Annotated in this window: 56 protein-coding genes and 1 pseudogene (1 of these 57 only partly in view); 25 read left to right on the top strand and 32 right to left on the bottom strand. The window is 59.9% G+C overall.

What is annotated here, in order from left to right; genetic code table 11:
• From GQF03_RS04440 to ruvX, 11 genes are all read right to left on the bottom strand, one after another.
• Positions 1-483 carry the 5' portion of an NUDIX hydrolase gene (locus GQF03_RS04440; RefSeq protein ID WP_161337953.1) on the bottom strand. The gene continues 237 nt to the left of window position 1, outside the view, so 483 of the gene's 720 nt are visible here — the first part of the coding sequence; the start codon lies at positions 481-483; its stop codon lies off the left edge, out of view.
• Between the two features lie 62 nt (positions 484-545).
• On the bottom strand, positions 546-929 hold the full coding sequence (locus GQF03_RS04435; protein WP_161337952.1) for a DUF983 domain-containing protein: 384 nt from the start codon (positions 927-929) through the stop codon (positions 546-548).
• Between the two features lie 108 nt (positions 930-1,037).
• On the bottom strand, positions 1,038-1,793 hold the full coding sequence (locus tag GQF03_RS04430; protein WP_161337951.1) for an FkbM family methyltransferase: 756 nt from the start codon (positions 1,791-1,793) through the stop codon (positions 1,038-1,040).
• Positions 1,794-1,913: 120 nt separating this feature from the next.
• Positions 1,914-4,217 (bottom strand): ribonuclease R, encoded by a 2,304-nt coding sequence (gene rnr, locus GQF03_RS04425; RefSeq protein ID WP_206376213.1) that lies wholly within the window; start codon positions 4,215-4,217, stop codon positions 1,914-1,916.
• A gap of 31 nt (positions 4,218-4,248) precedes the next feature.
• The gene (topA, locus tag GQF03_RS04420; protein ID WP_161337950.1) at positions 4,249-6,858 is read right to left on the bottom strand and encodes a type I DNA topoisomerase; all 2,610 of its coding nucleotides are present in this window, start codon (positions 6,856-6,858) and stop codon (positions 4,249-4,251) included.
• Positions 6,859-6,926: 68 nt separating this feature from the next.
• A complete protein-coding gene (gene dprA, locus GQF03_RS04415) occupies positions 6,927-8,084 on the bottom strand; it encodes a DNA-processing protein DprA (RefSeq protein ID WP_206376218.1) in 1,158 nt (385 codons plus the stop codon).
• A 37-nt stretch (positions 8,085-8,121) separates the two neighbouring features.
• Positions 8,122-8,865, bottom strand: a complete 744-nt coding sequence (locus GQF03_RS04410; protein WP_161337949.1) for a hypothetical protein — start codon at positions 8,863-8,865, stop codon at positions 8,122-8,124.
• A 64-nt stretch (positions 8,866-8,929) separates the two neighbouring features.
• Positions 8,930-9,583 (bottom strand): glycerol-3-phosphate 1-O-acyltransferase PlsY, encoded by a 654-nt coding sequence (plsY, locus tag GQF03_RS04405; protein ID WP_161337948.1) that lies wholly within the window; start codon positions 9,581-9,583, stop codon positions 8,930-8,932.
• Positions 9,584-9,594: 11 nt separating this feature from the next.
• Positions 9,595-10,881, bottom strand: a complete 1,287-nt coding sequence (pyrC, locus tag GQF03_RS04400; protein WP_161337947.1) for a dihydroorotase — start codon at positions 10,879-10,881, stop codon at positions 9,595-9,597.
• On the bottom strand, positions 10,878-11,825 hold the full coding sequence (locus tag GQF03_RS04395; RefSeq protein WP_161337946.1) for an aspartate carbamoyltransferase catalytic subunit: 948 nt from the start codon (positions 11,823-11,825) through the stop codon (positions 10,878-10,880). Before GQF03_RS04395 ends, pyrC begins: the two co-directional genes overlap by 4 nt.
• Positions 11,826-11,880: 55 nt before the next feature.
• On the bottom strand, positions 11,881-12,339 hold the full coding sequence (gene ruvX / locus GQF03_RS04390; RefSeq protein ID WP_161337945.1) for a Holliday junction resolvase RuvX: 459 nt from the start codon (positions 12,337-12,339) through the stop codon (positions 11,881-11,883).
• A gap of 105 nt (positions 12,340-12,444) precedes the next feature.
• On the opposite strand from ruvX, the gene gatC reads away from it, so the two are divergent.
• The 3 genes from gatC to gatB (GQF03_RS04375) are packed head-to-tail and all read left to right on the top strand — an operon-like array spanning position 12,445 to position 15,667.
• Positions 12,445-12,732, top strand: coding sequence for an Asp-tRNA(Asn)/Glu-tRNA(Gln) amidotransferase subunit GatC (gatC, locus tag GQF03_RS04385; protein WP_161337944.1), 288 nt, complete (start codon positions 12,445-12,447; stop codon positions 12,730-12,732).
• Complete coding sequence (gatA, locus tag GQF03_RS04380; RefSeq protein WP_161337943.1) at positions 12,732-14,210, top strand: Asp-tRNA(Asn)/Glu-tRNA(Gln) amidotransferase subunit GatA; 1,479 nt, start codon at positions 12,732-12,734, stop codon at positions 14,208-14,210. Before gatC ends, gatA begins: the two co-directional genes overlap by 1 nt.
• A 2-nt stretch (positions 14,211-14,212) precedes the next feature.
• On the top strand, positions 14,213-15,667 hold the full coding sequence (gene gatB, locus GQF03_RS04375) for an Asp-tRNA(Asn)/Glu-tRNA(Gln) amidotransferase subunit GatB (RefSeq protein ID WP_161337942.1): 1,455 nt from the start codon (positions 14,213-14,215) through the stop codon (positions 15,665-15,667).
• 48 nt (positions 15,668-15,715) lie between these two features.
• Here the strand turns inward: gatB (GQF03_RS04375) and GQF03_RS04370 are convergent, their stop codons facing one another.
• Positions 15,716-16,360, bottom strand: coding sequence for a hypothetical protein (locus tag GQF03_RS04370; protein WP_161337941.1), 645 nt, complete (start codon positions 16,358-16,360; stop codon positions 15,716-15,718).
• A gap of 153 nt (positions 16,361-16,513) precedes the next feature.
• Here GQF03_RS04370 and gatB (GQF03_RS04365) point away from each other — a divergent pair.
• Positions 16,514-16,678: pseudogene (gene gatB, locus GQF03_RS04365) on the top strand (Asp-tRNA(Asn)/Glu-tRNA(Gln) amidotransferase subunit GatB); the annotation flags it as partial.
• 89 nt (positions 16,679-16,767) lie between these two features.
• Positions 16,768-17,241, top strand: a complete 474-nt coding sequence (locus tag GQF03_RS04360) for a GyrI-like domain-containing protein (protein ID WP_161337939.1) — start codon at positions 16,768-16,770, stop codon at positions 17,239-17,241.
• A gap of 18 nt (positions 17,242-17,259) precedes the next feature.
• Here GQF03_RS04360 and GQF03_RS18990 read toward each other — a convergent pair whose 3' ends face one another.
• Both GQF03_RS18990 and GQF03_RS04355 read right to left on the bottom strand, forming a co-directional pair.
• The gene (locus GQF03_RS18990; RefSeq protein WP_277346467.1) at positions 17,260-17,391 is read right to left on the bottom strand and encodes a hypothetical protein; all 132 of its coding nucleotides are present in this window, start codon (positions 17,389-17,391) and stop codon (positions 17,260-17,262) included.
• 153 nt (positions 17,392-17,544) lie between these two features.
• Positions 17,545-17,862: a hypothetical protein gene (locus GQF03_RS04355; protein ID WP_161337938.1), complete on the bottom strand. Its 318-nt coding sequence runs from the start codon at positions 17,860-17,862 to the stop codon at positions 17,545-17,547.
• A gap of 110 nt (positions 17,863-17,972) precedes the next feature.
• Between GQF03_RS04355 and recO the strand changes: the two genes are divergently transcribed.
• From recO to GQF03_RS04335, 4 genes are all read left to right on the top strand, one after another.
• Entirely contained in the window at positions 17,973-18,761 is a 789-nt protein-coding gene (gene recO / locus GQF03_RS04350; protein ID WP_161337937.1) for a DNA repair protein RecO, read from the top strand.
• A gap of 42 nt (positions 18,762-18,803) precedes the next feature.
• On the top strand, positions 18,804-21,032 hold the full coding sequence (gene parC / locus GQF03_RS04345) for a DNA topoisomerase IV subunit A (protein ID WP_161337936.1): 2,229 nt from the start codon (positions 18,804-18,806) through the stop codon (positions 21,030-21,032).
• Positions 21,033-21,040: 8 nt separating this feature from the next.
• Entirely contained in the window at positions 21,041-22,654 is a 1,614-nt protein-coding gene (locus tag GQF03_RS04340; protein ID WP_161337935.1) for an AMP-binding protein, read from the top strand.
• 103 nt (positions 22,655-22,757) lie between these two features.
• Positions 22,758-23,354: a biotin transporter BioY gene (locus GQF03_RS04335; RefSeq protein WP_161337934.1), complete on the top strand. Its 597-nt coding sequence runs from the start codon at positions 22,758-22,760 to the stop codon at positions 23,352-23,354.
• 57 nt (positions 23,355-23,411) lie between these two features.
• Here GQF03_RS04335 and GQF03_RS04330 read toward each other — a convergent pair whose 3' ends face one another.
• Together GQF03_RS04330 and GQF03_RS04325 are read right to left on the bottom strand one after the other, a co-directional pair.
• A complete protein-coding gene (locus tag GQF03_RS04330) occupies positions 23,412-24,980 on the bottom strand; it encodes a TRAP transporter large permease (RefSeq protein WP_161337933.1) in 1,569 nt (522 codons plus the stop codon).
• Complete coding sequence (locus GQF03_RS04325) at positions 24,977-25,492, bottom strand: TRAP transporter small permease subunit (protein WP_206376221.1); 516 nt, start codon at positions 25,490-25,492, stop codon at positions 24,977-24,979. Before GQF03_RS04325 ends, GQF03_RS04330 begins: the two co-directional genes overlap by 4 nt.
• A gap of 565 nt (positions 25,493-26,057) precedes the next feature.
• Between GQF03_RS04325 and GQF03_RS04320 the strand changes: the two genes are divergently transcribed.
• The 3 genes from GQF03_RS04320 to GQF03_RS04310 all read left to right on the top strand — a co-directional run bounded on the left by GQF03_RS04320 (position 26,058) and on the right by GQF03_RS04310 (position 30,873).
• The gene (locus tag GQF03_RS04320; protein ID WP_161337932.1) at positions 26,058-27,149 is read left to right on the top strand and encodes a TRAP transporter substrate-binding protein; all 1,092 of its coding nucleotides are present in this window, start codon (positions 26,058-26,060) and stop codon (positions 27,147-27,149) included.
• A 63-nt stretch (positions 27,150-27,212) separates the two neighbouring features.
• Positions 27,213-28,208 (top strand): TRAP transporter small permease subunit, encoded by a 996-nt coding sequence (locus GQF03_RS04315; RefSeq protein ID WP_161337931.1) that lies wholly within the window; start codon positions 27,213-27,215, stop codon positions 28,206-28,208.
• A 10-nt stretch (positions 28,209-28,218) separates the two neighbouring features.
• The gene (locus tag GQF03_RS04310; RefSeq protein ID WP_161337930.1) at positions 28,219-30,873 is read left to right on the top strand and encodes a TRAP transporter large permease subunit; all 2,655 of its coding nucleotides are present in this window, start codon (positions 28,219-28,221) and stop codon (positions 30,871-30,873) included.
• A 97-nt stretch (positions 30,874-30,970) separates the two neighbouring features.
• Here GQF03_RS04310 and GQF03_RS04305 read toward each other — a convergent pair whose 3' ends face one another.
• Together GQF03_RS04305 and GQF03_RS04300 are read right to left on the bottom strand one after the other, a co-directional pair.
• Positions 30,971-31,690: an arginyltransferase gene (locus GQF03_RS04305; protein WP_161337929.1), complete on the bottom strand. Its 720-nt coding sequence runs from the start codon at positions 31,688-31,690 to the stop codon at positions 30,971-30,973.
• A gap of 91 nt (positions 31,691-31,781) precedes the next feature.
• The gene (locus GQF03_RS04300; RefSeq protein ID WP_161338113.1) at positions 31,782-33,638 is read right to left on the bottom strand and encodes an SLC13 family permease; all 1,857 of its coding nucleotides are present in this window, start codon (positions 33,636-33,638) and stop codon (positions 31,782-31,784) included.
• A 149-nt stretch (positions 33,639-33,787) separates the two neighbouring features.
• Here GQF03_RS04300 and GQF03_RS04295 point away from each other — a divergent pair, with 149 nt between their 5' ends.
• The gene (locus GQF03_RS04295) at positions 33,788-35,047 is read left to right on the top strand and encodes an NAD(P)/FAD-dependent oxidoreductase (protein ID WP_161337928.1); all 1,260 of its coding nucleotides are present in this window, start codon (positions 33,788-33,790) and stop codon (positions 35,045-35,047) included.
• Here the strand turns inward: GQF03_RS04295 and GQF03_RS04290 are convergent.
• Complete coding sequence (locus GQF03_RS04290; protein WP_161337927.1) at positions 35,042-35,557, bottom strand: RDD family protein; 516 nt, start codon at positions 35,555-35,557, stop codon at positions 35,042-35,044. The genes GQF03_RS04295 and GQF03_RS04290 overlap by 6 nt on opposite strands.
• Positions 35,558-35,688: 131 nt before the next feature.
• Here GQF03_RS04290 and GQF03_RS04285 point away from each other — a divergent pair, with 131 nt between their 5' ends.
• Together GQF03_RS04285 and GQF03_RS04280 are read left to right on the top strand one after the other, a co-directional pair.
• Positions 35,689-36,891 (top strand): MFS transporter, encoded by a 1,203-nt coding sequence (locus GQF03_RS04285; protein WP_161337926.1) that lies wholly within the window; start codon positions 35,689-35,691, stop codon positions 36,889-36,891.
• Between the two features lie 19 nt (positions 36,892-36,910).
• Entirely contained in the window at positions 36,911-37,675 is a 765-nt protein-coding gene (locus tag GQF03_RS04280) for a class I SAM-dependent methyltransferase (RefSeq protein WP_161337925.1), read from the top strand.
• Between the two features lies 1 nt (position 37,676).
• Here GQF03_RS04280 and motB read toward each other — a convergent pair whose 3' ends face one another.
• Positions 37,677-38,570, bottom strand: coding sequence for a flagellar motor protein MotB (gene motB, locus GQF03_RS04275; RefSeq protein WP_161337924.1), 894 nt, complete (start codon positions 38,568-38,570; stop codon positions 37,677-37,679).
• 33 nt (positions 38,571-38,603) lie between these two features.
• On the bottom strand, positions 38,604-39,461 hold the full coding sequence (motA, locus tag GQF03_RS04270; RefSeq protein WP_161337923.1) for a flagellar motor stator protein MotA: 858 nt from the start codon (positions 39,459-39,461) through the stop codon (positions 38,604-38,606).
• Between the two features lie 269 nt (positions 39,462-39,730).
• Here motA and GQF03_RS04265 point away from each other — a divergent pair, with 269 nt between their 5' ends.
• Both GQF03_RS04265 and GQF03_RS04260 read left to right on the top strand, forming a co-directional pair.
• The gene (locus tag GQF03_RS04265; protein ID WP_161337922.1) at positions 39,731-40,204 is read left to right on the top strand and encodes a flavin reductase family protein; all 474 of its coding nucleotides are present in this window, start codon (positions 39,731-39,733) and stop codon (positions 40,202-40,204) included.
• Between the two features lie 101 nt (positions 40,205-40,305).
• Positions 40,306-41,184, top strand: a complete 879-nt coding sequence (locus tag GQF03_RS04260; protein WP_161337921.1) for an NAD(P)-dependent oxidoreductase — start codon at positions 40,306-40,308, stop codon at positions 41,182-41,184.
• Here the strand turns inward: GQF03_RS04260 and GQF03_RS04255 are convergent.
• Complete coding sequence (locus GQF03_RS04255; RefSeq protein ID WP_161337920.1) at positions 41,177-41,581, bottom strand: CAP domain-containing protein; 405 nt, start codon at positions 41,579-41,581, stop codon at positions 41,177-41,179. The two genes, GQF03_RS04260 and GQF03_RS04255, sit on opposite strands and share 8 nt — an antisense overlap.
• 90 nt (positions 41,582-41,671) lie before the next feature.
• Between GQF03_RS04255 and GQF03_RS04250 the strand changes: the two genes are divergently transcribed.
• Both GQF03_RS04250 and GQF03_RS04245 read left to right on the top strand, forming a co-directional pair.
• On the top strand, positions 41,672-42,829 hold the full coding sequence (locus GQF03_RS04250; RefSeq protein ID WP_161337919.1) for a trans-sulfuration enzyme family protein: 1,158 nt from the start codon (positions 41,672-41,674) through the stop codon (positions 42,827-42,829).
• Complete coding sequence (locus tag GQF03_RS04245; RefSeq protein WP_161337918.1) at positions 42,829-43,575, top strand: SDR family oxidoreductase; 747 nt, start codon at positions 42,829-42,831, stop codon at positions 43,573-43,575. Before GQF03_RS04250 ends, GQF03_RS04245 begins: the two co-directional genes overlap by 1 nt.
• Before the next feature lie 14 nt (positions 43,576-43,589).
• On the opposite strand, the gene hemB is transcribed toward GQF03_RS04245, so the two are convergent.
• Entirely contained in the window at positions 43,590-44,591 is a 1,002-nt protein-coding gene (gene hemB / locus GQF03_RS04240) for a porphobilinogen synthase (protein WP_161337917.1), read from the bottom strand.
• A 180-nt stretch (positions 44,592-44,771) separates the two neighbouring features.
• On the opposite strand from hemB, the gene GQF03_RS04235 reads away from it, so the two are divergent.
• A complete protein-coding gene (locus GQF03_RS04235; RefSeq protein WP_161337916.1) occupies positions 44,772-45,923 on the top strand; it encodes an acyl-CoA dehydrogenase family protein in 1,152 nt (383 codons plus the stop codon).
• A gap of 3 nt (positions 45,924-45,926) precedes the next feature.
• Complete coding sequence (locus GQF03_RS04230; protein WP_161337915.1) at positions 45,927-46,982, top strand: enoyl-CoA hydratase/isomerase family protein; 1,056 nt, start codon at positions 45,927-45,929, stop codon at positions 46,980-46,982.
• 6 nt (positions 46,983-46,988) lie between these two features.
• Here the strand turns inward: GQF03_RS04230 and GQF03_RS04225 are convergent, their stop codons facing one another.
• Complete coding sequence (locus tag GQF03_RS04225) at positions 46,989-47,291, bottom strand: DUF1330 domain-containing protein (protein WP_161337914.1); 303 nt, start codon at positions 47,289-47,291, stop codon at positions 46,989-46,991.
• A gap of 52 nt (positions 47,292-47,343) precedes the next feature.
• Between GQF03_RS04225 and GQF03_RS04220 the strand changes: the two genes are divergently transcribed.
• Positions 47,344-48,138 (top strand): enoyl-CoA hydratase/isomerase family protein, encoded by a 795-nt coding sequence (locus GQF03_RS04220; RefSeq protein ID WP_161337913.1) that lies wholly within the window; start codon positions 47,344-47,346, stop codon positions 48,136-48,138.
• On the opposite strand, the gene GQF03_RS04215 is transcribed toward GQF03_RS04220, so the two are convergent.
• The 3 genes from GQF03_RS04215 to GQF03_RS04205 form a co-directional block, all read right to left on the bottom strand.
• Complete coding sequence (locus tag GQF03_RS04215; RefSeq protein WP_161337912.1) at positions 48,125-48,964, bottom strand: DUF4393 domain-containing protein; 840 nt, start codon at positions 48,962-48,964, stop codon at positions 48,125-48,127. The genes GQF03_RS04220 and GQF03_RS04215 overlap by 14 nt on opposite strands.
• 395 nt (positions 48,965-49,359) lie before the next feature.
• A complete protein-coding gene (locus GQF03_RS04210) occupies positions 49,360-49,890 on the bottom strand; it encodes a DUF6428 family protein (protein WP_206376223.1) in 531 nt (176 codons plus the stop codon).
• A gap of 15 nt (positions 49,891-49,905) precedes the next feature.
• Positions 49,906-50,235 (bottom strand): ArsR/SmtB family transcription factor, encoded by a 330-nt coding sequence (locus GQF03_RS04205; protein ID WP_161337911.1) that lies wholly within the window; start codon positions 50,233-50,235, stop codon positions 49,906-49,908.
• A gap of 128 nt (positions 50,236-50,363) precedes the next feature.
• Between GQF03_RS04205 and GQF03_RS04200 the strand changes: the two genes are divergently transcribed.
• Positions 50,364-51,182 (top strand): alpha/beta hydrolase, encoded by an 819-nt coding sequence (locus tag GQF03_RS04200; protein WP_161337910.1) that lies wholly within the window; start codon positions 50,364-50,366, stop codon positions 51,180-51,182.
• 9 nt (positions 51,183-51,191) lie between these two features.
• On the opposite strand, the gene GQF03_RS04195 is transcribed toward GQF03_RS04200, so the two are convergent.
• Positions 51,192-51,503 (bottom strand): metalloregulator ArsR/SmtB family transcription factor, encoded by a 312-nt coding sequence (locus GQF03_RS04195; protein ID WP_161337909.1) that lies wholly within the window; start codon positions 51,501-51,503, stop codon positions 51,192-51,194.
• A 112-nt stretch (positions 51,504-51,615) separates the two neighbouring features.
• Between GQF03_RS04195 and GQF03_RS04190 the strand changes: the two genes are divergently transcribed.
• Positions 51,616-52,536, top strand: coding sequence for an acyl-CoA desaturase (locus tag GQF03_RS04190; protein WP_206376224.1), 921 nt, complete (start codon positions 51,616-51,618; stop codon positions 52,534-52,536).
• Between the two features lie 48 nt (positions 52,537-52,584).
• Here the strand turns inward: GQF03_RS04190 and GQF03_RS04185 are convergent, their stop codons facing one another.
• A complete protein-coding gene (locus GQF03_RS04185; RefSeq protein WP_161337908.1) occupies positions 52,585-53,349 on the bottom strand; it encodes an SDR family oxidoreductase in 765 nt (254 codons plus the stop codon).
• 60 nt (positions 53,350-53,409) lie between these two features.
• Complete coding sequence (locus GQF03_RS04180) at positions 53,410-54,603, bottom strand: acyl-CoA dehydrogenase (RefSeq protein WP_161337907.1); 1,194 nt, start codon at positions 54,601-54,603, stop codon at positions 53,410-53,412.
• Positions 54,604-54,761: 158 nt separating this feature from the next.
• On the opposite strand from GQF03_RS04180, the gene GQF03_RS04175 reads away from it, so the two are divergent.
• Entirely contained in the window at positions 54,762-55,028 is a 267-nt protein-coding gene (locus GQF03_RS04175) for a DUF6898 family protein (RefSeq protein WP_194237076.1), read from the top strand.
• Positions 55,029-55,083: 55 nt separating this feature from the next.
• Here the strand turns inward: GQF03_RS04175 and GQF03_RS04170 are convergent, their stop codons facing one another.
• On the bottom strand, positions 55,084-55,524 hold the full coding sequence (locus GQF03_RS04170; RefSeq protein WP_161337906.1) for a Ros/MucR family transcriptional regulator: 441 nt from the start codon (positions 55,522-55,524) through the stop codon (positions 55,084-55,086).
• Between the two features lie 73 nt (positions 55,525-55,597).
• Positions 55,598-55,849 (bottom strand): hypothetical protein, encoded by a 252-nt coding sequence (locus tag GQF03_RS04165; protein ID WP_161337905.1) that lies wholly within the window; start codon positions 55,847-55,849, stop codon positions 55,598-55,600.
• Between the last annotated feature and the right edge of the window lie 151 nt (positions 55,850-56,000).

Below are 56,000 nucleotides of genomic sequence, written 5' to 3'. Positions count from 1 at the left end.
CGTATTGAAGCGTTTCTTGCGCGAGGGCGGGGTCACGGCGCGGGCGATATAATCGAGCTTCGAGAGGTCCGGGCCGCAGGTTTCCGTTCCGAACTCATTCCAGACGGAGACACGGGATTTTCGTGGCCGTGAATAGTTGCCCGCAAGGCGCAGCCCGGTTTCCTCGAAGGTTTCACGAATGGCGGCGATGGCGAGCGCGCGGGCGCGGGCCGGCGTGCAGCCGCCGCGCAGCAGGCGCATCATCACATCCTCGCGCAGGTCCTCGGCCGGGGGGATGCGGCTGTCGCTGGCATCGACGCGACCGCCCGGAAACACATAGGTGTTGGGCATGAAGCTGTGCCGTCCGCTCCGCTCTCCCATCAGAATTTCGATGTTCTTGCTGCTTTGCCGATAAAGGATGAGGGTTGCGGCGTCTTTCGGGCGGGGGGCTTTGCTGCCGTCGGTTCGACTTTCCGCGACGGCTCTTTTTCTTTCAGTACTCATGATCGTTGGACTTCCATTTTTCGTCCAACTATGCACTTGCAGGGCGGGCAAGTCCAGTCAGTTTACGTGAAATCGCCCCCGAAGCCATGCATCTGGCGGGCCCACTGGATACCGATGAGCGCCCCCTTGACCCGGGGCAGCAGCCAGAGCGCCGAGATCAGCGAGACCGGCAGCCAGATCGTCAGTTGCACCCAGGTGGCGGGGCTGTAGGCCTGCTCGACCGTGAGCATGCCGGAGAGCACGAAATGAAGGACGATCAGCATGGTGAAATAGGGCGGCGCGTCATCCGCGCGCTGGTGATGCAGCTCCAGTCCGCAATGATCGCAGGTGTGGTTCACCTTGATATATTTTCCGAAAACCTGACCCTTGCCGCAATCCGGGCAACGCTGGCGAAGACCATTCATCATGGCCTGCCATACTGATCTGGGGGCTGCTGCAATTTCCATTTAAACCCTGCTTCTTCCAAACTGATGCGATGAATATTAGCATCACATAAGCCTGATTTATATGATGAAAAGGGCTTTGCGACACTCTGCCGCAGATGTCAGTCGGACTTATCGAGTAACTTTCGACGGCAGGAAAACGAAGTTGAAGATATAATCGTCCCTTTTTTTCGCGTGACGGTGATGTTTCTCCATATCAATGTTCCAAAATCGTGTCAGTATGCCGTTCTTCATCGCGAAAGCGTCGTATCCGTAAGCTTCCACCGCTGAAGTCAGTTCCTCGATCGGCCTTTTGGCATGAGCTTCTTCCATCTCGACGATCATCACGGGTTTGTCCCGTGCGAGAGTTTCCCGCGCGCCTTCCAGAACGGCGAGTTCATGTCCCTCGACATCAACCTTCATGAAACCGATATTCTGAATTCCAAGATTATCAAGCTTTTCCGCGCCCACCTCGACGCTTTTATAGTTTGCCGACACCTTCACTTCACTCAACGAACCACCCTGGTTGGAGAAGCCTTTCCGGCCTCGTGGAATTCGCAATTCCGCCGTGCCAGTGAAATTCGACAGCGCAATATTTCGCGGATTTGCCCGGCCCTTAATATTCTGTTCCAGAACGGGATAAAGTTTCGGATTTGGCTCAAAGGCGTACACCTCGGCGCAGACTTTCGACAGCTGATAGGACCAGACACCTTTATGGGCGCCGACATCGACGGCGGCCTTGTTTCTGTCGACCAGAAACGGAAGCAGCTTGATTTCCTTTTCGCCGATCCGCATCTCTTTGCCGACCCTGTATATCATATAGAGCTGCGGCGGGATAAACTTGCGTTTTAGTTTTTCCTCGAAGGTTTCGGGCGGCTGCCAGGTCATGTTCCAGTTCCGTCACAAAATTTCGCGATTGGCTCTTCATAGGACGCGAGGGCGAACTCTATCCCAAGTGGTAGAGGAATGACAAGAAAACAATTTCGCTGTTTCCTGCGTGTGCCAGTATCAGCGCTTTTCCTGCCGCCGAGTTGCGCGTTTCTTGCCCTTGGGGGTTGTCCGCTTCTTCTTTTTGGCGGCCTTGAGGGGCACCTTGCCGGGGGACGTCTGTTTGCGCCCCGGTTGCGGGCGGCGGGTCCTCGCGGCTGTTCCGGGGCGGCCGTCCTCCACCTCGACGATCATGCTGCCTGTCACGATATCGACCTCGCGCAGGCGCACGGCGAGGCGGTCGGCAAGGCGGAAAACCTCCCCCGTCCGCTTGCCGATCAGCATATGCTTTTCAGGGTCAAAGTTGAAAAAGTCATTGCCGAGGGTGGAAATCGGGGCGAGGGCGTCGGCGCCACTGTCGTCAAGGGTCAGGAACAGCCCCGCCCGGGTGACGCCGGAGACCTTCGCCTGGAAAATCTCCCCGACCTTGTTGGCGAGGAAGACGGCGGTGAAGCGATCCGTCGTCTCGCGCTCCGCCACCATGGCGCGGCGCTCGCTGGCGGAGATATCGGTGCCGATCTCCTCGAATTCAACGGCCTCCTCGTCCTTGAGGCCGCCATCGCCGAGCTTGAGGGCGGCGATCAGGCTGCGGTGCACCAGCAGGTCCGCATAGCGCCGGATGGGGGAGGTGAAATGCGCATAATTCTGCAGATGCAGGCCGAAGTGATGCAGATTGTCCGGGCTGTAGACGGCCTGTGACTGGCTGCGCAGGATCAGGGAACTGACCAGCTCGCGGTCGATTTCGCTGTCCGCCTGCTCAAGAACGCGATTGAGGCTCGCCGTGGTGACGACCTGCCCCTTGGCGAAGCGGATATTCATCTCGCCGAGCGTCTCATGCAGGCCCAGCATCTTGTCGGCGGTGGGCGGTTCATGGACGCGGAACATGCAGGGCCGCTTCAGCTTCACCAGCGTTTCCGCCGCCGAGACATTGGCCTGGATCATGAATTCCTCGATCAGCATATGCGCCTCGAACCGCTCGCGCTTGTGCACCGCCTTGATGAAGCCGTCCTCGCCAAACTCGATCTGCCGCTCGGGCAGGTCAAGATCGAGCGGCTGGCGCTTCTTGCGCGCCTTTTTAAGCGCGGCATAGGCGGAGAACAGCGGTTCGATGACGTCGTCGCGGAGCATGTCCGTCTTGTCGTCGGTTTCACCGTCATGGGCGTTCTGGGCCTGCCGGTAGGTGAGGGAGGCGACGGAGCGCATCAGGGCGCGCATGAATGTATGGCGGAGCTTGTTGCCCTCCGCATCGAACCACATCCGCACCGCCATCACCGGCCGGTCGACATTCTCATGCAGGGAACAAAGATCGCTGGAGAGTTCATGCGGCAGCATCGGCACCACGCGGTCCGGGAAATAGACGCTGTTGCCGCGCAACCGGGCCGCCTTGTCGAGGGCGGAGCCATGGGTCACATAATGGGCGACGTCGGCGATGGCGACGATGGCCTGCCAGCCGCCCTCGTTGTTTGGATCGTCATCCGGCGCGGCCCAGACCGCATCGTCGCGGTCGCGGGCGTCGGCGGGGTCGATGGTGATCAGCGGCAGGCCGCGCAAGTCCGTGCGTTTACCGAGGGAGACCGGCTTTGCCGCCAGCGCCTCCTTGATGGCGGCGTCATCGAAGACATCCGGGATGCCATGGGCATGGATTGCAATCAGGCTGAGCGACGCGGCGTCCCCCATCGGGCCGATACGCTGGGTCACCCGTCCCTCGGGCAGCGCGAAGGCCTTGCCGGGGAGGATGTCGCAGAGCACCACTTCGCCGGTTTGCGCGCCCATCGAATTTTCCGCGCGGACAATGACTTCCTTCTTGAGCTTGCGGTTGGTCGGCTGCACGCGGCCATCCTTGCCGACCTTCGAATAGACGCCGAGGACCGGTCCGGCGGCGGCTTCGAGATGGCGGATGACGCGCGCCTCGTAGGTACCGTCCTTCTGCCGTGCGAGACGGGCGAGCAGGCGGTCGCCGACCCCCGGCGCCGAGCTGCGCGCGCGGCCCTGCGGGACAATGTAGATGAGGGGCGGCTTGCCGTCTTCCTGCCAGCTGACGGGACGGGCGACGGGTTCACCGCCCTTGTCCAGCCGCTCAACCTCGATCACCGCGACGGCGGGCAGCGCCCCGGCCGGGGCCAGCTCACGCTTGCGGCCTTTTTCGAGATGACCTTCGTCGACAAGCTCCTTCAGCAGCTTTTTGAGATAGATCCGGTCCGCGCCCTTGATATTGAAGGCGCGGGCGATCTCCCGCTTGCCGACGGGGGTTTCGCTTTCATCGATAAAGCTGCGGACCTGCTCCTTGGTTGGCAGATGATCCTGTTTCGAAGATTTGGGGCTCAAAATATCCCGTTTTCTGTCAAGAGGGGGCGACTCATTCCGCCGCCGCCGCCGGTTTTTTCGATGCGGGCTTCTTCTTCGCCGCCGGTTTTGCCTTTGCCGCCTTTTTCGCGAGCTTCGGTTTCTTGCCGCTCTTCTCGGCGCGCTCGGCCAGCAGCTTGACCGCATCCTCCAGTGTGATGGTCATCGGATCGGAACCCTTCGGGATCGTCGCATTGATGCCGCCATGGGTGACATAGGCGCCGTAGCGACCGTCCTTCACATTGATATCGGCACCGTCCGCCGGATGCGGACCGACGACGCGAAGGGGTGCCGCGCCGCGCCCGCCACTGCCGCCGCCGCGGCCTTTCGCCTCGGCCAGAAGCTCGACCGCGCGGTTCATGCCGACCGTCAGCACTTCCATGCTGTTCGTAAGCTTGCCGTATTTCCGGTCGCTCTCCACATAGGGGCCATAGCGGCCAAGCCCGGCGGTGATCATCGAGCCGGTCTCGGGATGCGGGCCGATCTCGCGCGGCAGGCCGATCAGCTGGACCGCCAGATCGAAATCGAGGCTTTCGAGCGGGATGTCTTTCGGAATGGAGACACGCTTTGGCTTCTTCTTCGGCTCGGGCTCGCCAAGTTGCAGATAGGGGCCGTAGGGACCCCGCCGCAGCGTGATCATCAGGCCGCTCTCCGGATCCTGGCCGAGTTCCTTCGGGCCTTCATCCGTTGTATCGCCGGCCTCATCCTCGCTCTCGCCGAGTTTGCGCGTGAAGCGGCAGTTGGGATAGTTGGAGCAGCCGATAAAGGCGCCGAAACGCCCGGTCTTGAGGCTAAGTCGCCCGTCGTCGCATTTCGGGCAGGCGCGCGGGTCTTTTCCATCCTCGGTCGGCGGAAAGATATGCGGCGCGAGAACCCGGTTGAGCTCCTCCAGAACGTCGGAAACACGAAGTTCCGCCGTGCCTTCGACCAATGTGTTAAAGTCAAACCAGAAGTCGCGCAGCACCTGTTTCCAATCAATTTTCGCCGCCGTGATATCGTCGAGCTTTTCTTCCAGCTGCGCCGTGAAATCATATTCCACATAGCGCGTGAAGAAGGAGGACAGAAAGGCGGTGACGAGCTGTCCCTTATCCTCGGGGATAAAGCGTTTCTGCTCGATCTTCACATAGTCGCGGTCCTGCAGAACCGAGATAATGGAGGCATAGGTGGAGGGGCGGCCGATGCCGAGCTCTTCCAGCTTTTTCACCAGGCTCGCTTCCGAATAGCGGGGCGGCGGCTCGGTGAAATGCTGGTCCTCGCGGACCTTGTCCGTCGCGACATTTTCCCCGGCCTTGACGGCGGGCAGGCGATTGCCGTTCTCGTCATCCGATACATCGTCGCGGCCTTCCTCGTAGAGCTTGAGGAAGCCCGGAAAGCGGACGACACTGCCGGTCGCGCGTAAAATCTGGCCCTCGCCATCGCTGAAATCGATGGTCGTGCGTTCGAGCTGCGCGCTTTCCATCTGGCTGGCGATCGTCCGCTTCCAGATCAGCTCATAAAGGCGCAGATGCTCTGAATCGAGATATTTCGCGACCATCGCCGGGGTGCGCGACAGATCCGTCGGGCGGATGGCCTCATGGGCCTCCTGCGCGTTCTTGGATTTCGATTTGTAAAAGCGCGGCTTCTCCGGCACATATTCCTTGCCATACTCGCTCGCGATCACGTCGCGGGCGCTGTGCATCGCCTCCATCGCCAGGCTGACACCGTCGGTCCGCATATAGGTGATCAGGCCCTGTGTCTCGCCGCCGAGGTTGAAGCCTTCATACAGCTTTTGCGCGACCATCATCGTCCGCTTCGCCCCGAATCCCAGCTTGCGGGAGGCTTCCTGCTGCAGGGTTGAGGTCGTGAAGGGCGGGGAGGGGTTGCGCTTTGCCGGTTTCTGCGTGACATCGGCGATGGAAAAGGATCCGGCGCGGACTTTCTCCGCGGCCGCTTTTGCCGTTTCCGCGTTGGGAAGGTCGAATTTATCGAGCTTCTTGTTCGCAAGATGCGTCAGGCGCGCGGTGATCTTGTCCTTCTTGTCGGTCAGGAAATCCGCATCGATCGTCCAGTATTCCTCCGCCGTAAAGGCGTCGATCTCGAGTTCGCGCTCGCAGATGAGGCGGAGCGCCACCGATTGCACGCGGCCGGCCGATTTCGCGCCCGGCAATTTGCGCCAGAGAACCGGCGACAGGGTAAAGCCGACGAGATAATCGAGGGCGCGGCGGGCCTGCTGCGCATTGACGAGGTTCATGTCCAGCTCGCGCGGATGGGCGATTCCCTCCAGCACCGCGCGCTTGGTAATCTCGTTGAAGACGACGCGGCTCACCTTCGCGCCTTTGAGCTTTTTCTTCTCCTCCATCACCTTCAGCACATGCCAGGCGATGGCTTCCCCTTCGCGATCCGGGTCAGTGGCGAGATAGAGGTTTTCGGCACCTTGCAGGGCGTCGGCGATGGCCTTTATATGCTTCGCCGACTTCGCATCATTCTGATAATGCATGGCGAAATCCTGGTCCGGTTCGACCGATCCGTCCTTCGATGGCAGGTCGCGGATATGCCCGTAGGACGCCAGAACCGTATAGTCCTTGCCCAGATACTTGTTAATGGTCTTGGCTTTTGCAGGAGATTCGACGACGACAACATTCATATCAATACCGCAGGCTTCCTATGTTTTGAGGGCCGTTTTTTCGCATTATCCCGTGTTATATAGAGACGCTAGGGGGCGATGGAAACCCTGTTTCCGAAATGGCGTTCTATTCTGCCTGCCAGTTCCAGTTCAAGTAAAATCGTTAAAATGACGGAAGGCGGCTGCCCGGTGAGACGGATAATCTCGTCGATTTCGATGGGCGTGGGACTGAGATAGGAGATAACGTCGGGCCGTGTCCGGTCCAGCTCCTGTTCCGCCGGTTGCGCGGGATCGAAGAGGGGGTGGAGCGGTTGCTCCGGCTCGCGCAAGGGGCGGCGGCGGATGCTTTCGAGGGCCGAGATGATATCCTCCGCGCTTTCGATCAGTGCCGCGCCGTTGCGGATCAGGTTGTTGGTGCCCTTGGCGCGCGGATCCATCGGCGATCCGGGCACCGCGAAGACATCGCGCCCCTGCTCGAGCGCCATGCGCGCGGTGATCAGCGAGCCTGAGCGCGGCGAGGCCTCGACCACCAGCACGCCAAGCGCGAGGCCCGAAATGATCCGGTTGCGGCGCGGAAAATGGCGGGCCTGCGGCACCGTGCCGAGGGGCTGTTCGGCGATCACGCAGCCGCGCCCGTAGATTTCTTCCTGCAGCGGCTGGTTTTCTTTCGGATAGGGATAGTCGAGCCCGCCGCCGACAACACCGATGGTCCCGCCCGCCAGCGAGGCCACATGCGCCGCCGTGTCGATCCCGCGGGCGAGGCCGGAGGCAATGACGATGTTTTCGCGTGAGACCCCCTCGGCGATCTGGCGGGTCAGGCGGATCGCAACGGCGGAGGCATTGCGTGCGCCGACGATGGCGAGGATGTCCCGGTTCAACAGCTGGGCATGGCCACGGAGGGACAGGACCGGCGGCGGATCGGCAATCATGCGGAGTGCCGCCGGATAGTCGGGCTCGCAGGCCGCGACCATGCGTCCGCCGAACAGCTCCAGCGTCTCCAGCTCGCGGGCGGCCTGACCGGCGGGATGGAGGCGGATCGGCTTCTTGCGGCCGCCGCGTCGCGCAAGCTCGGGCAGCGCGTCGAGCGCCTTCGCCGCCGTCCCGAAGCGGGCGATCAGCTGGAAAAACGTCACCGGTCCGACATTTTCCGAGCGGATCAGCCGCAGCCAGTCCAGCCGTTCGCCCTTTGACAGTTCGCGAATATTTTCCATCGCGCGAAGATGACAGGAGATGGCGAAACGCGTCAATTGAATTCTGCTGGATGTTATGCGCGTTATGGCCGGGTCAGCCCTCCCTGTCGCCGCCATCCTTTGCCTGGGCATCGCGAAAGCGCGGCGCGAGATCGAAGAGGCTCCCGAATGAGAAACGGCGAGGCGGCGGCGTCGCGGCCGCCCCATCCGTCACAGGCTCCGGCGCGGATTGCGGTGGCTCCTGTGCCTCGGCGGGTGGCTTTCTGGCCGCGAGCATGGCTTCGAATTTTGCGATTTCATCGAGCACCCGATTCTCTTCCTCCGTGTCGGGCCCGGTGGGGGGCGGAGCAACGGGGCGCGCCGCAGGGGGCTCCGGCGGTGCGGCGGGGCTGCTCTTGGCTGCGACTGTTTGACGGCGGGGCGTGCCATGCCGCCGCCGGAGACCGCGCCTTGGCAGTTCCCGCCGCAGCTGACGCCAGTTGATTGCGGGAGTTTCCCCGGTGGCCGGTGCCGGCGCGGAAGGATCGCCTTCCGGCATCGGGTCCTCGTTTTCCTGATCCGCCGTCATTGCTGTCGCTTCTTCCGTTATCTCATCGCTCGTCGTCGGTACGGGATCCTGTTCCTGTTCCTGTTCCTGTTCCTCGACCGCCGCATCGCCGTCCCCGGCGCGAAGATCGAGGCCGAGCAGGGGAAAATTCTCCCGGAAATACGCGTGATGCCGCTCAATCTCCGCCTTGTGGCGGCTGACGTGGGTGGAAAAAGCGCTATCGACCGCGTCCTGCAATTGCTGCAGCCGGCGAACATTGGCGTCCGTGATTTGCGGCGTTGCGGATTTCATCGATAATTCCCGATCCCAACCTCTCTTATAGGTAAGTGGAATGGGAATTCAATTCAACCGGAAATCAGGATTTCTTTTTGCCGATGCGGGGTTCCTCACCCTTGAGAAGGCGGGCGATATTCTGCCGGTGACGGAGATAAATGAGGATCGCCATCAGGGTTGCGAACTCGATGCGCTGGGTATCGCCGTAATAGGTGTCGCCAAAGGGGGAGTATATCTGCAGGAGATAGAGATAGACGGGCGCGAGCGCGGCGCTGACCAGCGCGGCGAGAGAGGAAATCCGGAAGATCAGCGCGGTCAGCAGCCAGGTGAGCGCGACGCCAAGCCCCGCGGGCCAGCTGATCGCCAGCATCACGCCGATAAAGGTCGCGACGCCCTTGCCGCCCTTGAATTTCAGCCAGACGGGAAAGAGATGGCCGAGAAAGGCGCCACCGCCCGCCATCACCGCGTAATCCTGCGTGAAAAACATATTGGCGAGGATGACGACAATCGCCCCCTTGCCGCCATCGAGCAGGAGCGTTGCCAGCGCAAGGCCCTTGTTGCCGGTCCGGAGCACATTGGTCGCGCCGATATTGCCCGAGCCGATTTTCCGCACATCGCCGAGCCCGGCCAACTTCGTGAGCACTAATCCAAACGGGATCGATCCGACGAGATAGCCGATGACGGCGGCGGCGTAGAAGGGCCAGGTATAGCTGATATCACCAAGGGGGTCGGGCATGTCGCTGCCTCCTATCGTTCGAAAACGGCTTTGCCGCGGACAAAGGTCTTGACCACGAGCCCCTGCAACAGATGACCGTCGAAGGCCGTGTTCTTTGACTTCGACAGGAGCCGGTCACCGTCCACCTGCCAGGGTTTCTCGGTATCGAAAAGGGTGAGATCCGCCGCCGCGCCTTTTTTGAGCGCGCCCGCCTCAAGGCCGAGCAGTTTCGCCGGTGCGACCGTCATCGTATAGAGCAGGCGCAGCAGATCGACATCGCCGTTGTGATAGAGCCGCAGGCTGACCGGCAGCATGGTCTCGAGCCCGATCACGCCGGGCTTGGCCTGGGCAAAGGGCACGCGCTTGCTGTCGGCGCTTTGCGGCAGATGCTGGGACGAGATGATATCGATGGTGCCATCCTTGATCCCCTCGATCACGGCGAGGCGCTCGTCTTCTTCGCGAAGCGGCGGGGAGACGCGGGCGAAGGTGCGGTATTCGCCAAGCTCCAGATCGTTCAAGGCATGATAATGCGGCGCGGTGCCGGCGGTGACGTTGAGTCCGTCGTTTTTCGCCCGGCGCATGGTATCGAGGGCGTCTTTCGTGCTGAGATGCGCAGCGTGCCAGCGCGCGCCGGTCATTTTCACCAGCCGGATGTCCCGCTCCACCAGGATCGCCTCGGCGCAGGTCGGAACGGATTTGAGCCCCATGAAAGTCGCGGTGCGCCCGCCGGTCATCACCCCGCCCGCCGCCAGGCCCGGATCCTCCGCATGGACGATCACCGGCCGTTCGAACATGCAGGAATAGGCAAGCGCCCGGCGCATCAGGTTGATGTTTTCAATCGCGAACTGCCCGTCACTGAAGGCGACGGCGCCCGCCTCGGCGAGAAGGCCGAATTCTGCCATTTCCGCGCCCTGCAATCCCTTGGTCAGCGCGCCGGTGATACAGACATTAACGGCGCAGGTGTTTTTCGCGCGCCGCATCACCATCTCGACAATGGCCGGATCGTCGATCACCGGCTCGGTCGCGGGAAAGGCGTTGATGGTTGTCACCCCGCCCGCCGCCGCGGCCATTCCGGCGGTTGCCATGGTTTCGCGATGTTCCTTGCCCGGCTCACAGAGATAGGCATGGGCATCGACAAGGCCGGGCGAGAGGCAGTAGCCCTTGCAATCCTCGACCTTTGCGCCGTCGGGCAGGGCGTCCTTCTTGATATGCGCGCCCCAGTCGAGGATTTTTCCCTTTTCAATCAGCACGCCGCCCAGGGTGTCGGTATGGGTCGCCGGGTCCAGCAGCCGGGCATTGATCAAGGCCTGTATCGTCATGTCGCGGCCTCCCGTGTCAGGAGATCAAGGCAGGCCATGCGCACCGCGACGCCCATCTCCACTTGTTCGGAGATCGCGCTGATATTGAGGTCGTCGGCAATCTCGGAATCGATTTCGACGCCCCGGTTCATCGGTCCCGGATGCATGATCAGCGCGTCCTTCTTGGCGACGGAGAGTTTTTCCTTGTTGAGGCCGAAGAAATGGAAATATTCGCGGATCGACGGCACGAAGGAGCCTTGCATCCGCTCGGTCTGCAATCGCAGCATCATGACGATATCCGCGTCCTTCAGCCCCTCCGACATCTTGTTATAGACCTCGACGCCCATTTTCGCGGCGTTAGAGGGGATCAGCGTCGTCGGCCCGACGATGCGCACCCGCGCCCCCATGATATTCAGCAGCGCAATGTTGGAGCGGGCGACGCGGCTATGCTGGATATCACCGCAAATGGCGACGATCAGCCCTTCCAGCCGGCCCTTGCGGCGCTTGATGGTGAGCGCATCGAGGAGCGCCTGCGTCGGATGCTCATGGCTGCCGTCACCGCCGTTGATGACAGCGCAGTCGACCTTCTGGGCGAGGAGATGCGGCGCGCCCGAATCGCCATGGCGGATCACCAGCACATCGGGATGCATGGCGTTGAGCGTCATCGCCGTATCGATCAGGGTTTCGCCTTTTTTGACCGAGGAGGAGCCGACCGACATATTGATCACATCCGCGCCGAGGCGCTTGCCCGCCAGCTCGAACGAGGTGCGGGTGCGGGTGGAGTTTTCAAAAAAGAGATTGATCTGCGTCTTGCCGCGCAACAGGTCCCGCTTTTTATCGGGCGTGCGGGCGATTACCGCGTAATGTTCGGCCAGGGAAAGAATCTGGTTGATATCGGTGGCACCCAGCCGCGCGATATCGAGGAGATGCCGATGGGCAAATCGTATGGGATCTGTGTTTGTCATTAAAAGCCAACTGTATAGCGGCCTTCCCCAAAAGCGGCAAGCGCAAGTTGATTTTTTATCGCAAGGAGTCGAGCGCGCCCTGCAGGATATAGGCGGCGGCCATTTTATCGACGGATTTCGCCCGTTTCGCGCGCGACGTATCTGTTTCCAGCATGCTGCGGGTCACGGCAACGGTCGAGAGCCGTTCATCCCAGAAGCACATCGGCAGGTCGAAATATTCCTCGAGATTTTTCTGAAACTGGCGAATCGACTGGCAGCGCGGCCCCTCGCTCCCGTCCATATTGACGGGCAGGCCGATGACGAAACCGCCGATCTTCCATTTGTCGATGATTTTGGCAATTTCTTCCGCATCCGCCTTGAACTTTGTCCGCTTGATTGTCATAAGGGGCGTGCCCACTTTCAAGGCGGCGTCGGAAATCGCGAGTCCGATGGTTTTCGTGCCCGGATCCATGCCGAGCAGCCGCTTGTCCCTGGGCACGAGATGTTTCAAGTGGGTGGGGTTGTCGAGAAGCATTGCTTACGCTAATTTGCAGCCAACGTCGGCTTGGCGCCAATTTTCGAGTTGGAGACCGTCCGGGCCGACCCTCCGGACAGCTTCTTTTATAGCAAAGGGTGACAGATGTCGCTTGATAAAGCCACTGTGGCAAAGGTAGCCAATCTGGCCCGCATCAAGGTCGAGGAAAAAGACCTCGAACCGATGGCGGCCGAACTGAACAATATTCTGGGCTGGGTGGAACAGCTCGGCGAGGTGGATACAGCGGACGTGGAGCCGATGACCTCGGTCGCCGAGATGCGCCTGCGCTGGCGCGCCGATGAGGTGACCGACGGCGGCTATGTCGAGGATATCGTCGCCAATGCGCCAAGCGGCGAGGATGGATATTTCGCCGTGCCGAAGGTGATCGAATAATGAGTGACCTGACAAAACTGACAATCGCGGAGGCGCGCGCCGGTCTTGAAAAAGGCGATTTTTCCTCGCGCGAGCTGACCGCCGCCCATATCACGGCGATGACGGCCTCGAAACCGCTCAACGCCTATATCACGGAAACGCCGGAGCAGGCGGTGGAGGCGGCGACAGACTCGGACACGCGCCGGGCGAAAGGCGAGGCGGGCAAGCTTGACGGTATCCCGCTCGCCATCAAGGACCTCTTCTGCACGAAGGGTGTGCTCACAACCGCGGCCTCGCATATTCTCGATGGCTTCACCCCGCATTACGAGAGCACTGTCACCGCCAATCTCTGGAACGCGGGCGCGGTGATGCTCGGCAAGGTCAATCTTGACGAATTTGCCATGGGCTCCTCCAACGAGACGAGCTATTACGGCAATGTGGTCAACCCCTGGCGCCGTGAGGGCGATGAGAGCGCCCTCGTGCCGGGTGGATCGTCGGGAGGTTCGGCCAGTGCCGTTGCCTCCTTCAGCGCCATGGGTGCGACGGGAACGGACACCGGCGGATCGATCCGCCAGCCCGCATCCTTTACCGGGATTGTCGGCATGAAGCCGACCTACGGGCGCTGCTCGCGCTGGGGCGTGGTAGCCTTTGCCTCCAGCCTCGATCAGCCGGGGCCGATGGCCCGCACGGTGCGCGATACCGCCATCATGCTGGAGGCCATGGCCGGGTTTGATCCCAAAGACAGCACCAGCGTCAATATGCCCGTCCCGAATTTCGAGGCGGCGATGACCGGCGATATCAAGGGCCTCAAAATCGGTATCCCGAAGGAATATCGCCTTGACGGCATGAGCGAGGAAATCGACACGCTCTGGCAGCAGGGAATCGACTGGCTGAAAGCCGCCGGGGCGGAAATCGTCGACATCAGCCTGCCGCATACGAAATATGCGCTGCCGGCCTATTACATCATCGCGCCGGCGGAGGCCTCCTCCAACCTCGCGCGCTATGACGGCGTGCGCTACGGCCTCCGGGTTGAGGGCAAGGACCTTAACGAGATGTATGCCAACACCCGCGCCGAAGGCTTCGGGGCGGAAGTGAAGCGCCGCCTGTTGATCGGCACCTATGCGCTTTCTGCCGGATATTACGACGCCTATTACCTGAAGGCGCAGAAAGTCCGCGCCCGCATCGCCGAGGATTTCAAGCAGGCCTATCTCAATGTCGATGTGATCCTGACCCCGACCGCGCCGTCGGCGGCCTTCGGCTTTGGCGAGAAGGGCGACGATCCGCTGGAGATGTATCTCAACGACGTCTTCACGGTGCCCGCGAGCCTGGCCGGTCTTCCCGGCATTTCGGTGCCGGCGGGGCTGTCGACGGAGGGCCTGCCGCTCGGCCTGCAACTGCTCGGCAAGCCGTTTGATGAGGAAACCGTGTTCCGCGCGGCCGGCGTTCTGGAAGAGGCCGCCGCCTTTACCGCCACACCGACCGACTGGTGGAGGGGATAACGATGGGTATGATTATTCAGGGCGCCACCGGGGACTGGGAGGTCGTAATCGGCCTCGAAATCCATGCGCAGGTGACCAGCAAATCGAAGCTTTTTTCCGGCGCCTCCGCCGCATACGGTGCCGCGCCCAACAGCCAGGTCTCCTTCGTCGATGCGGCGATGCCGGGCATGCTGCCGGTGATCAACGAGATGGCGGTGGAGCAGGCGGTGCGCACCGGGCTCGGGCTCAACGCGAAGATCAACAAATTCTCGGTTTTTGATCGCAAGAACTATTTCTATGCCGACCTGCCGCAGGGCTATCAGATCAGCCAGTATCTGCAGCCGATCGTCGGCGAGGGCAAGATCCTCATCGACCTGAAAGACGGCGAGACGCGGGAGATTGGCATCACCCGCCTGCATCTGGAACAGGACGCGGGCAAGAGCCTGCATGACCAGCATCCGAGCATGAGCTTCATCGATCTCAATCGCTCCGGTGTGCCGCTGATGGAAATCGTCTCGGAGCCGGATATGCGCTCGCCGGAGGAGGCGGCCGCCTATGTGAAGAAGATCCGCAGCATCGTCCGCTATCTCGGCACCTGTGATGGCAATATGGAGGAAGGCTCCATGCGAGCCGACGTTAATGTCTCGGTTCGCCGGGTCGGCGAGGAATTCGGCACGCGCTGCGAGATGAAGAACATCAACTCCGTCCGCTTCATGCAGCAGGCGATCATCTATGAGGCCAACCGCCAGGTCGATATCCTCGAATCCGGCGGCACGGTCGAGCAAGAAACCCGGCTTTATGATCCCGACCGGGGCGAGACGCGGTCCATGCGCTCCAAGGAAGAGGCGCATGACTATCGTTATTTCCCCGATCCGGATCTGCTGCCGCTCGAATTCGACGGCGCCTTTATCGAGCGTATCCGCGAGACCCTGCCCGAGCTTCCTGATCCGAAAAAGGCGCGCTTTATCAAGGACCTCGGCCTGTCGCCCTATGACGCCGGGGTGCTGGTCGCCGAGAAGGAGGTCGCCGATTATTTCGAGGCCGTGGCCGAGGGACGCGATGCCAAGCTCGCCGCCAACTGGGTGATCGGGGAGCTGTTCGGCCATCTCAACCGGACGGGCAAGGACCTGGCGGACAGCCCGGTCGAGGCGCCGGCGCTCGGTGATTTGATCGACCTGATCAAGGACGGCACCATCTCCAACCGGATCGCGAAAGAGGTCTTTGAGGAGATGTTCGACACCGGCAAGAAAGCCGCCGATATCGTCGAGGAAAAGGGCCTCAAGCAGGTCTCCGATACCGGCGCGATCGAGGCGGCCATCGATGCGGTGATTGCCGCCAACCCGGACAAGGTGGCGGAATATCGCGGCGGCAAGGACAAGCTGTTTGGCTTCTTTATGGGGCAGGTGATGAAGGCGACGCAGGGCAAGGCAAACCCGGGCGTCGTCACCGAAATCCTGAAACCCAAGCTCGACGGCTAACAACAGTGATGCGGCGGCGGTGGTTGCCGCCGCATCGGTTTCTCCCCACTAGGCCGCGGGCTGCGAGATGTCGCCGTGCTGGCGCACATCCTCGATGCATTTATCGACCGTCTTGTGAATGACCGCCGAGGTCTTGATGATCTGGCCGGTTTGGTCGATGATCCGCCAGACCCAGCTCTTCTTCGTATAGTCTTCATGCTCGGCGAGGATCTTCACCTCCTCATGGCCGGCGACATCGGTAATGCATTCGGTGAAGGTATGGTGGATTTTCCGTGTGCTCTTGACGAGGGTGCGGCCCGAATCCGTCACATGCCAGATCCACAGCACCTTCGTCGAATCCTCGCTGACCGTGATCATCCGGATATGCAGCGTAAAGCCGTCATGATGGGGATGATGGTGATGGTAGTGGTGATGATGATGGTGATGATGCACCTGATGCACATGGGGCGACGGACCCGGATGGGCGGGTGTCAGGGCATGGTGGATATACTGGTCATACGGTGGATTGGGGTAATGGGTCGTATAATGTTCCGGCGCCGGCGCCGGCGCGACGGCGGGATGCCGGGTGCCGGGATGATACCCCGGATGGCCGAGCGCCGGAAAATATCGATCCGGCAGGTTCAGCGGATTATGCGGGTTGGCGTCCGGCGCGGTTGGCGGGTAACCATGCCAGTAAGGATATGTTGTCGTCATGTCGTCTCCGTCTTGCTCAGAATGAATTGAAACGCCATCGCGGCGCTATTCATCAGACGATTGTGGACGGAGGCTGTGAGACTGAAACCGCCTTAACTGCAGGACTGAACCGCCCAGACCAGCATGACAACCGGAAAGGCGAAGATATAGGCGGCGGTTGACGCGGTGATTGCCGCCAACCCGGACAAGGTGGCGGAATATCGCGGCTGCATGGACAAGCTCTTCGGCTTCTTCATGGGCCAGGTGATGAAGGCGCCGCAGGGCAAGGCAAACCCGGGCGTGGTCACCGAAATCCTGAAACCCAAGTTGGATCAGTGAGCAGCGGGCGTCAAGGCGCAAAAAATTATAGGCGTTCGAACCACATTTCGCCATAATGCCGGTCTGTGATCGTCGTTAGGAGGAATGCCATGCCCATTATCCAACCTATCCGATTTGATGACCGGGAGGCATTTGTGCTGGCGGGCTTGCGGCGGATCCATTCTACTGCGTCCGCTTCCGATTCTATCCCGGCGCAATGGCAGGACTTTGTATCGCATTTGCCGCTCGAAAATGAAGCAGCCCATGCCACTTATGGCGTTACAATAAAGATTGATGATGCGGCGAACACCTTGGACTATATGGCTGGGATTGAAGTAACCGGTAAAGTGCCACTGCCGAAGGGTTTGGTCCTGCTCGAGCCGGCGTCCGCCCGTTACGCTGTTTTCTTGCATAAAGGGTCGGTTGCAGATGTACCAACCACCATGCAGGCAATTTTTACGGACTGGTTGCCGCAATCAGGCATTATTCGCGCGGAGAGCCCGTTTTTTGAACGGTACGATGAACGGTTCAACCCCGAAACCGGTGAGGGAGAAATTGAACTCTGGATTCCAGTGCGGAACTAGCGCACGGCGATGCTCTTTTTAAAAGTAGGATGTAACCGCCCAAAGCAGAAAACCGGCCGGGAACGTGAGGATCATGGCGGCTTCTTTCAACTGCGTGACCGGAATATCTATTTTGCGGCGCTTGGATTTGGGGCCGGATAAAAATGCCATCGTCTATTCCACTTAACTCAAATGCACGGGGCCTCCATTAGGGACGGCCCATCCTTCGCCGCGCAGGTTAGGATATCTCGCACATGCAGCATTGATTGAAATCAAGCTCTTAAAAAAATTCTTTCGCAATTGCAATATATTTTTTAGGACCCGTCAGATGAACACGATCTCGAGCCGGTAGGGGGAGGAATTGGTGATCTGGATAATCTCCATGTCCTGGTAGGTCGGCGTCGATTTGCGGTAGGAAATCCCCCAGGCCGTGACGTCGATGCGGCAGATCAGCCCGTCATATTTGAGCGCGATCTGGTAGCCCGAGGTCGGTCCCGTGCAGCGGCAACGATGGTATTTGAAGGGGGCCAGCACGTCCGGCGGCGGCGTGGGCCATTCGATGCCCTCGGTCGCCAGCTCCTGGTAATGAAGAGTCTTATCTGTAAGGGTGCTGATCAGGGCGATATGGGCGTCTAGCGGCATCAGTCCATCCTCATTTAATGCTCGATTGACGCCTTTGCCGCGGTGCTTGTGAGAAAAAAGCGGCGACGAATTTTGTTCGGAAGGGCGGGGCGATCTGCTAGGCTCTGCAAATGCAGTGGAACGACAGCGGCCTCATCCTCAGCGTCCGCAAACATGGGGAAAACAGCGTGATCATTCATGCCTTTACCCGTGGTTACGGGCGCTACGCCGGGCTCGTGCGCGGCGGCGTCGGGCGGCGCCTGCGCGGCATCCTGCAACCGGGAAACGAGGTCGAGCTGACCTGGCGGAGCCGCATCGCCGACCAGCTTGGCGCCTTTACCGTCGAACCCCGGAAATCCCGCGCGAGCGACCTGTTTGACACCCCGGATGCGCTGGCCGGGGCGAGTTCCGCGCTGGCGTTGCTCGATATCGTCCTGCCGGAACGCGAGGCCCATGCGGCGCTCTTTGACGCGACGATGCTGCTCTTCGACTCGCTTGCCGATTCCCCGGGGATCTGGCCGCTGCTTCTCGCGCGCTGGGAACTCGGGCTGCTCGGCGAGATCGGCTATGGTCTCGATCTCACGCAATGCGCGGCGAGCGGGGTGACGACGGACCTTATTTATGTCTCGCCGAAATCCGGCCGCGCGGTCAGCCGGCAGGCGGGCGAGCCCTATCGCGACCGGCTGTTGCCGCTGCCGGCGTTTCTCGGCCTGCGATCCCTGACGGCGGCGGAGGAGGAGGAGATTGCCGATGCCGATATCCTGAACGGATTGCGGCTGACCGGATATTTCGTCGAAAAGTTCATGAGCGAACATCATCCGGCGGTTCATCTGTCAGCGCGGGAGCGGATGATGACGGCGCTGAGCCGCCGTTACGAGGCGGCCGGGGCAAAAAAAATACCGGAAAATGACAGCCTCTAATTTTTCCCTCCCCAAAGCAAAATCAGGTGGTATATAGGGGGCATGAGTGACCATTCCCCTGTCAGACCCGGCGAGATCGTCCCGACCTCGCTGAAGGACGCCATAAGCGAGCGCTATCTCGCCTATGCGATGTCAACGATCATGTCCCGTTCGCTTCCCGATGTGCGCGACGGACTGAAACCGGTGCACCGGCGCCTTCTCTATGCGATGCGGATGCTGAAGCTGGATCCCAATTCGGGCTTCAAGAAATGCGCCCGCGTCGTCGGTGACGTCATCGGTAAATATCATCCCCATGGCGATCAGTCGGTCTATGACGCGCTGGTCAGGCTGGCGCAGGAATTCGCGCAGCGCTACACCCTCGTCGAGGGGCAGGGGAATTTCGGCAATATCGACGGCGATAACGCGGCGGCCATGCGCTATACCGAGGCGCGCCTGACGATCATCGCCGAGATGCTGCTGCGCGATATCGATCAGGACACGGTCGATTTCCGCCCGACCTATGACGGGGAGGATCATGAGCCGGTCGTGCTTCCCGCCGCTTTCCCGAACCTGCTCGCCAATGGTTCCGCCGGGATCGCCGTTGGTATGGCCACCTCTATCCCGCCGCATAACGCGATCGAGCTGGCCAATGCGCTTTTGCATCTGATCAAGTTCCCGAATGCTGGGATCGACAAGCTGATGGAATTCATTCCGGGGCCGGATTTCCCGACCGGCGGCGAGCTGGTGGAGAAGCCGGAAAATATCCGCGAGGCCTATCTCACCGGGCGCGGCAGCTTCCGCCAGCGGGCGACATGGGAGGTTGAGGATCTCGGGCGCGGGACCTACCAGATCGTTGTCACCGAAATTCCCTATCAGGTGCAGAAAAGCAAGCTGATCGAGCGGATCGCGGAGTTGATCCAGACGCGCAAGCTGCCGTTCCTCGCCGATGTGCGCGACGAATCGGCGGAGGATGTGCGCCTCGTGCTGGAACCGCGCAGCAAGAATGTCGAGGCCGAGATGCTGATGCAGGGGCTGTTCCGCCTGACCGATCTCGAAAACCGATTCTCGCTCAACATGAACGTGTTGGACGCCACGCAGACGCCGCGGGTGATGAGCCTGAAGGAGGCCTTGCTCGCCTTCCTCGATCACCGCTTCGAGGTTCTGGTCCGCCGCTCCCGCAACCGGCTCGGCAAGATCGAGGCGCGGCTGGAAGTCCTCGACGGCTATCTCATTGTCTTCCTCAACCTCGACGAGGTGATCCGCATCATCCGCGAGGAGGATCATCCCAAACAGAGCCTGATCGACACCTTCAAGCTGACCGAGAACCAGGCCGAGGCGATCCTCAATATGCGGCTGCGTTCCTTGCGCAAGCTGGAGGAGATGGAGCTGCGCACCGAGCATGATAAATTGAGCGCGGAGAAGAGCGAGCTGGAGGCCTTGCTGGAGAGCGAGGATCTGCAGCGCGCCGCCATCTCCGATGAAATCCGCGATATGAAAAAGGCACTCGCCGCGAAGCCGGAGATCGCCGAGCGGCGGACGCGCATCGGCGAGGCGCAGGAACTTCCCGACATTCCGCTCGAAGCCATGATCGAGAAGGAAGCGATTACGGTCATCTGCTCCGAAAAGGGCTGGATCCGCGCGCTCAAGGGTCATGTGGAAGAGAATGGCTCCGAAAAATACAAGGATGGCGACCGGGGCCGCTTCTGGATCACCGCGGAAACCACCGACAAGCTGGTTCTCTTTGCCACCAACGGGCGCTTCTACACCATCGGCTGCGACAAGCTGCCGCGCGGGCGCGGCCATGGGGAGCCGGTGCGCCTGATGATCGATCTTGGCAATGACCAGGATATTGTTTCGCTCTTCGTTCATAAACCGGACCGCAGGCTGCTGGTTGCCTCCAGCGACGGGCGCGGCTTCATCGTCGATGAGAACAGCGTCATCGCCCAGACCCGCAACGGCAAGCAGGTGCTCAATGTCTCGGGCGATGTCGAGGCGGCCTTCTGCATCGAGGTCGAGGGGGACAGCGTCGCGGTGATCGGCGACAACCGCAAGCTCAACTGCTTCGCGCTTGAGGAAATCGCCGAGATGACCCGCGGCCGCGGCGTTACCTTGCAACGCTACAAGGACGGCGGGCTCTCCGATATCAAGACCTTCACGAAGGAAGAGGGGCTTACCTGGAAATCCGGCGAGCGAACCCGCACCGAGACGGACCTCACCGGCTGGTACACCCGGCGGGCAAACGCGGGACGGCTGCCGCCGCGCGGCTTTAGCAAGAATAACAAATTCAGCTAGATGAGGGGATGATGACAACGGTTTATGACGCCTTTTGTAAAACGGCGGCAAAGTATCCGGATAACGCTTTTCTCTGTGTGCCGGCCTACGAAAAACGAAGTTATCATCCCGACGGCGTTGAGATCACCTATGCGGAAGCGGCGGAAGAGGTCGAGCGCCTCAGGGGCATTTATCGGAATTACGGCTTTTCCCATGGCAACCGGATCGCCTTCCTGCTGGAAAACCGGCCCGACTATCTTCTGCATCTTCTGGCAGCAAACTCCCTCGGTGTATCCTGCGTGCCCGTCAATCCGGACTATCTGCATGACGAGATGAGCTATCTGCTGGATCATTCCGACGTCGATCTTGTCGTGACCATCGAGGAGCGGGCAAAGGATGTGCAGGCCGCCGCGTCGGAACGGGCGCGCCCGCTTCCTGTGGTGCATTTCGAAAAGTTCGGCGGGCCGATGCCGCGCCCGAGGCCCGCGCCCTATGCCGGCAAGGCGCCGGGGCTGATGAGCGAGGTGAGCCTGCTCTATACCTCCGGCACGACCGGGCGGCCGAAGGGCTGCATCCTGACCAATGACTATTTCCTGACCGCCGGGCGGACCTATAAGGAACTCGGCGGCGTCGCCACGATCCGGGAGGGGGAGGAGCGGGTCTATAATCCCCTGCCGCTCTTTCACATGAATGCGGGCGCGGTGACCTTTACCTGCATGATTCTCACCGGCGGCTGTCTGGTCATTCCCGACCGGTTCCACCCTTCTACCTGGTGGCAGGAGATTGCCGAGACCCGCGCGACCGTCATTCATTATCTTGGCGTGGTGCCGCCGCTTCTGCTGAACCAGCCGAAAAGCGATCTCGATACGGCGCATAACGTGCGCTTTGGTCTTGGCGCGGGGGTTGAGCCGGAACTGCATGAGGTATTCGAGAAACGCTTCGGCTTCCCGCTGGTCGAGGTCTGGGGCATGACGGAAACCGGGCGGATATATGCCGATTGCATCGAACCCCGGCAGATCCATACCCGCGCCTTCGGCCGCCCCGGCGAGATGCAGGCCCGCGTTGTCGATGAAAAGGGACAGGATGTGCCCGTTGGCGCGGAGGGCGAGCTGCTGGTCAGTTGCGTTGGCGATGATCCGCGCCGCGGCTTCTTCGCGGGCTATCTCAAGAATGAAGAAGCGACGGAGGAAGCCTGGCAGGGCGGCTGGTTCCATACCGGCGATACGGTGCGCCAGGACGAGAGCGGGATGCTCTATTTCGTCGATCGCAAGAAGAATATCATTCGCCGCTCCGGCGAGAATATCGCCGCCGCCGAGGTCGAGGCCGTGCTGCAGGCCCATGACGATGTGGCCAAGGTCGCGGTGATCGCGGTGAAGGACGAACTCCGCGAGGAGGAAGTGATGGCCTGCATCGTGCCGATGGAGGGGGTCGAGCAAACGGAAGAGAAGGCGCGGGAGATTTTCGACTATTCGAATGAGAATCTCGCCTATTTCAAGACGCCGGGCTGGATCCTGTTCCTGAATGATCTGCCGACCACCGGCACCCAGAAAATCCAGAAGACGAAAATTTTCGGGGCCGATGTCGATCCGCGCGCGGTGGCGGGGGCAATGGATTTCCGGAATCACAAGAGGAAATCTAAATAATTTTAACAGGTTAAGTAAATTTCAGATTGATAGTCAAACGTTTGTTTGGTAAACCGTTACTCTCTTCTGGGCCCCTTCGGGCGAGTTAGTGAAAGGAACCAAAATGGCTGCATCTGAGACTTCTTCAACCCTGATCGGCGCACTCTGGAGCGTGGATTCGCGCGCGTCCCGTCTGGGAAAATTCGTCCGGCTGGCTGTTCTTGCCGTTGCCGGCACCGCATTGCTGGCGATTTCCGCGCAGATTTCCGTGCCCATGTGGCCGGTGCCCATGACCATGCAGACATTCGCCGTGGTCCTGATCGGCGCGGCATACGGCTGGCGGCTTGGCGGGGCGACGGTGGCGCTTTATCTCGCCGAAGGGGCGATGGGCCTGCCGGTCTTTGCGAATGGCGGCAGCCTTGCCTCCCTCGCCGGTCCGACGGCCGGCTATCTCTTTGCCTTTGTCGCCGCGGCGGCGCTTGTCGGCGCGCTGATCGAGAAGGGCTGGGGACGCTCCCTCTTGAAGACGGCGCTGGCCATGACCCTCGGCACGGCGGTGATCTTCGCGGGCGGTATCGCCTGGCTCTCCACCTTCACCGGTGTTGAAAAGGCGCTGGTCGTCGGCATGTATCCCTTCCTTCCGGGGGCCGTTTTCAAGATCGCGCTGGCCGTTGCGGTCCTGCCGATGGCCTGGAAGCTGATCGGTAAACTCCGCAAGTAACCGCAAATTTCGCGTAGCAGGCGGGCGGGGCGTTGAACGGCGTCCCGCCCGTTTTTGTTAGGTGCCGCTCAAGAGGGCGGGCAGCCAGGTCGCGAGCGCGGGAAAGGCCGCCAGCAGGCCGAGCGCCACAAGCTGCAGGACGACAAAGGGGATCACGCCCCGGTAGATGATGCCCGTGGTAATCTCCGGCGGGGCGACGCCGCGCAGATAGAAGAGGGCGAAGCCGAAGGGCGGGGTCAGGAAGGACGTCTGTAAATTCAGCGCGATCATGATGCCGAGCCAGATGGGGCTGATATCCATCAGCAGCAGCACCGGCGCGACGACCGGCACGACGACGAAGGTGATCTCGACGAAATCGAGGAAAAAACCGAGGATGAAGATCACGATCATCACCACGAGAAGCGCACCGAACCGCCCGCCCGGCAGGTTGGTCAGGAAGTCATAGACAAGTTCGTCCCCGCCGAGGCCGCGAAAGACGAGGCTGAAAATCGTTGCGCCGATCAGGATGACGAAGACCATCGCCGTCATCTCCATGGTGGCGCGGTAGACCTCCCTCAGGATGCCGCTGCGCGTGAGGCGGAGGAGGGCGAGGGCCAGCCCGGCGACGATTATGGCGATCAGGAGAAGGGCGAGACCCGCCCCCGCCGTGACCCCGTCAACCGCAATCCGTTTCAGATCGATGATATTGGCAAGCAGCAGCAGCAGCAGGATGGCGCCGCCACTTGAATAGATGGGCAGCGTCCGCCCGCCGGCCCGCAGCGCCGCCAGCAGGATCGCCCCCACCGCACCGACCGAGGCGGCCTCGGTCGGGGTGGCGATTCCCATCAGGATCGAGCCCAGCACCGCAATGATAAGGAGGACCGGCGGCAGCAGGGAGCGGAGCAGCGCACCCGCCGGGCTCCGGCCCTGTTCGGTCTTCGGGCTCATGGGCACCGCCGGTGAGCTTTCGGGTTTGAAAAAGGCGATAAAGATCTGGTAGAGAATGTAAAGCCCGACAAGGATCAGCCCCGGAATGAGGGCGCCCGCGAAGAGATCGCCGACGGCGACCGGTTCCGGCGACCAGTTGCCTTTTAAGGACTGCGCGGCGACATAGGCGTTGGAAACCTGCTCCGCCAGGATAATCAGCACGATGGAGGGCGGGATAATCTGCCCCAGGGTCCCGGCGGCGCAGATGGACCCGGCGGCAAGGCGCGGATCGTAGCCCCTGTTCAGCATGGTCGGCAGCGCCATCAGCCCCATGGTCACGACCGCCGCGCCGACGATCCCGGTCGAGGCGGCGAGGAGCGCACCGACGATAAAGACAGAAATCCCGAGGCCGCCGCGGAGCTTGCCGAAAAGCTGCCCCATGGATGTCAGCAGATCCTCCGCCACCCGCGATTTTTCGAGCATGATCCCCATGAAGATGAACAGCGGCACGGCGAGCAACGTCTCGTTCCACATGGCGACGCCAAAAATGCGCGACGGGATCGCCCCGAGAAGGGAGAGGTCGAACGCGCCGAAGGCCCAGCCGACCCCGGCCATGAAGAGGGACGCGCCGGCCAGGGTGAAGGCGACGGGATAGCCCGCCATAAGGCTGGCGATGGTGACGAGGAAAAGCCCGATGGCGAGGATGTCGGCGAGGATCATGGCCGTCCCCCCGACCGCAGCGTGACAAGCGCGCGCAGGGCGATGGCCAGTCCCTGCAGACTCATCAGGACGGGGAAGGCGAGCAGCAGAGATTTCAGCAGAAACAGGACGGGAAGGCCCGAGCTTTCGCGCGATCCCTCGGCGATTTCCCAGGAACCCGCGACATAGGGCCAGCTGATGATCAGGATGACGAGCGAGACCGGGATCAGCAGGAACAGGCTGCCGAGCAGATTGATGAGCGCCTTGCCGTTGTCGCCAAGTTTGCCATAAAGAATATCGATGCGCACATGGCCATCCCCGCGGAGCGTGTCGGCGGCCCCCAGCATGAACAGCAGCGCAAAGCTGTAGATCACGCTTTCCTGCAGGGCGATCCAGCCGATGCCGAATACATAGCGCGCAAGAACCAGCGTGAACTCGGCCAGCACCATGAACAGCGCGAGCCAGGAAACATATTTTCCAAGGGCGGCACTTAACCGGTCGAGGGCATGGGCGAGGGAGGCAAGACGGGTCACGCAAACTTCTTTCTGGCTGGCGAGGGAAGGCCCTTACGCATTTCCGATACCGGCGTTATAGGCGAGCCGCCCGGCGGACGCAACTTTGTCCGGTATCTGCACCCGGTTCGCGATAATCCGGCTGCGGGCGGATAAAACGGATTCGCAAAAAGCAGGGGCGCGCGCAGGGCCGATCAATATAGGTCAACATCTTTGACGTTTATCGCCGGGCCGCAAAATTCATCACAGAAAATCTCTCCCGCCCGGCGAGAAATTTTATTACAAAATCAAAAATATAATAAAAAACAATATATTATTTAGTGTAATTAATCCTTCGTGTTACTATTAACCAATAATATGCAAATTTTTGAATATGAAAATTTGCCTTGTATTTGATTTATCTTCCTGCAAAATGCGAGCAACAGGGAGATTTCGCGAAAAGACGACTGACTTCAGATGTCAGAAAAATACGAGTTCTGCATCGAAGCAGTTCCAAGTCGTTACGCGACGATTCTGTTACATAGCTACATATTCTGATGGACGGTACTTGTTCCGTCTTTCGTTGTTAAAATGGGAGGATCATTTTATGGAACGACGCAAGTTTTTAACAGGCGCAGCGATTGCTGGCGCAGGCGTTGCTGCCGCACCTTTTGCGGCACCGGCAATTGCCCAGGAACGCAAGGAGATGACGGTTGTCTCGACCTGGCCGCGGGACTTCCCGGGTCTCGGGATCAGCGCCCAGCGTCTCTGCGCACGTATCACGGAAGTCAGTGAAGGCCGCATCACGGTCAACTACTTCGCTGCCGGTGAACGTGTCGGCGCCTTCGACTCGTTCGACGAAGTCGCCTCCGGCAACGCCCAGGCCTATATCGGCGCTGACTATTACTGGAAGGGCAAGCATCCGGGCTTCGCCTATTTCACCTCGGTGCCGCTCGGCATGACGACGGTGGAATGGAACGCCTGGATCAAGTTCAAGGGTGGTCAGGCTCTCTGGGATGAAATGTCCGGTGAGTTCGGACTGAAAGCTCTCGCCTGCGGCGCCACCGGCACCCAGATGGGCGGCTGGTTCAACAAGGAAGTGAACTCCGCTGACGACTTCAAGGGTCTCAAATTCCGTATGCCGGGTCTCGGCGGTGACGTGATCGCCAAGCTTGGCGCGTCCGTTGTCTCGCTTCCGGGTGGCCAGATTTATGAAAACCTTGTTTCCGGCGCGATCGACGCAACGGAATGGGTTGGCCCGTATAACGACTACTTCCTGAAGTTCTACGAAGCCGCCAAGTACTACTACTATCCGGGCATGCATGAGCCGGGTGGGGGACTTGCCTTCGGGATGAACAAATCCTGGTGGGAAAGCCTCTCCAAGTGGGAGCAGGAACTGATCACGGTCTGCTGCATGGAAGAACATGCGGCTCAGTATGAAGAAGCCCAGGCTCTGAACGGTGAATATCTGCAGAAGATGATCACCGAAAACGGTGTTGTCCTGAAGGAATTCAGCGACGATGTCTATGACGCCTTTGCGGAAGCTGCGGCAGAGGTCTTCGAAGAAACCCGCGCCCACAGCGCCCTCGCGACGAAGATCGACGACTCTTTCCAGAAAAACCTCCGGGAAATCGGCGGCTATCAGAAGATTGCGGAAGTCGCCTTCTCCAATCAGCGAAACCGCGTTCTGGGGATTTAAGACATATTGTTGCGGAATGGGGCGGGATGATAATCTCGCCCCTTCTACGATGGGGAGGCGCTCATGACGATGGCGGGAGATGTCTATGCATCGCACCGCGGGCTGCAATATGCGGTTCGTGTCTATGGTTGGTGCATGCTGGTTGCGTTACCAATCTATTTTTTTAATAATTTCCTGAGCTTCACTCTCGGGTGGCCCGGCATAACGCCGATATTTTCAGCCGGTGAAGTGACAGCCGAATCCTGGATACAGCTGGCCATTTTTGGCGCCGGGATCGTCTTCGCCTTTGGTCTGGTCAGCAGAACGGCGAGCCGCCATTTGCGCGATGAAGCCGCCATGATTACCCGCTTCAATACCTATCTTGTGCGGGCGGCCTTCTGGGCCGTTTTCCTTGTCGGCATCGTGGATATGTCCATATCCTTTTTGCGGATCGAGAGCATTCTTCCCTATTTCATCAGCGACCAGCTCAATGCGGATCTGGGACGCGCGCATTTCCGCGGCCCCTATGTCCATATCCCGCTGATTATCCTATCGCTGCTCATCGCGCTGCGTTCGCGCACGCTCGGCTTTCAGTGGCTCGCCCTGCTGGTTGTCTTCGCGGAGCTGCTGATTGTGATCACGCGGTTCATTTTTTCCTACGAGCAGGCGTTCATGGGCGATCTCGTGCGCTTCTGGTACGCCGCTCTCTTCCTGTTCGCCTCCGCCTATACTCTTGTTGAAGAAGGCCATGTGCGGGTTGACGTCTTTTATGCAGGCTTTACCAACAAGACCAAGGGCTTCGTCAATGCGGTGGGCACCTTCTTCATGGGGATCGTCCTGTGCTGGACCATTCTGTTTGTCGGCATGGGCAACAAGGCGGCCATCCTCTATAGCCCGATGTCCAATTTCGAGGTGAGCCAGTCCGGTTTCGGGATGCATGTGAAATATCTGATGGCCGGATTCCTGGCGGTGTTCGCCGTGACCATGCTGATCCAGTTCGTCAGCTATATGATGGAGGCAGTCGCCGATTATCTGGAACAACCGGGTCATCAAGACCATGAGTCTTCGTTGACGGGATAGAGTAAAAATCATGGAACTAGTCTTTCTCGCCCTCCTCATTTTCCTGATGGCCCTGGCCTTGGGCTCCGGCTATCCGGTTGCCTTCGCGCTTCCGGGCTCGGCTATCGTAACCGTGGTTATCGCCGCGATTTTCGGATATTTCGCGACCGGCAATCCCGACGCCTATTTTGCGCAAGGCGGCCCCTGGCAATGGCTGAGCGCCGGCGTGACCAACCTGCGCGGCGTCTATTGGGAGGTTGAGCGCGATACGCTGATCGCCATTCCGCTGTTCATTTTCATGGGGATCATGCTGCAACGCTCGAAGATCGCCGAGGATCTTCTGGTCACCATGGCGCAGCTGTTCGGCCCGGTACCGGGCGGTCTTGGCATTTCCGTGGTGTTCGTGGGCGCGCTTCTGGCGGCGACAACAGGCATCGTCGGCGCGACCGTGGTGGCGATGGGCCTGATTTCCCTGCCGGCGATGTTGCGCAACAACTACTCCAAATCGCTGGCGACGGGGACGATTGCCGCCTCGGGAACGCTCGGGCAGATCATCCCGCCGTCGATCGTTCTCATCATCCTCGCGGACCAGCTGGCAAGCGCCGTCGATCAGGCCGGCACGGCGCGAAAAGCGCTTTTCAAGTCCGCGACCGGCGAACTTTCCATGCCGTCCTCCTTCGATGTGGTCTCCACCAGTGCCGGCGAAATGTTCCTTGGTGCCTTCGTTCCGGGGCTGCTGCTCGTCGGCATCTATATGTTGTTCATCCTGATCTATGCCCTGATCAACCCGAAGGTCGCCCCCGCCGTGCATGGCGGAACCTTTGACAGGGCCTTCTTCACCAAGCTCGCCCTAGCGCTGTTTCCGCCGCTCGGCCTGATCTTTCTCGTCCTGGGATCGATCCTCGCCGGTATCGCAACGGTGAACCAGGCCGGGGCCATCGGCGCGGTCGGCGCCATCATGATGGCCGGCTATCGCCTCAAGGACGGGGAGAAGGGGGCCTTCTCGCCCGTGCTGCTCGGCCTTGCGTCGCTTGTGCTGATTTTCGTTGTGCTGCTGGTGTTCGAGCCCAACGTCAAGTCTATTACCTCAACGAAGGATGCTCTTGGCATTGCCCTCGGCGTGATCGGCAGTGTCGGGCTGATCGTCTCCATCGGCTGGAGCAGCGTCCGCGCGCTCAAGATCGAGAATACCCTGCAGGAAGTGATGATCGAGACGGCGAAGACGACCTCGCTCGTTTTCATCATTCTGCTCGGCGCCGCGATGCTGACGGCGGCCTTCCGGGCCTTCGGCGGCGAGGAGCTGGTGCGTGAGTTCCTCAACAGCATGCCGGGTGGATTCTGGTCGAAATTCATCATCGTCATGGCGGTGATCTTCATCCTCGGCTTCTTCCTCGACTTCATCGAAATTGCCGTGGTGGTCGTGCCGATCGTCGCACCGATCCTGCTGGCCGATCCGTCGGCGAATATCACCGCCGTCTGGCTTGGCGTGATGATCGGTCTGAATATCCAGACGTCCTTCCTGACGCCGCCCTTCGGTTTCGCGCTCTTCTACCTTCGCGGTGTGGCGCCGCCGATCGTCAAGACGGTGGACATGTACAAGGGGGTTATCGCCTTTATCTCCCTGCAGCTGATCGCGCTGCTGATCGTCGGGCTCTATCCGCAGCTGGTGAACTATCTGCCGAACCGCTCGTCGCTGCTCTCGGAGACGGCGCCGCCGCCGCGTAATCCGCGCCTGGACTACTGCGTCGATGAATATATCCATGATCAGTTCGTGACCAATGGCGCCGCGATCAACAGCGCGATTGCCGAGGCACGGCAGCTTAATCTCGATTATCTTCCGAAGCGGCTGAAGTCCAATCTTGAAAAGAGCTTCGACGCCGCGGCGACGGCGCCCGAGCTCATGGCGCAGTCCTGGGCGGCCGATGAAGTCGTGATGAAAGCGGTCCCGGGATATCTGCCGGTTCAGCAGACCGTCCGCGCGACCGAGTCGGAAATTCGTGACCTGGACGAGGAAATCAGCCGCCTGAAGACGGATATCAGCCGGATCCATTCGGAAGAGGATGCGGCCATCAAGAAGAAGCTGGAGGACGCCGTCGCCCGGCATGAGGCCGAACGGGCCGAGCTTGTCGCGCAGATCCCCGCCGACTGGAAGCAAACCTACGCGGCCTTCAAGAAGCTGCTGACAGAAGAGAAAATACTTCGCGGCAAATTCCGCCGTGCGGCGGGCGAGGGCTACAAGCCGGTTGCCGAAACCATCGCGATCCTCAAGAGCAATGCCGATTATATGGCGCTCAAGCCGGATCTGATGAAGATCAGCGAAGAGCTTCCCTCCGGTGATCCGGCGGCGCTGGTCGAGGCCGTCGAAGCCCTGAGCAGCCGTCTTAACGACATCGAAGGGGCGTCCGACGTTTCCTCCGGCCTGTCGAAGGTCCGCCGGGCATTGCGGGCCAAGACACCGGATGTCGAGGGCGCCGTTGCCGAGATGGCGTCAACCCTCGAAGCCTATGAGGAGCAGATCGACTGGCGCAATCGCGCCGAGACGAACCTGCTGCCGACACTGGAACGCTATGAAGTAGCAATCCGGGGCACGCTGGGCCTGCGCGAGCAGCGGCGGCTTGACGATGATCAGGCGCTCTTCGTGGCGTCCTGCCAATCCGGTCACCGGAACGTCTCGCATTACTTCTAGGCGAGTGTCGGCCCGGCCGGCAGATAAAAAAACGGCGGCGGTGGAGAGATCCATCGCCGCTCTATTTTGCGTTCGGATGTTACGGGATTAGGGCGGCCTATTCGGCCATTAGTTTCCAGCCGTCGCGGGTCAGGATTTCAGACGGGTAAAAGCGTTTCTTGTAGGCCATCTTCGGGCTCTGGTCGATCCAGTAGCCGAGATAGACGTAAGGAAGCCGCTGGCGGGCGCATTCAAAAATATGCCACAGGATCAGGTAGCTGCCCGGGCTCCGCCGGTCCTCCTCCGGATCGAAGAAGCTGTAGACCAGCGACAGGCCATCCTCCATCACGTCGATCAGGCAGACGGCAAACAGGCTGCCGTCGGGTTTCCGGAATTCTGCCAGCCTGGAGCGGACCGGGCTTTCCTCCACCATCGCCTGATAGTCGGAATAATCCATATCGACCATGCCGCCTTCGGAATGGCGGGATTGCAAATAGCGGTGGAACAGCTCGAAATGCTCCCGCGTCGCCTTCGAGGGGATCATGGTCGCCGTGATGTCGGCGTTGGTCTTCCAGATGCGGCGGAAAGATTTCTTGAGCTTGAAATTATGGGCCCGCACCCGGATCGGGATACAGGCGTCGCAGCCATCGCAGGCGGGCCGGTAGGCGAGGTCCTGACTGCGGCGGAAACCGGCGTGGCTGAGCGTGTTATGCAGGCCGTCCGGATCTTCTCCGGCAAGCAGGGTCACCACCTTTCGCTCCAGCCGGTTTTCCAGATAGGGGCATGGGGCAGGCGGGGTCGAGAAGAAGAAGCGCGAGGGGATTTCAACGCGTTTCATCTTGTCATATGTCTCGTTTTTTTTCCCATGAGATAAAGGTAACGCGATTTCCGTCTTTCGCAAATAGGACGGCCAAATAATTTTCGCGAATCTACATCAATCCATAATAAATCGGGGCGAAAACCGAGAATATGATCCAAAGCAGCAACACCAGCGGCGCGCCGGCGCGGAAATAATCGCTAAATTTGTAATGCCCGGGACCCATAACGAGAAGATTCGTCTGGTAGCCGATCGGTGTCGCGAAGGAACAGTTGGCGGCGAAAATCACGGTATAGGCGAAAATCATCGGATCGATGCCGAGCTCGTGGGCGATGCTGATCCCGATCGGGGTGAACAGCACGGCGGTCGCGTTGTTGCTGAGAATATTGGTAAAGATCGCGACCAGCAGGAAAAAGGCGGAAAGGATGACCGCCGGCCCCGCGCCCATCATCACCGAGAGCACGGCATGGGCGAGATAGCTTGCCCCGCCGGTCGCCTGCATCGCCGCACCGAGGCCCAGCGCGGCACCGATCAGCAGCAGGATCCGTCGGTCGATGGACCGGCTCGCCTGATAGACATTAAGGCAGCCGCTGACCACCATCGCGGTGGCGCCGCAGACGGCGGCGACGACAATGGGCAGCACGCCCGTCGCGGCAAGGACGACCACCGCGCCGAAAATGACCCGTGCACGCCAGGCGAGGGCCGTCGCCGGCAGTTCGCGGGCCGACCATTCGAGCAGAAGGACGTCCGGATTGTTGCGCAGGCGCATGATATCGCTCCGCTTGCCGAGCAGCAGCAAGACGTCGCCCGCCTCAAGGCGGATATCGGTCATCCGGCTGGTGCGGATCATGCGCGACCGGCGCTGGATGCCGACGACGACGCACCGGGTGCGGTAATGGAAGCTGATCTGGTAGAGCGCCCGCCCGATCATGCGCGACGCCGGCGCGACCACCGCTTCGGCAAGCGTCTGGTCCTGCACCGATTTAAGTTCGCTGGCGCTGTCCATGTCGGGGCTGTCCGGCTCAAGGAAGCCCTGCAGGATTTGCGGATTGTCGGCGAAGGCCTCGGTGATCGATTTGCGGGTTCCCGCGAAGACCACCGCATCCGCCGGTTTCAGCGTCAGGCCATCGAAGGGCGGCAGCAGGATATGCTCGCCGCGCTGGATGAAACGGATGGTGATGTTGCGCAGGCTCGGGAACTGGCCCGCCACCGCCTGCTCGCCGACGAGCGGGCTGTCGGGGGCGACTTCCATCTGGACGATGAACTGCTTGCCCGAGACATCCATCACCTCGCCCTTCATCGAGGCGCGGTCGGGCAGGATGCGCGGGATGATAATCAGCGCATAGAGAAGCCCAACCACCGCGAGGACGGCGCCGGGCACCGTAAATTCGAAGAAGGTGATCTGCGGCTGTCCCGCCTGCACGGCGGCGGCCATCACCAGCAGGTTGGTTGAGGAGCCGATCAGCGTCGTCATACCGCCGAGGATGGAGGCGTAGCTCAAGGGGATCATCAAGGTCGATGTGGAGCGGTGCAGCCGTTCGGCAAGCGCGGTCATCAGCGGGATGAAGATGACGACAACGGGCGTGTTGTTCATGAAGGCGCTGATCAGCAGCACCGTCGAGAGGACGACGGCGATGGCCAGCACCGGATGATGACGGCGCAGCGCGACAAGCCGGCGGATCGGCTGTTCCAGGGCGCCCGTGCGGACAATCCCCTGTCCGACCACCAGCAGCGCCAGAACGGTGATCAGCGCCGGATCGGCAATGCCCGCAAGAATGTCCTGCGCCGTGAGAAGATTTTTCCCCGACGCGTCCAAAACGGGATAAAAATGAAACAGAAGAAGCAGACCGGCGATGATGCCGATCGACGAAATTTCGAGCTCGATTCGCTCGTTCGCGAAAAAGATGATCGCGACGACGATGAAGGCGAATACCACCCAGATATGAAAAACCGAACCAGCGACTTCCATAGGCAACAATTAATCCTTGCTGTTTTCCCGCGTCGGAGTAAAAGCTTCGCGAAGATCCTACTCTGACGTCTACATCATGAAGATTGTCTCCGATCTTGCAAGTCCGTTGTTCGTGTCAGGCCGCCATAAACCTTTGAAGAAAAACCAAGATGAACATCTCTTATTATGAGGCCACGGCGCGGCCGAGGGCTGGTTTTCCGCCGCTGGAAGGCAGCCGGCGGGCCGATGTCTGCATTGTCGGCGCGGGCTATACGGGGCTGTGCGCGGCACTCGAACTGCGAGAGGCCGGCTTTTCCGTGATCATCCTCGAGGCGGAGCGGGTCGGCTATGGCGCCTCGGGGCGGAACGGCGGCCAGATCGCGACGGGATACCAGCCGGGCATGATCGAGACCGAGCATCTTGTCGGGCGCGCCGATGCCCGGCGGCTCTGGGACTTCTCAGAGGAGGCGACGCACATCCTGAAAGACCGCATTCGCCGCCATGATATTGCCTGCGATCTGCAGCCGGGGGAATTCTACGCCGCCATCAAGCCGCGCCATCGCGACTGGCTGATCCGGGAAAAGGAACATTGCGAATCCGTCTATGGCTATGACAGCTATGACTGGGTGGAGACGGAGGCATTTCGTGACATCGTCGTGAGCGAGCGGTTCAAGGGCGCGCTGTACGATGCTGCGGGTGGGCATCTGCATGCGCTCAACTATGCGCTCGGCCTCGGCGCGGCGGCGGTGGCGGCGGGCGTCGAGATTTACGAGAAGTCAAAAGTCCTCTCGCTTAGCGAGGGTGCGGCCGCTGTCGTGACGACGGCGGCAGGGGCGGTGACCGCGCGCCATGTCATCCTTGCGGGCAACGCCTATCTCGGCGATCTCGAGCGGACGCTGGCGACCAAGATCATTCCGGTCGATGCCTATATCATCGCGACGGAACCGCTCGGCGAGGCGCGGGCGCGCCGGATCATGAAGACGGAGGCCTGCGTCTCCGACATGAATTACAATCTCGATTATTTCCGCATTTCCGCCGATCACCGCCTTCTCTATGGCGGGCGGGACAGGGTCATGGGCCGCGGCGCGCCGAGGGAAGCGGTGCGCGGCAATATGCTGGCGACCTTTCCCGAGCTTGAAGACGTGCAAATCGACTATGTCTGGGGCGGCAAGGTGGCGATCACCGGCAATTTCCTGCCCGATGTCGGGCGCATCGGCGGCAATATCTATTATGCGCAGGGCTATTCGGGGCAGGGCGTGCCGCTCTCGGCGATCGTCGGGCGGCTTCTTGGCGAGGTGATCAAGGGCGATGCGGGGCGGTTCGACGTTTTCGCCCGCATTCCGCACAAACCCTTTCCCGGCGGCACTTTGCTTCGGCGGCCGCTGCTTTCTCTCGCGCGGTTATATTACGAGATTCGCGACGCCCTATGACGACAGCGGCACGCGGCGGATTACCGTATCGAGCAGGTAATCATGCAGCAGCCGTCCGCGCGGGTTGAACAGCGAGACCAGCAGGATCAGCGACGAGGTCGCGCCGACCGTGAAATAGAAAAGCGCCGCATGGATAAAGGCGATCAGATAGTCGGGCGCGCCGCCGTCCATGCGTTCCATCCGCACATTCAGGAACCGCATGCCGAGCGTCGCATTGCACGGTCCGCCGACCAGCAGCGTGTGATAGGCCAGCGGGATCGCCGCCAGGATGACAATCAGCAGCGGCGTGAGAACGCCAAGGCTGATAACGCCCAGCAACACGGCGCCGAAGGTTGCGATGAAGGTGATGAAGGCGATGCAGACGACGTCGATCAGATAGGCGAAGATACGCCGCAGGCGGATGGATTCGAAATCGTCGGGATTGAATGCCTCGCTCGCGCTGCTGCGGGTCTGGCCGCCATTTCCCCCAAGTGGCGATAGGTCGATCAGGGGACCGTTTGACTTGCTCATGGTCGGCCGTTTTCCTCCATTCCGTCAACAATTGGTATTGCAATATTTTTTTAAATGGTACTTGCTGGTTAAAATACAATAATCCATTGCTGTCTCCGGGCGCGGCAGGTTGGCAACGATAAGGAACACAGATGCAATCACGGCCCATTCTCATTCTTATTCTGGCGGGCGGGTTGATCAGCCTGATCGCCATGGGATCCCGCGCCGCCTTCGGCCTGTTTCTGGAGCCGGTTTCGTCGGAATTCGGCTGGGGGCGGGAGGTGTTCGGTCTCTCCCTCGCGATCCAGAATATCGTCTGGGGCCTGTCGCAGCCCTTCGCCTCCGCCATCGCCGATAAATATGGCTCCGGCCGGACGCTGGTGGTCTCCGGCATTGTCTATGCGGCGGGCCTGTTCCTGATGTCGCAGACCGGCAGCGCGATGGAGTTGCATCTCTCCGCCGGGCTGATGATCGGCCTTGGCCTGTCGGGCACCGGCTTCGGGGTGGTGATCGGGTCCGTCGGGCGCGCCGTGCCGGAAGAAAAACGCTCCATGGCGCTCGGGATTGTCGGCGCGTCCGGCAGCCTCGGTCAGTTCCTCATGGTCCCGATGGGGCAGGCGTTCCTGTCCAGTTACGGCTGGTCGATGGCGCTGGTGTTGATCGGCTGCTGTGCGCTGTTGATGATCCCGGCCTCCGCCTGGGTGCGGGGAAGGGCGGAAGACAGCGCCGCCGCCGGTGCCGCCAGCCTTTCCGCCGCGATCCGGGAGGCCGCGGGCAACGGCAGTTACTGGCTGCTGTTCTTCGGCTTTTTCGTCTGCGGCTTTCACGTGACCTTCGTTGCCGTGCATCTGCCCGCCTATATCGTCGATATGAATGTCGCCCCGAAATATGGCGCGATCGCGCTTTCGGTGGTTGGCCTCTTCAACGTCATCGGCTCGCTGGCGTCGGGCTATCTCGGCGGCAAATATTCGAAGAAGTACCTTCTCAGCACGCTCTATTTCCTGCGCGCCGCGCTCTTCGTCGCCTTTATCCTCATCCCGATCAGCCCGGTCACCATCATCGTCTTCGCCGCGACCCTCGGCCTGTTGTGGCTGTCGACGGTGCCGCTGACCTCGGGCCTGGTCGCCGTGCTGTTCGGCCCGAAATATATGACGACCCTGTTCGGGTTCGTCTTTTTCGGCCATCAGGTCGGGGCGTTTCTCGGCGCCTGGATCGGCGGCGTCGCCTTCGACATGTTTGGCTCCTACGATATCGTCTGGTGGATGAGTGTGGGCCTTGGCGTTCTTTCCGGCGTCCTGCACTGGCCGATCCGCGAGGGGTTGACGGTCACCCGGGCCGCGGCCTCGACCGGCTAGGCAGAGGCAGGTTTTCGCCTTGTCCACCCGGGACAGATCACCGGTTTTTGCGGCGCTCGCCATCCAGGGGGTGGTGGCCGGCGCGCTCTATCTTCTGCGCCCGGTGGTCGAGGCGGGCATTGGCTATCCGCCGCCGCTTTTCTGGCTCGCGCTCGCGCAGGGCCTGATCGCCGGGATCGTCACCCGGGGGGTCGGTTTTTCCCTGCCCTGCGTGATCGCTCAGCTGGTCGCGCCGCCGCTTTTGCTCCTCGCGCTGGCGCTCGATCTGCCGGGCTGGATCTTCCCGGTCATTCTCCTGCTCCTTCTCCTCGTCTTCTGGAATGTGGCGGTGGGGCGGGTGCCGCTGTTCCTCACCAACCGCACCACGTCGGCGGCGGTTCTCGGCCTGTTGCCGACGGGGCCGGTTCATGTCGCCGATCTGGGCAGCGGTCTTGGCGGCACGCTCCGCGCTCTGGCATCGGCACGGCCGGAATCGCGCTTTACCGGGCTCGAGACGGCGCCGCTTCCGTTCGCGATGTCATGGGTTCTTGGAAAGCTCTCGGCTGCGCCCAATCTCGAATTCCGGTTTCGCGATATCTTCCGCGCCGACCTTGGCGCCTATGACGTGGTCTATTGCTTCCTCTCGCCGGTGCCGATGCCGCGCCTGTTCGAGAAGGCGAAAGCGGAGATGAGGCCCGGCAGCCTGTTCATCAGCAACAGTTTTACCGTGCCCGGCCAGACGCCCGACGAGATTGTCGAGGTTGCAGACCGGCGGAAAACGAAGCTTCTGATCTGGCGGATGTAGCCTATTTCAGGTTGGCGGGCAGCACCGGCGTTTCCCGAAGCAGGATGATGCTGATGCGGCGGTTTCCGGGATTGGACGGATCATCGGCGATCAGCGGGTCCGTATCCGCAAGGCCGGCGACCTTCTCGATCCGCTCCGGATCAAGCCCGGCATCAAGCAGGGCGCGGCGGCTGGCGTTGGCGCGGTCCGAGGACAGCTCCCAGTTTGTATAATCGCCGCCATTGAAAGACGCGCTGTCGGTATGACCACTGATCGAGAGGCTGTTCGGCAGTTCCTCGATCGACTTGGCGATCATCGAAACCAGGCTTCGAATGCGCGGCGTAATCTGTGCGCTGCCGCTCTCGAACATGCTTTCGTTGAACTGGTCGACAATCTGGATGCGCAGCCCCTCCGGCGTCATGTCGATGATGATATGGTCCTTGAGGCCGGACAGCTCCGGGTCCTTGTTGATGGCCTGGCGGATCTGCTCGCGCGCCTGCTCGAAGCTCATTTCCTCGATCTTGCGGAGTTTCTCGAGAAGTTCCGCCTCTTCCAATTCGCGGGTTTTCTCGGCTTCCGCGCCTTCGTTCTTGCGGCCCTGCTCGGGCGGCTTGATGCTGGAGACGACCGAGGGAACGCCGAGGTTCGATACCTGCGCGCCTTCCGTCTGCATGCTGGTTCCGCCCATGAGGCCGCCGGCGCCCGACTGGCTGAGGCTCGCGGCGGTCGGGGCGAAATAATCGGCGAGGCCTTCTTTCTGCTCCGTCGTGGTCACATTGAGCAGCCAGAGCAGCAGGAAAAACGCCATCATCGCCGTCACGAAGTCGGCATAGGCGACCTTCCAGGCGCCGCCATGGGCGCCATGGCCGCCTTTCTTGACCTTTTTGACGATGATCGGGGCGATATCATCCGACATTGATCAGCCCTTCATACTTGCGCATTTCCCGCATCAGATGGTCGGCGCTTCGTTGCAGGCTTCCTCCACCTCGACGAAGGACGGCCGCTCGTGGTTATAGAGGGTCTTGCGCGCGAACTCGACGGAGACGGCGGGCGCATAGCCCTGAAGATGGGCCAGCAGGCCCTGCTTCATGCATTCAAAATATTTGGTGTCGGCATCCGCGAACTGCTCGAGATTCTTGCCCATCGGCGAGAACATGCCGTAAGCCACGAAAATGCCGAAGAAGGTACCGACCAGCGCCGCGGCGATCAGGCCGCCGAGAATTTCCGGCGGTTCGGCGATCGAGCCCATGGTGACGATCACGCCAAGAACGGCGGCGACGATACCGAAGGCGGGCAGGGCCTCGCCAAGCGCGGTCACGGAGGCCGATATGGCATGACCCTCGCTGTGATGGGTCTCGATATCCTGGTCCATCAGGGCTTCAAGCTCGTGCGGATTTTCAGTCCCCATGGTCATCAGCCGGAGATAGTCGCAGATAAAGGCGACCGCATGGTGGTTCTTGGAAAAGCTCGGAAAATGCTGGAAAAGGTCGCTTTCATGCGGATTTTCGATATGCGATTCCAGGGCGATCATGCCCTTGGTCTTGGAAATCTTGAAAATCGCATAGAGCAGGGTCAGAAGCTCCGTATAGGCCTTCTTGTCATAGGGGGCGCCCTTGATCAGCTTGCCGAAGGATTTGAACCAGCCGAAAATCACCCATTTCGGGTTGGCCTGGAAATAGGCCCCGAAGGCGGCGCCCAGGATGATCAGGAATTCGAGTGGCTGGAACAGCACGGCGAAACTCCCGTGCGGGGCATAGCCACCGGCCACGGAGCCGAATGTCACAACGATACCAATAATCCAAAACATGCTTACACTGGGGCCCTTACACGATCGCTTCCAAGGAGTCAGAGGCTGATTTTGCCCCGAAAATGGTTAATAAAGCGTGAGTAATTTTACGAAGTTTTTAAAGATTGCGCAGTATGGGCAAGGGGTTGGAGAAATCGCCTGCGCCCGCGATGTCTCCGGACGGGGCTAAGAAAAATGGTGATTTTGCTGGCCATTTATGGGAAAGTGCCCGCCGCTTTGCAAATCAATTGCAGGGGCGGCGCGTTCAAGAATACAGGTACCGGTTGCGCATGAGTTTCGACGCCAGAGAATTTAGAAATGCATTGGGTTGTTTCGCCACGGGAATAACGGTTGTCACGTCGCGGAGCGCGACGGGCGAGCCGCTTGGCGTCACCGTCAATTCCTTCAGTTCCGTCTCGCTCGATCCGCCGCTGGTGCTGTTCAGCCTGGCCCATGTCGGTGGCCATTGCCAGGAATTCCTGGCCAGCGGCAAGTTCGCCGTGAATATTCTCACCCCCGACCAGCGGCCTCTCTCCGACCGCTTCTCCATGGCCCGCGACAACCGCTTCGAGGGGATCGCGCATGACGTCGGCGAGAATGGCAGCCCGGTGTTCCGGGAGAGCCTCGCCGTCTTCGAATGCGAGACCTTCGCCGTTCATGAGGCGGGGGATCATGCGGTCTTCATCTGCCGGGTCAGCAATGTCACCATGGGCGCGGAGGAGCAGGCGCTGCTCTTTCACAAGGGGCAATATCATATCCTTTAGGCGGGATCATTCCGCCTGCTGAAAAATTCCCGCTTGGGCCTTTCATCGGCGCGCGCAAGCCGCTACAACAGGAACAAATCAATTCACCGGAGGCGGCAGACATGGCAGAAAAAGCAGCATTCGTCGGACTGGGCGTGATGGGATATCCGATGGCCGGATATCTTCAGAAGGCCGGTTACGAGACCACCGTTTACAATCGCACGGCCGCGAAGGCGGAAAAATGGGTCGCGGAATATGGCGGATCGCGCGCCGATACCCCGGCCAAGGCGGCCGCGGGCGCGGATTTCGTCATGGTCTGTGTCGGCAATGACGACGACCTGCGCAGCGTCGTCCTTGGGGAGGATGGCATTCTCGCGACCATGAAGGCGGGCTCGATCGTCGTCGACCACACCACCGCCTCCTCCGAAGTGGCGCGCGAGCTTGGCGCGATCGCCAAGGAAAAGGGTATCGGGTTCGTCGATGCGCCGGTCTCCGGTGGTCAGGCGGGCGCGGAAAATGGCGTTCTCACGGTCATGTGCGGCGGCGACGCGGCGGATTTCGACCGCGCCAAGACCCCCATCGATTCTTACGCGCGCGCCTGCATGCTGATGGGCGGCGTCGGCGCGGGGCAGCTGACCAAGATGGTCAACCAGATCTGCATCGCCGGTGTGGTTCAGGGCCTCTCGGAAGGGATTCATTTCGCCGAGAAGGCGGGCCTCGATGCCGAGAAGGTGATCGAGGTCATCTCCAAGGGCGCGGCGCAGAGCTGGCAAATGGAAAACCGCTACAAGACGATGATCGCCGATGAGTTCGATTTTGGCTTCGCCGTCGACTGGATGCGCAAGGATCTCGGGATCTGCCTCAAGACGGGCACCCAGATCGGCGCGAGCCTGCCGAACACGGCGCTGGTCGATCAATATTATGCCGATGTCCAGAATATGGGCGGCAACCGGTGGGATACCTCGAGCCTGATCCGGCGCCTGCGCAAGCTCGTCAAGTAGCGAGCGGCGCAGCGAGCGAGAGCGACCAGTAGCGCAGGATGCCGGCCGATTCCGGTGTCTGCGGCGAGATTCCGAGACCGACGTCGACAACCTGGCGGTTCAGGATGTTGGCGCGGTGCGGCGGGCTTTTCATCCACATGTTCACCACCCCCGCCGCATCCACGGCACCGAGGGCGACATTCTCGGCGGCGGTCGAGAATATATAGCCGCTGTCCCGGATCCGCTCATCGAAGGTCGATCCGTCCTCCCCCGTATGCGATAGCGCTTGTTTTCTCGCCATGAATTCCGCATGCTGCTGGGCGGTCTGCATAAGCTGGTCGTTGGCGGTGAGCGGCGGCAGGTTTTCCTTGCCGCGCTCCGCATTCAGGCAGTCGATGACATCGCTAATCAGGCTCATGAATCGCTCCTTCGGTTGCGGAAATGAAAGTGAACGCAAATACTCGATAACAGAACGCGCAGGCATGCCTTTTTGTGAGGAAATTCCGTCATGACAGATGAAAACAAGCCGCTCCGGCGGGAAACTCTTGTGGCGCAGGCGCTCGGATGGATGGACCCGGCGCACCGGAGCCTGATTCCTGGCATTTTCCCGGGCACCACCTATGAGCGGGAGGGGGACGGCAGCTATCCGACGGGCCGCGTCTATACCCGCGACCACAATCCCACCTATGATCAGCCGGAGCAGCTTCTCATGGCGCTGGAAGGGGGGCGCGATGCGCTGCTCTTCTCGTCGGGCATGTCGGCGGCGCTTGCCGTCGTGCAGGCGCTGCGTCCCGGCGATCACATGGTCGCGCCCAAGGTGATGTACTGGAGCTTTCGCAACTGGCTGCTGACCGTCGCGCAGGAATGGGGACTGGAGATTACCTTCGTGCCGAACGGCGATCTCGCGGCGCTGGAGGCGGCGGTCATCCCCGGCAAGACGAAGCTTCTCTGGCTGGAAACCCCGGCCAATCCGACCTGGGTGGTGGATGACATTGCGGGCTGGGCGCGGGTGGCAAAAGCGGCGGGGGCGCATCTTGCCGTCGATAACACGGTGGCGACGCCGCTGCTGACCAATCCGCTCAAGCTCGGCGCCGATATCGTCATGCATTCTGCGACGAAATATCTGAACGGTCATTCCGATGTACTGGCCGGGGCGCTGATCACCGCGGCGGAGGATGATTTCTGGGCGCGGGTCAAGGTCAACCGCAACGCCGGTGGGGCGATCCTCGGCCCGTTCGAGGCATGGTTGCTCTTGCGCGGTTTGCGCACCCTGCATCTCCGCGTTCAGCGGGCGAGCGAAAACGCCATGGCCGTCGCCCGTCATTTCGACGGAAAGAAAGGCATCCGGCTGGTGCTTTATCCGGGACTCGACTCCCACGCCGGGCATGAGATCGCGGCGCGCCAGATGAGCGGCGGTTTCGGCGGCATGCTGAGCCTCTGCATCGAGGGCGGCGCGGAGGCGGCGATGAGCGTGGCGGCGCGGCTCAAGGTGATCAAGCGGGCGACGTCGCTGGGCGGGGTCGAGAGCCTTGTCGAGCATCGCGCGAGCATCGAGGGCGCGGGAACGCCCTGCCCGGAGGATCTCTTGCGGCTGTCCATCGGCATCGAAAATGTATCGGACCTGATCGCGGATATTGAACAGGCACTGGAGGGGAGGAATATCTGATGGAACGCTCTGTTATCGTGACCGGCGGCAGCCGGGGCATCGGCCGGGCCATTGCCATCGGCGCGGCGACGGCCGGCTATCAGGTTTGCGTCAATTATGCCCGGAACGCAGAGGCGGCGGGGGAGGTGATCTCGCTGATCCAGTCGGCGGGCGGCAAAGCCATCGCCGTGCAGGCGGACATGACGAAAGAGGCTGATATCCTCCGCCTGTTCGAGACCGTCGATACGGAGCTGGCCCCCTTGGGCGCGCTGGTGAACAACGCCGGGATCGTCGACAAGGGCTCGAAGGTTGAGAATATGAGCCTCGAGCGGCTGGAGCGCATGTTCGCCACCAATATCACCGGGCCTTTTCTTTGCGCGCGCGAGGCGGTGAAGCGCATGTCCACGGCCCATGGCGGCAAGGGCGGGGTGATCGTCAATATCTCCTCGGTTGCCGCGAAGCTGGGCAGCCCAGGTGAATATGTCGATTACGCGGCCTCGAAGGGGGCGATCGATGTGATGACCCTCGGCCTTGCGAAAGAAGTGGCGGCGGAGGGGATTCGCGTGAATGCGGTGCGCCCCGGCATCATCTATACGGAAATCCATGCAAGCGGCGGGGCGCCGGACCGGGTTGAGCGGTTCAAGTCGATGGTGCCGATGCTGCGCGGCGGCCAGCCGGAGGAAATCGCCGATGCGGTCCTCTGGCTCCTGTCGGACAAGTCCAGCTACGTCACCGGCTCACTGATCGATGTGACGGGCGGGCGGTAGTCCCGTCTCGCCGCCTAGCCCTGCAAATTCTTCGCGGCCTCGACGGCGAAATAGGTGAGGATGCCGTCGCAGCCCGCGCGCTTGAAGCCGAGCAGGCTTTCCATCACGACCTTCTCGCGGTCCAGCCAGCCGTTGAGCGCCGCCGCCAGCAGCATCGAATATTCGCCCGAGACCTGGTAGGCATAGGTCGGCACGCCGAACTCGTCCTTCACCCGGCGGCAGACATCGAGATAGGGCATGCCGGGCTTGACCATGACCATGTCCGCGCCCTCGTTGATATCCATCGCCACCTCGCGGAGCGCCTCGTCGGTGTTCGCCGGGTTCATCTGGTAGGTGCGCTTGTCCCCGGTGCCGAGATTGCCCGAAGACCCTACCGCGTCGCGGAACGGCCCGTAGAAGCCGGACGCATATTTCGCCGCATAGGACATGATCAGCGTGTCCCGGTGGCCCTCCCGTTCCAGCTCGTCGCGGATCGCGCCGATGCGCCCGTCCATCATGTCGGAGGGGGCAATGATGTCGCAGCCCGCCTCGACCTGGTTGAGCGCCTGGCGGACCAGCACATCGACCGAGGCGTCATTCACCACATAGCCGTTCTGCACGAGGCCGTCCTGGCCGTGGGTGGTGAAGGGATCGAGCGCGACATCGCAGAGCACGCCCATCTCCGGCACCGCGTCCTTGATCGCCTTGATCGCCTTGCAGACGATATTGTCCTTGTTCAGCGCCTCGCGCCCGTCCTCGGTCTTGAGCTCCTGCTCGACCGCCGGGAACAGCGCGATCACCGGGATGCCGAGGTCATGGGCCTCCTTCGCGGCGACCTTCAACAGATCGAGACTGAGCCGCTTCACCCCCGGCATGGACGGCACGTCGATGCTGAGATTCTCTCCCTCATGCACGAAAACCGGCCAGATCAGGTCGTTCGGGGTCAGCGCATTTTCGGCGACCAGTCGGCGGGACCAGTCGGTCCGGCGGACCCGGCGCATGCGGGTGCGGGGAAAATGAGGCGCAAGGGTTTTCATCTGTGGATTTCCTGCTCGTGGAGCGCTGATTATGGTATTTTGCGCATATTATCTCTATGCGGGCCGGGCCGCAAATGTTTAGGGTTTTTACCCTTTACCTAACGATCGTTTGGTAAACCATTGACAGCCTGACTGCAAGGTCGTATCAACGGGGAACATCACAAATGAGGCAAGCATCCCATGGACTTTAATCTATCGGAAGATCAGATCGCCTTTCAAGGCATGGCGCGGAATTTCGCCGCCGAAGTCTTCGCCCCCAACGCCGAAAAATGGGACGAGGAAAAAACATTCCCGGTAATGGAACTGCGCAAGGCGGCCGAGCTCGGGTTTGCCGGCATCTATGTGGGGGAGGAGTATGGCGGCTCCGCCCTGACCCGTCTCGATGCGGCGATCATTTTTGAGGAACTGGCGGCGGGCTGCACCTCGACGGCGGCCTTTATCTCCATCCATAACATGGCGAGTTGGATGATCGACCGGTTCGGTTCCGATACGGTGCGGGCGAAATTCCTGCCCAAACTCACGACCATGGAACATTTCGCGAGCTATTGCCTGACCGAGCCCGGCTCCGGGTCCGATGCGGCGGCGCTCCGGACCAAGGCGGTGCGCGACGGCGATCATTATGTCATCAATGGCGGCAAGGCCTTTATCTCCGGCGGCGGGAAATCGGATGTCTATGTGACCATGGTCCGCACCGGCGATGACGGCCCGAAGGGGATCAGCTGTATTGCCGTGCCGGCGGATGCGCCCGGCCTCAGCTTCGGCGCGCAGGAACGCAAGATGGGCTGGAATTCCCAGCCGACGGCGCAGGTGCTCTTCGATGACTGCCGCGTGCCGGTGGAAAACCTGATCGGCAATGAGGGCGACGGCTTCAAGATCGCGATGATGGGCCTCGATGGCGGGCGGCTCAATATCGGTGCCTGCTCCATCGGCGCGGCGCGGGCCTGCCTTGAGCTCGCGCAAGGCTATACGGCGGACCGCAAGCAGTTCGGCCAGCCGGTCGGGGAGTTTCAGGCCGTGCAGTTCCGCCTCGCCGACATGGCGACGGAGCTGGAGGCGGCGCGCCTGATGATCCGGCAGGCGGCGGCGAAGCTGGATGCGAAGGACCCCGAAGCAACCCTCTATTGCGCCATGGCGAAGAGATTCGCGACCGATGTCGGCTTTAACGTCTGCAACGAGGCGTTGCAGCTTCATGGCGGCTACGGTTATTTGCGCGATTTCCCGCTGGAACGCTTCGTGCGCGATACCCGCGTGCATCAGATTCTGGAGGGGACGAACGAGATCATGCGCGTGGTGATCGCCCGCAAGCTCGCCGACGGGCAGGGGAGGCAGTAAGGCATGAGTTCGGAAGAAGAAATCCTGTTTGCCGTCAAGGGCGCGATCGGTCTTGTCACGCTCAACCGGCCGAAGGCGCTGAACGCGCTCACTCATGAAATGTGCCTCCTGCTCAATGCGAAATTGCGGGAATGGGAGAAGGACGACAGGGTGCACGCAGTGGTGATCGAGGGGGCGGGGGATCGCGCCTTCTGCGCCGGCGGCGATATCGTCAAGCTCTATAACGAGGGCAAGAGCGGCGGCGACTATCCCTATCATTTCTACCGCGATGAATATCTGCTGAACACGCGGATCAAGCATTTCCCGAAACCCTATATCGCGCTGATCGACGGGATCGTCATGGGCGGCGGGGTTGGTGTTTCCGTCCATGGCAGCCACCGCATCGCGACCGAGCGGACCCTGTTCGCCATGCCGGAATCCGGCATCGGCCTCTTCCCGGATGTCGGCGGAACCTATTTCCTGCCGCGGCTTGAAGGCGAACTTGGCATGTATCTCGGCCTCACCGGCGCGCGGCTGAAGACGGCGGATTCCGTCTTTGCCGGGATCGCCCATGGCTATATCCCCGCCGAGAAGCTGCCCGAGGTGAAGGACGCCCTCGCCGCGCATGGCTTTGCCGGTGATGCGAAGGCGGAGGTGGACAGGGTTCTGGCCGGCTTCACCACGGAGACCGAGGCCGCGCCGATTGCCGAGACCCTGCCCGCCATCAACCGGCATTTCGCAAAAGACTCCGTTGTGGCGATTATCGAGAGCCTGCAATCCGAGGACGATGCGCTCGCGGCGACGGCGGCGGACAGCCTGCTCACCAAGTCGCCGACCAGCATGAAACTGACCTATCAGCAGCTCCGCCGCGGCAAGAGCCTCGATTTCGATGACTGCATGCGCATGGAGTTCCGCATGGTCAACCGCGTGATCCAGGGCGTTGATTTTTATGAAGGCACCCGCGCCGCCGTCATCGACAAGGACCAGTCCCCGAAATGGACCCCGGCGACGCTAGATGAGGTGAGCGACGCGGCGATCGAGGAATATTTCGCCCCGCTCCCGGATGGGGAGCTGTTCTAGCGCTGCCTACCAGAGCGGCTTGTCGAGCCCTTCGAGGATGACAAACTGCCCCTCGGCGGCGTCTTTGCGGGCCTCGCGCGCCTTTTTATATTCCGGGCTGTCATAGAAGGCCTTGACGGCCGCCATATCCGGATATTCGACGATCACCACGCGCCGGGTTTCCTCCGGCCCTTCCAGGGTTTCCATCGCCCCGCCGCGCGTCAAATAGCGCCCGCCGTACTTTTTGATGGCGATCGGCGCGAGGGATTTATAAACTTCATATTGTTCCGGGTCGGTGACATCGATCCGGGCGATCATATAAGCGGGCATTTAGGCGTCCTTTTCTGCGATCCAATGAACAAAAACAATAAGGGGGAAATCCATGAGCTACAAGTATGTAACCGTCACGCGGGAGGGGCGCATCGCCACCGTCCGCTTCGATCGCGGGACCGAGGTCAACGCGATGTCGATCGAGCTGATGGGGGAGCTGACGGAGGTTGCCCGCTCGTTCGAGGGGGATACGGAGACGAGCGCCATCATTCTCACCGGGAATGGCAAGAATTTCACCGTCGGCTATGACCTGAAGGACCCGGCGGTCAAGGCGCGGGTCGCGGCGGGGGTGATGGACCGGCGCGAGATGCTCAAAGTCGGCCCGAAGATGAGCAAGGCCTGGGAGGATCTGGAGCCCATGACCATCGTCGCGGTGGATGGCTATTGCATCGGAGGCGGCGTCGCCCTCTCGGTCGCCTGCGACATGCGCGTCGCCTCAAAAGGCGCGATCTTCTGGGTGCCGGAAATCCGCAACGGCATGAATATGAGCTGGCAGTCCGTGCCGCGCATGGTCAACCTGATGGGCCCCGCGCGCACCAAGCAGCTCTGCATCGTCGCCGACAAAATCAGCGCCAACACCGCGCAGCAATGGGGCCTCATCGAGGAAGTGGCGGAGGAGGGCGGCGCCTACGCGCTCGCGCTGGAATTTGCGCAGAAAATCGCCGCCATGCCGCCGCTCCCCGTCCGCATGATCAAGCAGGGCGCCAGCGTTGCCGCGAACGCCCTCAACCACGCCGTAAGCTATATGGATATGGACCAATACTCCGTCGCCATCACCTCCGAAGACCACGCCGAGGGCATCAAAGCGTTTCTGGAAAAACGCGACCCGGTGTTTAGGGGACGGTAGATGGGGATTGGGAGGCTTTGTCAATTACGCAAGCTTTGCAAAATAGTTCGCCAAATTCGGATGTTCTGATTGAACCTCTTCTTGGCTCAACAATGCGTTTAGCGTTTTCCGCTTGTTTTTCCCAGTCGGTCCACTGTTTGCTTTCTAATAGGGGTATGTAATCGTCGTAGATGCGAACGCGTATGTCGTCAAAAATTTCCAGTAATCCTAAACGGCTCAAATTGTCTAAGTAGGTGTTAATCAAATGGGGAAAAGAACAATCCGCTTCATATCCTGCCAACGTAAAATTTCTGTGGCTTAGGAAGTTTTCTTTTGTGGTTCCAGATCTAGAGTAAAAATTTAATTTTGGAATTATTCCTTTTTTTGCGAAATATTTCATTAATTTAGCTTCGTCCGGTGTTAACTGTTTGAGTATTTCTACAAAGGATGGATGTGCTGTGGAAGAAGTATTTTTGTCCATGGCGTTGGCAAGTAAGTTCGCAAACATTTCTCGCAAACCTTGTTCTTCTGCAGAATATCGGAGCGCCTCTAAAAGTGGACCCGCAACATTAATTTTAGGCGTAATAATGCTTTCTTCCGGTGTATTTTTGAGTTTTTCAGCTACATCCTTATTAAGGAACACTTCGAATTGTTCATATCCCCAGACTATCGCTCTAAGAGGGGCAAGTGCCACATTCACCGTTTTACCTACGAGTTCCAAGCTCTTTCCAATTTGTTTCGCTCCAGGTTGGATTGCGTCTTCATAAATTGGAACTGCTTTCGCAACTGCTGCAACCGCCTCAGCTACATCTTTTACTTGTGAGGACTTGCTTTCTTCGTCTTCCATTTCGTTGCCTTTAGACACCTTGCTTTCACATTAGTAATATCTTATTCGAAAATGGCTTTGAATACTAGTGCAGGCGTAAAATGAGGTGAAACAGCACAGCTTGTAGGGGTGTGGAAAAAGCGTCAGTAAGTTCGCTTGATTAACTTCAACGCTTTCCACGCATCCCATCCTAATGTATAAAACACCCCCATCACTCTCCCGCGTAAAATCATCCTCTGGCTGTGCGCCCTGGTCCTGCTCTTTGGCGTGATCCCCTTTACGGGGAGGTATCTATGACGTCTTTTACGAACTTTTCTAATGTTATTTTGGTTATTTATAACAACTTATCGCAGGACAAGCTTCGGGATGGCCGGAATAAAATTCAGACAAATCAATGCCATAAATGAGACCTGACCCTAGGAACACGCGGATGAAGCTGCGCACCCACAGCCCGAATGCCCGGCAAGTTTTGCGTCTTCATCCTTAACACAACAAGCACTTTCATCATTTACCGGAGGCCCGCCACAACAATTGTCATTTTTCGGCGTTTTATCCGCAATGCCGCAGGTATCTTCAGCAAGGCATTTTGTAGATTTACTGGCCAGGATAAAATCCTTGCCGTCAAAATCCAGGCCAAATTTGCCGATTGTGGATCCCTGATATTCGACTTCCACCTCGTAGTCTTCTTCGCCTAATACCTTTTTGGAAAGATCCAGAATGTTTAAGAATTTTTGTGGTGCCAGTCGGTGATCGTAATCAGCGGCTTCCAGAAGCTGAAAGTTAGCCAGGGTTTCCTTCCGCTCCATTCCCCCGCAATCAATGAAATGCTTGGTCACAAGCCCAACCTCTGTAACGTGAAAATGCGGGGCGACGTAATCTCCGTTGGGTAACCGGAAATTTATTGAAGGGAGTTTGGGTAAAGTATCTTTAACTTCTGACAAGTTCATAGTTGATTTCCTTCACTAACAACAATTTTTATCTTTGATTTCAATGCGACAACTCATATGGCTTTCTTTGCAGCAATTTTCACTTAGATATCGAATTGCGCCAACCAACGCATCGTAATTGGCTCGATAAATAGCGGCCCGACCTTGTTTCTCATATTTAATCAATCCTGACTGACGTAATTTATCCAAATGAAATGATAGCGTGGCATGGGGAAGTCCTAATCTTTCTCCAATTGCTCCCATCATTAGCCCTTCCGGCCCTTTTTCGACTAAAAGGCGAAAAATATCCAACCGACTTTCTTGAGCCAACGCATCCAGTGTGTTTATAGTATCTAATTTATCCATATAACTAGATATATAGATATTTAATAAGATGTCAACCCGCTCAACTAATCCCTCTTTACTGAATGCATGAAGTACAAAAGAACTGTAAACTCTACCCTCTCACCCCAATCTCCTGTATGAGTATCCCCATGATTCTCCCGCGTAAAATATTCCTCTGGCTTGTTGCCTTGATCCTGCTCTTTGTCGTCATCCCCTTTACGGGGATTTATTTTGCGCAAGGGGCGATTGTCTTTCCCGTGCCGACGCGGGACGGGGGGCTGCGGCCCGATGGCGGGTTCGAGGCGGTGACGATCGCCACGCCCGACGGGGAGCGGCTCAACGCCTTCTACCATCCGCCCGGCGAGAGGAAGGCGAGCATCCTCGTCTTTCACGGCAATGCCGAGACGGCGATTAACCAGATCGGCCGCGGCAAGATCCTCGCCGATGCCGGCTTCGGCGTGCTGCTCGTCGAGTTTCGCGGCTATGGCGGCAGCACGGGCACGCCGACGGAGGCGGGGGTGATCACCGACGGGCTCGCGTCCTATGACTTCCTGAAAGGGCAGGCGGCGGGGCCGATCGGCATCCTCGCCCATTCGCTCGGCACCGGGGCGGCGCTCCCCGTCGCGGCGGCGCGGGAGGTGTTCGCCGTGGCGCTCGAAAGCCCCTTCACCTCGCTCCTCGCCATCGCGCGCTACCGGGTCGGCTGGGTGCCGGGCTTTGATTTCATGGTGAGATATCCCTTCCGCAATGACGAGATCATCGGCGGGATATCGGCGCCGATCCTGATCCTACACGGCACAGAGGATAAGGTGATCCCGTTCGCGGAGGGGGAGAAACTCGCGACCCTCGCGCCGAAGGGTACCGCCTTCATCAAGATCGACGGCGCGGGGCATAACGACCTTGGAAGTCACGGCGACATGACGATCGTCCGCAAATTCTTCCAAAGGGAACTACCCGCCCGCCCGTAAACGCGGCGACTAGGCCTTGCGCTGGCTCGCTTTCTCGGCACTTTCCTTTTTCAGAGGCCTTGAGACCGGGCAGACCTCCTGAATGAAGCCGTTCAGGGTGTTGGCGAGATTTTCCTGGACAAGCGAATAATGAATGAACTGGCCTTTCTTTTCCCGTCGAACCAGTTCGGCATTCTCAAGGATGTTTAAATGTTTCGAGAGTGACGGTTTGCTAATCTCAAATCGCTCCGCAATCTCGCCTGCGGTCATGCTGCCCCCTGACAGATATGCCAGAATTTTCCGCCGCACTGTTGAAGAAAGAGCCTGAAAAATTTTTTCCATTACCAGCCTGCCTATAATTAGCTAATTGACTAATTACCTAAAAGATATTATTTAGACGTTTAGCTAAATATAGGCGCGTGTCGGGAGAGACACAAGCGGAAAGGGACGGAAGATGGCAAAGGGCAGGGATGGCAATGGATTGGACAAACCCCGTTTCAACTCACAAGATGTCGCCTGCGCGGTTCAGGGGCAGGTAAGATGGTCATGGAAGAAATCGTTATGGATTTCCGGCATGTGGATCGGGGCCATCCTAGGTTTCTGCTTTTTCGCGTCAATTGGTGCGGTCCTGCTTTTCTTTGTGACGACGGCGGGTGTATTATGTTTCGGGCATTCCCTAGGCATGCATCGGCGGCTGATCCATAACAGTTTTGAATGCCCGCCGGTCCTTGAATATCTGTTGGTTTATCTGGGGACTTTGGTTGGCCTCGGCGGACCGATGACCATGATTTATACCCATGATATTCGCGATTGGGCGCAGAGAAAATCGCAGTGCCATGATTACTTTGCGCATCGGCAATCCTTCTTCAGGGATGCCTGGTGGCAGTTGCATTGCGACGTCAAACTCAAGAGGGCGCCATTGCTGGACCTTGAGGCGCGGGTCCGCAATGACAAATTCTATCAATTTCTCGAAGAGACATCGATGCTTCAGCAGCTTCCCTGGGCTGTGCTGTTTTACGCCATCGGGGGATGGGGGTGGGTTTTATTTGGCGTCTGCGCGAGAGTTGCCGTTTGCGTGACCGGGCATTGGCTGATCGGCTATTTTGCCCATAGGACAGGGGGGCAGGACTGGCAGGTTACTAATGCGGGGGTGCAGGGATACAATATCAAATTTGCAGGATTAATTACCTTCGGTGAATGCTGGCATAACAATCATCATGCGTTTCCTGGATCCGCGAAAATCGGCCTGTGCCGGGGGCAAACGGATCCAGGATGGTGGATGTTGACGCTCTTCGAAAATCTCGGGATTGCCTGGAATTTAAAGACGCCGGACTCTATTCCCGAAAGAAAAGAGTTAAGGCGCCTATCCAATTAGTTCAATCTCAAGGCTCTCAAGCGCTGTCAATCAGCTGCAGGTGCGTAGCTATTTCACATAGGCGTCGCGGAGTTTGCGCATGCCTTTCAGCCAACGGTCGTAGTCGGTGGCTTTCCGCTGGATATATTCGCGGACCTGCGGATGCGGGAGGATGAGGAATTCCTCCTTGTCCATGGTGTCGACTACGCAATCGGCGAGCTGCTCGGGCTCCAGCACCCCATCGACCGAGGCGACGCCATCGAGGCGGCTTGCCGTCATCGCCGTCCGCACCGACTGCGGGCAGAGGACGGAGACGCGCACGCCCTTGTCGCCATAGCGGATCGAGAGGGTCTCGGCGAAGGCGACCGCCGCATGCTTGGTGGTGGCGTAGGTGGCGCTGTCTACCTGGGAGAGGAGACCGGCGGCCGAGGCGGTGTTGACGAGATAGCCGCCGCCATTCTTGATCATCTTGTCGACGACCGCGCGGGCGGCATAGACATGGGCCATCACATGGACATCCCAGTTAAGCTGCCAGACGTCATCGGGCGATTCCTCCCATCCGTAGCGGGCGAGCCCGGCGTTGGAGACGAAGATATCGATGGGGCCGAACGCCTCCTCCGCCCTGGCGACGAGGTTCTTGATCTCCGATTCTTTTGCGACATTGGTGGGAACGGCGAGGCCATTCACCGATTTCGCGACGTCCTGAAGCGGCCCTTCCTGCAGGTCGGCGACGGTGATGCCCTTCGCCCCTTCCGCATGGAAGCGTTCCGCGAGCGCCTTGCCGATGCCGCTTGCCCCGCCTGTGATGACAACATTCTTGCCCGCTATTTTCATTTTTTTCCTCCCGCAGCTTGCGGCTGCCTTATTGGTTTATGGGCTGATTGTGGCGCGACTTCACGCGCCGGTAAAGGACTGAATGCCCGTCTGCGCGCGGCCCAGGATCAGGGCGTGCACGTCATGGGTGCCTTCATAGGTATTGACGGCCTCCAGGTTCATGACATGGCGGATGACGTGATATTCATCTGAAATACCGTTGCCGCCGTGCATGTCGCGGGCGGTACGCGCGATATCAAGCGCCTTGCCGCAGGAATTCCGCTTGATCAGCGAGATCATTTCCGGCGCGGCGCGGTTCTCATCGCGCAGGCGGCCAACGCGCAGGCAGGCCTGCAGCCCGATGGAGATTTCCGTCTGCATATCGGCGAGCTTTTTCTGGATCAGCTGGTTGGCGGCGAGGGGGCGGCCGAACTGTTTGCGCTCCATCGTGTAGTTGAGCGCGGCCTGCCAGCAGAATTCGGCGGCGCCGAGCGCGCCCCAGGCGATGCCGAAGCGGGCGGAGTTGAGGCAGCCGAACGGACCGCCAAGGCCCTTGACGCCCGGCATCAGGTTTTCTTCCGGCACGAAGACATTGTCCATGACAATCTCCCCGGTGATGGAGGCGCGGAGGCTAAATTTCCCCTCGATCTTCGGGGCGGAGAGGCCCTCCATGCCTTTTTCCAGGATGAAGCCGCGGATCACGCCGTCATCGGTCTTTGCCCAGACGACGAAGACATCGGCGACGGGGGAATTGGTAATCCACATCTTCGCGCCGTTGAGCCGGTAACCACCATCGACGGATTTCGCCCGCGTCACCATGGAGCCGGGATCGGAGCCGTGATCGGGTTCGGTGAGGCCGAAGCAGCCGATCCATTCACCGGTTGCCAGCTTGGGGAGATATTTCTGCTTCTGCTCTTCCGTGCCATAGGTATTGATCGGATGCATGACGAGGCTGGACTGCACGCTCATCATCGAGCGATAGCCGCTGTCGACCCGCTCAACCTCGCGCGCGACGAGGCCGTAGGACACATAGCCGAGACCGGCGCAGCCGTAGCCCTCGATCGTCGAGCCGAGAAGGCCGAGCTCCCCCATTTCCGTGAAGATGGCCCGGTCGAAGGTTTCGTGCCGGTTCGCTTCCAGAACCCGGCTCATCAGCTTGTCCTGACAGTAATCGCGGGCGGTATCGCGGACCAGCCGCTCCTCTTCGGTCAGCTGGTCATCCAGCAGGAACGGATCGACGGGGTCAAAGGCGGGCTTGGAAGAGGCGCTGCTCATATGTTTATCTCCGATTTTTGCTTCTGTTATTTTGGCCGGGAGGTGGCATATGCCCGCCTGTTTACCGGTTTTGCGCTGCAACATCAATATGCTTCATGGTCTTTAAAGCAATATATGGTATGTTCCGGCCAAAGTATTGAAATATTCGGGCGAAGGACATGCCATCCGACAACGCAAAGGGCGAATATATCGTCGAGTTCCAGCAGCATGGATCCTCGGTCAAGGTCTCGGTGATCGATCCGGTGAGCATGACGGAGGTTTCCATCGTCGGCCCGAGCTCCGTCGGGCAGGAGGAACTGAAACGCACCGCCCTGCAGAAACTGCATTATGTCATGAACAAGCGGGCCGGTCGCGCACCGGCCGAGCCGGACCCCGCGCCGGCGCCGTCAGGGCGCACGCCGGGGAAATCCGGAATCATCGTCTGACCCGGATTTTTCGGACTCTCTGGACTTGTAAACTGACGCGGCTCGAAAACCGGCCTTACGCGCTTTTGCGTTTGCGGCCGAGACCGAATTCCTTGGCGAATTGCGACCGCCGCTTCGCATAGGACGGCGCCACCATCGGATAATCAGGCGGCAGATTCCATTTCGCCCGGTATTCATCCGGCGTCATGTCATAATTTGACCGAAGGTAGCGTTTCAGCATTTTCAGCTGCTTGCCATCCTCCAGGCAGATCAGATAGTCGTTCTGGACCGACCGCTTGATCGGTACCGCCGGTTTCAGTTCCGACTGTTCCGGTTCCGCCTCCGTATCGAGGGAGGCAAGCGAGTTGTAGACCGTCTTGATCACCTCCACCAGTTCGGAATTTTCGATCTGGTTGTTGCTGACATAAGCCGCAGTTATGTCCGCCGTCATCCGGAGCAGTTCCTCGCGCTCCGCTGGTGCCGAGGGATTTCCCTCTTTCGTAAATGATTGTGCCATTTTTTATTTCGATCGTTGAAGTTGTCTATTTCTCAGACTGACCGCATTACATGTTATGAATTGACTATAAATGTCAATACGTGGCGGCATCAAATATAGATAAAAGCGACAAATTAGTTGATGATTGCTTGATATTAGTTTGGCCGACATCTTGAGAATCCCGCCCGATTAGTTCATTTCCGCAGTTTAAAACTATGAGAATTGTTGAATATTCGCTGCGCTGCAAAATAATACGCTGTAAGGAGAAAGAAAATCCGGCCGGTTTGACCGACAGCCCGCGGCATTGCCCGGCCCGGCGGCAGGTCGCGGCCACCGGCGCACCCATAAGGCCTGTCGATAGGGACACGCGATGTCGCGGATCGATCCGATAATTTTGCCGATTTTGATGGTCGCGTGATCAGGGACCGTTTGGCGTGCGGTGGGGGACGGCGACGGACCGCCGAAAAAAGCAGAAAGGGGGCCGGGTTTTTCTAGGA

The sequence above is a fragment of the Sneathiella chungangensis genome, from assembly GCF_009882935.1.
Lineage (GTDB): Bacteria > Pseudomonadota > Alphaproteobacteria > Sneathiellales > Sneathiellaceae > Sneathiella > Sneathiella chungangensis.
The sequence above is the reverse complement of the archived record's forward strand: the minus strand, read 5'-3'. Positions and strand labels throughout refer to the sequence as shown.

Coding starts and splice junctions, on each gene's coding strand:
- GQF03_RS04435 (WP_161337952.1), bottom strand. CDS start 929: ATGGAAATTGCAGCAGCCCCCAGATCAGTATGGCAGGCCATGATGAAT.
- GQF03_RS04430 (WP_161337951.1), bottom strand. CDS start 1,793: ATGACCTGGCAGCCGCCCGAAACCTTCGAGGAAAAACTAAAACGCAAG.
- topA (WP_161337950.1), bottom strand. CDS start 6,858: ATGAATGTTGTCGTCGTCGAATCTCCTGCAAAAGCCAAGACCATTAAC.
- GQF03_RS04410 (WP_161337949.1), bottom strand. CDS start 8,865: ATGAAATCCGCAACGCCGCAAATCACGGACGCCAATGTTCGCCGGCTG.
- plsY (WP_161337948.1), bottom strand. CDS start 9,583: ATGCCCGACCCCCTTGGTGATATCAGCTATACCTGGCCCTTCTACGCC.
- pyrC (WP_161337947.1), bottom strand. CDS start 10,881: ATGACGATACAGGCCTTGATCAATGCCCGGCTGCTGGACCCGGCGACC.
- GQF03_RS04395 (WP_161337946.1), bottom strand. CDS start 11,825: ATGACAAACACAGATCCCATACGATTTGCCCATCGGCATCTCCTCGAT.
- ruvX (WP_161337945.1), bottom strand. CDS start 12,339: ATGCTTCTCGACAACCCCACCCACTTGAAACATCTCGTGCCCAGGGAC.
- gatC (WP_161337944.1), top strand. CDS start 12,445: ATGTCGCTTGATAAAGCCACTGTGGCAAAGGTAGCCAATCTGGCCCGC.
- gatA (WP_161337943.1), top strand. CDS start 12,732: ATGAGTGACCTGACAAAACTGACAATCGCGGAGGCGCGCGCCGGTCTT.
- gatB (WP_161337942.1), top strand. CDS start 14,213: ATGGGTATGATTATTCAGGGCGCCACCGGGGACTGGGAGGTCGTAATC.
- GQF03_RS04370 (WP_161337941.1), bottom strand. CDS start 16,360: ATGACGACAACATATCCTTACTGGCATGGTTACCCGCCAACCGCGCCG.
- GQF03_RS04360 (WP_161337939.1), top strand. CDS start 16,768: ATGCCCATTATCCAACCTATCCGATTTGATGACCGGGAGGCATTTGTG.
- GQF03_RS18990 (WP_277346467.1), bottom strand. CDS start 17,391: ATGGCATTTTTATCCGGCCCCAAATCCAAGCGCCGCAAAATAGATATT.
- GQF03_RS04355 (WP_161337938.1), bottom strand. CDS start 17,862: ATGCCGCTAGACGCCCATATCGCCCTGATCAGCACCCTTACAGATAAG.
- recO (WP_161337937.1), top strand. CDS start 17,973: ATGCAGTGGAACGACAGCGGCCTCATCCTCAGCGTCCGCAAACATGGG.
- parC (WP_161337936.1), top strand. CDS start 18,804: ATGAGTGACCATTCCCCTGTCAGACCCGGCGAGATCGTCCCGACCTCG.
- GQF03_RS04340 (WP_161337935.1), top strand. CDS start 21,041: ATGATGACAACGGTTTATGACGCCTTTTGTAAAACGGCGGCAAAGTAT.
- GQF03_RS04335 (WP_161337934.1), top strand. CDS start 22,758: ATGGCTGCATCTGAGACTTCTTCAACCCTGATCGGCGCACTCTGGAGC.
- GQF03_RS04330 (WP_161337933.1), bottom strand. CDS start 24,980: ATGATCCTCGCCGACATCCTCGCCATCGGGCTTTTCCTCGTCACCATC.
- GQF03_RS04320 (WP_161337932.1), top strand. CDS start 26,058: ATGGAACGACGCAAGTTTTTAACAGGCGCAGCGATTGCTGGCGCAGGC.
- GQF03_RS04315 (WP_161337931.1), top strand. CDS start 27,213: ATGACGATGGCGGGAGATGTCTATGCATCGCACCGCGGGCTGCAATAT.
- GQF03_RS04310 (WP_161337930.1), top strand. CDS start 28,219: ATGGAACTAGTCTTTCTCGCCCTCCTCATTTTCCTGATGGCCCTGGCC.
- GQF03_RS04305 (WP_161337929.1), bottom strand. CDS start 31,690: ATGAAACGCGTTGAAATCCCCTCGCGCTTCTTCTTCTCGACCCCGCCT.
- GQF03_RS04300 (WP_161338113.1), bottom strand. CDS start 33,638: ATGGAAGTCGCTGGTTCGGTTTTTCATATCTGGGTGGTATTCGCCTTC.
- GQF03_RS04295 (WP_161337928.1), top strand. CDS start 33,788: ATGAACATCTCTTATTATGAGGCCACGGCGCGGCCGAGGGCTGGTTTT.
- GQF03_RS04290 (WP_161337927.1), bottom strand. CDS start 35,557: ATGAGCAAGTCAAACGGTCCCCTGATCGACCTATCGCCACTTGGGGGA.
- GQF03_RS04285 (WP_161337926.1), top strand. CDS start 35,689: ATGCAATCACGGCCCATTCTCATTCTTATTCTGGCGGGCGGGTTGATC.
- motB (WP_161337924.1), bottom strand. CDS start 38,570: ATGTCGGATGATATCGCCCCGATCATCGTCAAAAAGGTCAAGAAAGGC.
- motA (WP_161337923.1), bottom strand. CDS start 39,461: ATGTTTTGGATTATTGGTATCGTTGTGACATTCGGCTCCGTGGCCGGT.
- GQF03_RS04265 (WP_161337922.1), top strand. CDS start 39,731: ATGAGTTTCGACGCCAGAGAATTTAGAAATGCATTGGGTTGTTTCGCC.
- GQF03_RS04260 (WP_161337921.1), top strand. CDS start 40,306: ATGGCAGAAAAAGCAGCATTCGTCGGACTGGGCGTGATGGGATATCCG.
- GQF03_RS04255 (WP_161337920.1), bottom strand. CDS start 41,581: ATGAGCCTGATTAGCGATGTCATCGACTGCCTGAATGCGGAGCGCGGC.
- GQF03_RS04250 (WP_161337919.1), top strand. CDS start 41,672: ATGACAGATGAAAACAAGCCGCTCCGGCGGGAAACTCTTGTGGCGCAG.
- GQF03_RS04245 (WP_161337918.1), top strand. CDS start 42,829: ATGGAACGCTCTGTTATCGTGACCGGCGGCAGCCGGGGCATCGGCCGG.
- hemB (WP_161337917.1), bottom strand. CDS start 44,591: ATGAAAACCCTTGCGCCTCATTTTCCCCGCACCCGCATGCGCCGGGTC.
- GQF03_RS04235 (WP_161337916.1), top strand. CDS start 44,772: ATGGACTTTAATCTATCGGAAGATCAGATCGCCTTTCAAGGCATGGCG.
- GQF03_RS04230 (WP_161337915.1), top strand. CDS start 45,927: ATGAGTTCGGAAGAAGAAATCCTGTTTGCCGTCAAGGGCGCGATCGGT.
- GQF03_RS04225 (WP_161337914.1), bottom strand. CDS start 47,291: ATGCCCGCTTATATGATCGCCCGGATCGATGTCACCGACCCGGAACAA.
- GQF03_RS04220 (WP_161337913.1), top strand. CDS start 47,344: ATGAGCTACAAGTATGTAACCGTCACGCGGGAGGGGCGCATCGCCACC.
- GQF03_RS04215 (WP_161337912.1), bottom strand. CDS start 48,964: ATGGAAGACGAAGAAAGCAAGTCCTCACAAGTAAAAGATGTAGCTGAG.
- GQF03_RS04210 (WP_206376223.1), bottom strand. CDS start 49,890: ATGAACTTGTCAGAAGTTAAAGATACTTTACCCAAACTCCCTTCAATA.
- GQF03_RS04205 (WP_161337911.1), bottom strand. CDS start 50,235: ATGGATAAATTAGATACTATAAACACACTGGATGCGTTGGCTCAAGAA.
- GQF03_RS04200 (WP_161337910.1), top strand. CDS start 50,364: ATGATTCTCCCGCGTAAAATATTCCTCTGGCTTGTTGCCTTGATCCTG.
- GQF03_RS04195 (WP_161337909.1), bottom strand. CDS start 51,503: ATGGAAAAAATTTTTCAGGCTCTTTCTTCAACAGTGCGGCGGAAAATT.
- GQF03_RS04190 (WP_206376224.1), top strand. CDS start 51,616: ATGGCAAAGGGCAGGGATGGCAATGGATTGGACAAACCCCGTTTCAAC.
- GQF03_RS04185 (WP_161337908.1), bottom strand. CDS start 53,349: ATGAAAATAGCGGGCAAGAATGTTGTCATCACAGGCGGGGCAAGCGGC.
- GQF03_RS04180 (WP_161337907.1), bottom strand. CDS start 54,603: ATGAGCAGCGCCTCTTCCAAGCCCGCCTTTGACCCCGTCGATCCGTTC.
- GQF03_RS04175 (WP_194237076.1), top strand. CDS start 54,762: ATGCCATCCGACAACGCAAAGGGCGAATATATCGTCGAGTTCCAGCAG.
- GQF03_RS04170 (WP_161337906.1), bottom strand. CDS start 55,524: ATGGCACAATCATTTACGAAAGAGGGAAATCCCTCGGCACCAGCGGAG.
- GQF03_RS04165 (WP_161337905.1), bottom strand. CDS start 55,849: ATGGGTGCGCCGGTGGCCGCGACCTGCCGCCGGGCCGGGCAATGCCGC.